At 65.5% G+C, this 55892-nt stretch carries 56 protein-coding genes, 1 tRNA gene and 1 pseudogene (2 of these 58 only partly in view); 15 read left to right on the forward strand and 43 right to left on the reverse strand.

Features of this window, described 5'->3' with window-relative positions:
* A protein-coding gene (locus DIE13_RS02900; RefSeq protein WP_124825751.1) for a multidrug efflux RND transporter permease subunit crosses the window boundary here: on the reverse strand, positions 1–973 show its start. Its footprint begins 2165 nt before the window's first position; 973 of the gene's 3138 nt are visible here — the first part of the coding sequence; the start codon lies at positions 971–973; its stop codon lies off the left edge, out of view.
* Positions 974–992: 19 nt separating this feature from the next.
* Positions 993–2183, reverse strand: a complete 1191-nt coding sequence (locus tag DIE13_RS02905; protein WP_124825752.1) for a MexX/AxyX family multidrug efflux RND transporter periplasmic adaptor subunit — start codon at positions 2181–2183, stop codon at positions 993–995.
* 151 nt (positions 2184–2334) lie between these two features.
* On the opposite strand from DIE13_RS02905, the gene DIE13_RS02910 reads away from it, so the two are divergent.
* Both DIE13_RS02910 and DIE13_RS02915 read left to right on the forward strand, forming a co-directional pair.
* A complete protein-coding gene (locus tag DIE13_RS02910; RefSeq protein ID WP_124825753.1) occupies positions 2335–2982 on the forward strand; it encodes a TetR family transcriptional regulator in 648 nt (215 codons plus the stop codon).
* Positions 2983–3311: 329 nt separating this feature from the next.
* Complete coding sequence (locus tag DIE13_RS02915) at positions 3312–4589, forward strand: M23 family metallopeptidase (protein ID WP_124825754.1); 1278 nt, start codon at positions 3312–3314, stop codon at positions 4587–4589.
* A 110-nt stretch (positions 4590–4699) separates the two neighbouring features.
* Here the strand turns inward: DIE13_RS02915 and DIE13_RS02920 are convergent, their stop codons facing one another.
* The 19 genes from DIE13_RS02920 to DIE13_RS03015 all read right to left on the reverse strand — a co-directional run bounded on the left by DIE13_RS02920 (position 4700) and on the right by DIE13_RS03015 (position 28661).
* On the reverse strand, positions 4700–5425 hold the full coding sequence (locus DIE13_RS02920) for an amino acid ABC transporter permease (protein ID WP_124825755.1): 726 nt from the start codon (positions 5423–5425) through the stop codon (positions 4700–4702).
* A gap of 2 nt (positions 5426–5427) precedes the next feature.
* Positions 5428–6150 (reverse strand): amino acid ABC transporter permease, encoded by a 723-nt coding sequence (locus DIE13_RS02925; RefSeq protein ID WP_124825756.1) that lies wholly within the window; start codon positions 6148–6150, stop codon positions 5428–5430.
* Positions 6151–6258: 108 nt separating this feature from the next.
* Entirely contained in the window at positions 6259–7074 is an 816-nt protein-coding gene (locus DIE13_RS02930; protein ID WP_124825757.1) for an ABC transporter substrate-binding protein, read from the reverse strand.
* Between the two features lie 481 nt (positions 7075–7555).
* Positions 7556–8860 carry an MFS family transporter gene (locus DIE13_RS02935; protein WP_124825758.1) on the reverse strand — a complete coding sequence of 435 codons (1305 nt, stop codon included), beginning with the start codon at positions 8858–8860 and terminating at the stop codon, positions 7556–7558.
* A gap of 230 nt (positions 8861–9090) precedes the next feature.
* Positions 9091–10770 (reverse strand): SpoVR family protein, encoded by a 1680-nt coding sequence (locus DIE13_RS02940; RefSeq protein ID WP_124825759.1) that lies wholly within the window; start codon positions 10768–10770, stop codon positions 9091–9093.
* Positions 10767–12035, reverse strand: a complete 1269-nt coding sequence (locus DIE13_RS02945; protein ID WP_124825760.1) for a YeaH/YhbH family protein — start codon at positions 12033–12035, stop codon at positions 10767–10769. Before DIE13_RS02945 ends, DIE13_RS02940 begins: the two co-directional genes overlap by 4 nt.
* 125 nt (positions 12036–12160) lie before the next feature.
* Entirely contained in the window at positions 12161–14083 is a 1923-nt protein-coding gene (locus DIE13_RS02950) for a PrkA family serine protein kinase (RefSeq protein WP_096505402.1), read from the reverse strand.
* A gap of 525 nt (positions 14084–14608) precedes the next feature.
* Entirely contained in the window at positions 14609–16399 is a 1791-nt protein-coding gene (locus DIE13_RS02960) for a methyl-accepting chemotaxis protein (protein WP_124825761.1), read from the reverse strand.
* A gap of 281 nt (positions 16400–16680) precedes the next feature.
* Positions 16681–17610 carry a ribokinase gene (gene rbsK / locus DIE13_RS02965; RefSeq protein WP_124825762.1) on the reverse strand — a complete coding sequence of 310 codons (930 nt, stop codon included), beginning with the start codon at positions 17608–17610 and terminating at the stop codon, positions 16681–16683.
* Positions 17607–18638: a LacI family DNA-binding transcriptional regulator gene (locus DIE13_RS02970; protein WP_124825763.1), complete on the reverse strand. Its 1032-nt coding sequence runs from the start codon at positions 18636–18638 to the stop codon at positions 17607–17609. Before DIE13_RS02970 ends, rbsK begins: the two co-directional genes overlap by 4 nt.
* A 35-nt stretch (positions 18639–18673) precedes the next feature.
* Positions 18674–19693, reverse strand: coding sequence for an ABC transporter permease (locus tag DIE13_RS02975; protein WP_124825764.1), 1020 nt, complete (start codon positions 19691–19693; stop codon positions 18674–18676).
* Positions 19690–21315, reverse strand: a complete 1626-nt coding sequence (locus tag DIE13_RS02980) for a sugar ABC transporter ATP-binding protein (protein WP_124825765.1) — start codon at positions 21313–21315, stop codon at positions 19690–19692. The genes DIE13_RS02975 and DIE13_RS02980 overlap by 4 nt, the downstream gene beginning before the upstream one ends.
* A gap of 150 nt (positions 21316–21465) precedes the next feature.
* Positions 21466–22416: a sugar ABC transporter substrate-binding protein gene (locus DIE13_RS02985; RefSeq protein ID WP_096505414.1), complete on the reverse strand. Its 951-nt coding sequence runs from the start codon at positions 22414–22416 to the stop codon at positions 21466–21468.
* A gap of 327 nt (positions 22417–22743) precedes the next feature.
* Positions 22744–23130 carry a DUF805 domain-containing protein gene (locus DIE13_RS02990; protein ID WP_124825766.1) on the reverse strand — a complete coding sequence of 129 codons (387 nt, stop codon included), beginning with the start codon at positions 23128–23130 and terminating at the stop codon, positions 22744–22746.
* A gap of 442 nt (positions 23131–23572) precedes the next feature.
* Positions 23573–24499 carry a CysB family HTH-type transcriptional regulator gene (locus DIE13_RS02995; protein ID WP_096505416.1) on the reverse strand — a complete coding sequence of 309 codons (927 nt, stop codon included), beginning with the start codon at positions 24497–24499 and terminating at the stop codon, positions 23573–23575.
* A gap of 80 nt (positions 24500–24579) precedes the next feature.
* Complete coding sequence (locus DIE13_RS03000; protein WP_124825767.1) at positions 24580–25638, reverse strand: sulfate/molybdate ABC transporter ATP-binding protein; 1059 nt, start codon at positions 25636–25638, stop codon at positions 24580–24582.
* 13 nt (positions 25639–25651) lie between these two features.
* Positions 25652–26599, reverse strand: a complete 948-nt coding sequence (gene cysW, locus DIE13_RS03005) for a sulfate ABC transporter permease subunit CysW (protein ID WP_124825768.1) — start codon at positions 26597–26599, stop codon at positions 25652–25654.
* Positions 26596–27489 carry a sulfate ABC transporter permease subunit CysT gene (gene cysT / locus DIE13_RS03010; RefSeq protein WP_124825769.1) on the reverse strand — a complete coding sequence of 298 codons (894 nt, stop codon included), beginning with the start codon at positions 27487–27489 and terminating at the stop codon, positions 26596–26598. Before cysT ends, cysW begins: the two co-directional genes overlap by 4 nt.
* 134 nt (positions 27490–27623) lie before the next feature.
* Positions 27624–28661 (reverse strand): sulfate ABC transporter substrate-binding protein, encoded by a 1038-nt coding sequence (locus DIE13_RS03015; RefSeq protein WP_124825770.1) that lies wholly within the window; start codon positions 28659–28661, stop codon positions 27624–27626.
* A 264-nt stretch (positions 28662–28925) separates the two neighbouring features.
* Here DIE13_RS03015 and lexA point away from each other — a divergent pair, with 264 nt between their 5' ends.
* Genes lexA through DIE13_RS03035 form a run of 3 tightly spaced genes read left to right on the forward strand, consistent with a single transcriptional unit; the run spans position 28926 to position 30654 of the window.
* Positions 28926–29573 (forward strand): transcriptional repressor LexA, encoded by a 648-nt coding sequence (gene lexA / locus DIE13_RS03025; RefSeq protein WP_124825771.1) that lies wholly within the window; start codon positions 28926–28928, stop codon positions 29571–29573.
* A gap of 26 nt (positions 29574–29599) precedes the next feature.
* Positions 29600–29938 (forward strand): hypothetical protein, encoded by a 339-nt coding sequence (locus DIE13_RS03030; protein WP_096505430.1) that lies wholly within the window; start codon positions 29600–29602, stop codon positions 29936–29938.
* 29 nt (positions 29939–29967) lie between these two features.
* Positions 29968–30654 carry a DUF2939 domain-containing protein gene (locus DIE13_RS03035; RefSeq protein WP_124825772.1) on the forward strand — a complete coding sequence of 229 codons (687 nt, stop codon included), beginning with the start codon at positions 29968–29970 and terminating at the stop codon, positions 30652–30654.
* A gap of 92 nt (positions 30655–30746) precedes the next feature.
* Here DIE13_RS03035 and DIE13_RS03040 read toward each other — a convergent pair whose 3' ends face one another.
* Positions 30747–31244 (reverse strand): universal stress protein, encoded by a 498-nt coding sequence (locus DIE13_RS03040; RefSeq protein WP_124825773.1) that lies wholly within the window; start codon positions 31242–31244, stop codon positions 30747–30749.
* Positions 31245–31569: 325 nt separating this feature from the next.
* Between DIE13_RS03040 and nodI the strand changes: the two genes are divergently transcribed.
* Together nodI and DIE13_RS03055 are read left to right on the forward strand one after the other, a co-directional pair.
* Positions 31570–32484, forward strand: a complete 915-nt coding sequence (gene nodI / locus DIE13_RS03050; protein ID WP_233409967.1) for a nodulation factor ABC transporter ATP-binding protein NodI — start codon at positions 31570–31572, stop codon at positions 32482–32484.
* A gap of 6 nt (positions 32485–32490) precedes the next feature.
* Complete coding sequence (locus DIE13_RS03055) at positions 32491–33324, forward strand: ABC transporter permease (protein ID WP_096505440.1); 834 nt, start codon at positions 32491–32493, stop codon at positions 33322–33324.
* A gap of 45 nt (positions 33325–33369) precedes the next feature.
* Here the strand turns inward: DIE13_RS03055 and DIE13_RS03060 are convergent, their stop codons facing one another.
* The 4 genes from DIE13_RS03060 to DIE13_RS03075 form a co-directional block, all read right to left on the reverse strand.
* Complete coding sequence (locus DIE13_RS03060; protein WP_059524488.1) at positions 33370–33792, reverse strand: hypothetical protein; 423 nt, start codon at positions 33790–33792, stop codon at positions 33370–33372.
* 225 nt (positions 33793–34017) lie between these two features.
* Positions 34018–35076, reverse strand: coding sequence for a permease (locus tag DIE13_RS03065; RefSeq protein ID WP_124825776.1), 1059 nt, complete (start codon positions 35074–35076; stop codon positions 34018–34020).
* The gene (gene mnmH, locus DIE13_RS03070) at positions 35073–36200 is read right to left on the reverse strand and encodes a tRNA 2-selenouridine(34) synthase MnmH (RefSeq protein ID WP_124825777.1); all 1128 of its coding nucleotides are present in this window, start codon (positions 36198–36200) and stop codon (positions 35073–35075) included. The genes DIE13_RS03065 and mnmH overlap by 4 nt, the downstream gene beginning before the upstream one ends.
* Before the next feature lie 64 nt (positions 36201–36264).
* Positions 36265–37218, reverse strand: coding sequence for a LysR family transcriptional regulator (locus DIE13_RS03075; RefSeq protein WP_124825778.1), 954 nt, complete (start codon positions 37216–37218; stop codon positions 36265–36267).
* Between the two features lie 163 nt (positions 37219–37381).
* On the opposite strand from DIE13_RS03075, the gene DIE13_RS03080 reads away from it, so the two are divergent.
* Together DIE13_RS03080 and DIE13_RS03085 are read left to right on the forward strand one after the other, a co-directional pair.
* A complete protein-coding gene (locus tag DIE13_RS03080) occupies positions 37382–38803 on the forward strand; it encodes a M20 family metallopeptidase (protein ID WP_124825779.1) in 1422 nt (473 codons plus the stop codon).
* Positions 38804–38837: 34 nt separating this feature from the next.
* The gene (locus DIE13_RS03085) at positions 38838–40124 is read left to right on the forward strand and encodes an MFS transporter (protein ID WP_124825780.1); all 1287 of its coding nucleotides are present in this window, start codon (positions 38838–38840) and stop codon (positions 40122–40124) included.
* 75 nt (positions 40125–40199) lie between these two features.
* Here DIE13_RS03085 and DIE13_RS03090 read toward each other — a convergent pair whose 3' ends face one another.
* Both DIE13_RS03090 and DIE13_RS03095 read right to left on the reverse strand, forming a co-directional pair.
* Positions 40200–41252: an NADP(H)-dependent aldo-keto reductase gene (locus tag DIE13_RS03090; protein ID WP_124825781.1), complete on the reverse strand. Its 1053-nt coding sequence runs from the start codon at positions 41250–41252 to the stop codon at positions 40200–40202.
* Positions 41253–41443: 191 nt separating this feature from the next.
* Positions 41444–41881, reverse strand: a complete 438-nt coding sequence (locus tag DIE13_RS03095) for a PaaI family thioesterase (RefSeq protein WP_124825782.1) — start codon at positions 41879–41881, stop codon at positions 41444–41446.
* Between the two features lie 168 nt (positions 41882–42049).
* On the opposite strand from DIE13_RS03095, the gene DIE13_RS03100 reads away from it, so the two are divergent.
* Entirely contained in the window at positions 42050–42532 is a 483-nt protein-coding gene (locus tag DIE13_RS03100; RefSeq protein WP_124825783.1) for a helix-turn-helix domain-containing protein, read from the forward strand.
* 334 nt (positions 42533–42866) lie between these two features.
* Positions 42867–43490 carry a phospholipase D family protein gene (locus tag DIE13_RS03105; protein ID WP_124825784.1) on the forward strand — a complete coding sequence of 208 codons (624 nt, stop codon included), beginning with the start codon at positions 42867–42869 and terminating at the stop codon, positions 43488–43490.
* Between the two features lie 159 nt (positions 43491–43649).
* On the opposite strand, the gene DIE13_RS33785 is transcribed toward DIE13_RS03105, so the two are convergent.
* The 6 genes from DIE13_RS33785 to DIE13_RS32775 all read right to left on the reverse strand — a co-directional run bounded on the left by DIE13_RS33785 (position 43650) and on the right by DIE13_RS32775 (position 46279).
* Positions 43650–44033: a hypothetical protein gene (locus DIE13_RS33785; protein WP_390678898.1), complete on the reverse strand. Its 384-nt coding sequence runs from the start codon at positions 44031–44033 to the stop codon at positions 43650–43652.
* Between the two features lie 16 nt (positions 44034–44049).
* Positions 44050–44523, reverse strand: coding sequence for a VOC family protein (locus tag DIE13_RS03115; RefSeq protein ID WP_124825785.1), 474 nt, complete (start codon positions 44521–44523; stop codon positions 44050–44052).
* A 162-nt stretch (positions 44524–44685) separates the two neighbouring features.
* The gene (locus DIE13_RS03120) at positions 44686–45225 is read right to left on the reverse strand and encodes an aspartyl-tRNA synthetase (protein ID WP_124825786.1); all 540 of its coding nucleotides are present in this window, start codon (positions 45223–45225) and stop codon (positions 44686–44688) included.
* A gap of 16 nt (positions 45226–45241) precedes the next feature.
* The gene (locus DIE13_RS33790) at positions 45242–45469 is read right to left on the reverse strand and encodes a hypothetical protein (protein ID WP_124825787.1); all 228 of its coding nucleotides are present in this window, start codon (positions 45467–45469) and stop codon (positions 45242–45244) included.
* A gap of 207 nt (positions 45470–45676) precedes the next feature.
* Complete coding sequence (locus DIE13_RS03130) at positions 45677–45985, reverse strand: phosphatidylserine/phosphatidylglycerophosphate/cardiolipin synthase (protein WP_124825788.1); 309 nt, start codon at positions 45983–45985, stop codon at positions 45677–45679.
* A gap of 132 nt (positions 45986–46117) precedes the next feature.
* On the reverse strand, positions 46118–46279 hold the full coding sequence (locus DIE13_RS32775) for a hypothetical protein (RefSeq protein WP_175760589.1): 162 nt from the start codon (positions 46277–46279) through the stop codon (positions 46118–46120).
* A 26-nt stretch (positions 46280–46305) separates the two neighbouring features.
* Here DIE13_RS32775 and DIE13_RS03135 point away from each other — a divergent pair, with 26 nt between their 5' ends.
* Together DIE13_RS03135 and DIE13_RS03140 are read left to right on the forward strand one after the other, a co-directional pair.
* Positions 46306–47049, forward strand: coding sequence for a DUF695 domain-containing protein (locus DIE13_RS03135; RefSeq protein WP_124825789.1), 744 nt, complete (start codon positions 46306–46308; stop codon positions 47047–47049).
* Positions 47050–47903: 854 nt separating this feature from the next.
* A complete protein-coding gene (locus DIE13_RS03140) occupies positions 47904–48368 on the forward strand; it encodes a plasmid fertility inhibition factor family protein (RefSeq protein WP_124825983.1) in 465 nt (154 codons plus the stop codon).
* Positions 48369–48445: 77 nt separating this feature from the next.
* On the opposite strand, the gene DIE13_RS03145 is transcribed toward DIE13_RS03140, so the two are convergent.
* The gene (locus DIE13_RS03145; protein WP_124825790.1) at positions 48446–48964 is read right to left on the reverse strand and encodes a GNAT family N-acetyltransferase; all 519 of its coding nucleotides are present in this window, start codon (positions 48962–48964) and stop codon (positions 48446–48448) included.
* 330 nt (positions 48965–49294) lie between these two features.
* Here DIE13_RS03145 and DIE13_RS33240 point away from each other — a divergent pair.
* Positions 49295–49879, forward strand: a pseudogene (locus DIE13_RS33240) (phosphatase PAP2 family protein).
* Between the two features lie 283 nt (positions 49880–50162).
* On the opposite strand, the gene DIE13_RS03160 reads toward DIE13_RS33240, so the two are convergent.
* The 8 genes from DIE13_RS03160 to ssuD all read right to left on the reverse strand — a co-directional run bounded on the left by DIE13_RS03160 (position 50163) and on the right by ssuD (position 55288).
* Positions 50163–50238, reverse strand: a tRNA-His gene (locus DIE13_RS03160).
* 59 nt (positions 50239–50297) lie between these two features.
* Complete coding sequence (gene dusA / locus DIE13_RS03165; RefSeq protein ID WP_233409964.1) at positions 50298–51284, reverse strand: tRNA dihydrouridine(20/20a) synthase DusA; 987 nt, start codon at positions 51282–51284, stop codon at positions 50298–50300.
* A 131-nt stretch (positions 51285–51415) separates the two neighbouring features.
* Positions 51416–51670, reverse strand: a complete 255-nt coding sequence (locus tag DIE13_RS03170; protein ID WP_124825794.1) for a hypothetical protein — start codon at positions 51668–51670, stop codon at positions 51416–51418.
* 54 nt (positions 51671–51724) lie between these two features.
* Positions 51725–51922 carry a hypothetical protein gene (locus DIE13_RS03175; protein WP_124825795.1) on the reverse strand — a complete coding sequence of 66 codons (198 nt, stop codon included), beginning with the start codon at positions 51920–51922 and terminating at the stop codon, positions 51725–51727.
* A 151-nt stretch (positions 51923–52073) separates the two neighbouring features.
* Positions 52074–52289: a molybdopterin-binding protein gene (locus DIE13_RS03180; protein WP_006400187.1), complete on the reverse strand. Its 216-nt coding sequence runs from the start codon at positions 52287–52289 to the stop codon at positions 52074–52076.
* Positions 52290–52345: 56 nt separating this feature from the next.
* A complete protein-coding gene (locus DIE13_RS03185) occupies positions 52346–53305 on the reverse strand; it encodes an ATP-binding cassette domain-containing protein (RefSeq protein ID WP_124825796.1) in 960 nt (319 codons plus the stop codon).
* Positions 53302–54114, reverse strand: a complete 813-nt coding sequence (gene ssuC, locus DIE13_RS03190) for an aliphatic sulfonate ABC transporter permease SsuC (protein ID WP_124825797.1) — start codon at positions 54112–54114, stop codon at positions 53302–53304. The genes DIE13_RS03185 and ssuC overlap by 4 nt, the downstream gene beginning before the upstream one ends.
* Positions 54115–54130: 16 nt before the next feature.
* The gene (ssuD, locus tag DIE13_RS03195; RefSeq protein ID WP_124825798.1) at positions 54131–55288 is read right to left on the reverse strand and encodes an FMNH2-dependent alkanesulfonate monooxygenase; all 1158 of its coding nucleotides are present in this window, start codon (positions 55286–55288) and stop codon (positions 54131–54133) included.
* A 341-nt stretch (positions 55289–55629) separates the two neighbouring features.
* Here ssuD and DIE13_RS03200 point away from each other — a divergent pair, with 341 nt between their 5' ends.
* Positions 55630–55892, forward strand: partial view of a hypothetical protein gene (locus DIE13_RS03200; protein WP_124825799.1) — the 5' portion only. 166 nt of this gene lie beyond the right edge of the window; 263 of the gene's 429 nt are visible here — the first part of the coding sequence; its start codon is at positions 55630–55632; its stop codon lies off the right edge, out of view.

Genomic DNA, 55892 nt, shown 5'->3' on the forward strand with positions numbered 1-55892 from the left:
GAATCTGGTACTTCACGCCCGGCGGGAAATACGCGGACAGCTCGTCCATCGCCGCGCGCACGCGCCGCTCGGTCGCCACCGCGTTCGAACCCGGCGCGAGCTTGATGCCCATGCCGGTCGCGACCTTGCCGTTCACATACGACGGGTAGTTGTAGTCGTTGCCGCCGAATTCGATGCGCGCGACGTCGCGCAGATACAGCGCCGAGCCGTCGGGTTGCGTGCGCAATGCGAGCGCGCCGAAATCGGCCGGCGTCTTCAGCGGCGCGTCGGCGAACACCGTCGCCGCGATCGGCGCGCTGTCCGGCACTGCGCCGCGGCCGATGTCGCCCACCGTCACGCGCGCGTTGTGTGCGCGCACGGCCGATGCGATGTCGGATGCGGTGAGGTCGTGCCCGGCCATCTTCACCGGGTCGGGCCAGATCCGCATCGCATATTCAGCGCCCCAGAACTGCACCTTGCCGACGCCGTCGACGCGGCGCAGCGCCTGCACGACGTTCGCCGATGCGTATTCGCCGAGCTGCACGCCGGTCATGCGGCCGTCGTCCGACGTCAGCGACACGACGAGCTGGATGTTGTCGGCGGCCTTCTCGACCTGGATGCCGTCGCGGCGCACGGGTTCGGGCAAGCGCGCCTCGACCGTCTTCAGCCGGTTCTGCACTTCGACGGCCGCGAGATCGGCATTTACGCCCTGCTTGAAGGTCAGGTACAGCGACGCCATCCCCGCGCTGCTCGTCGCGGACGTATACAGCAGCCCCGGTGCGCCGTTCATCTCGCGCTCGATCAGCGCGGTCACCGATTCCTCGACGACCTGCGCAGACGCGCCCGGATACGTCGCATAGATGCTGACGACGGGCGGCGCGATGTCCGGATACTGCGCGACCGGCAGCGCGCGAATCGCGAACGCGCCGCCGAGCATGATGAAGAGTGCGATCACCCATGCGAACACGGGGCGATCGATGAAGAAACGTGCCATGTTGGTTTATCCGGACCGGTCAGGTTTGACGGGCGGCCGCCTGTGATGCGGCCTGCGTCGGCGATGCCTTTTCGACGGGCTTGACAGGCGTGCCGGGCGCGAACTGCGCGGCGTTGTCGACGATCACACGCTCGCCGCCCGCGAGCCCGCGCGTGATGCGCCAGTCGCGGCCGCTCATCTGGTCGGCGACGACTTCGACGTCCTTTACGTTGCCGCCCGCGTCGACCACGCGTACCGACGTGCGATCGGTCGTGCGCAGCAGCGCATCGCGCGGCACGAGGATCGCGCGCTGGTCGACGGCCGCATCCAGCGCGATCCGCACGTATGCGCCCGGCAGCAGCTCGCGCTCCGGATTCGGAAACAGCGCGCGCATCGCGACCGTATCGGTGGTCGGATCGACCGCGAGATCGCTGAACAGCAGCTTGCCCTTCAGCGGATACGCCGTGCCGTCGGCGCGCAACAGCGTCACCGCGACGTCGTGCTGCGCGATGCCCGTCGCGCGCCCGCTTTTCACCGCGCGGCGCAACGCATCGACGTCGGCGGCCGGCTGCGAGAAGTTCACGTAGATCGGGTCGAGCTGCTCGACGGTCGTGAGCGGCGTCGCCTGATCCTGGCCGACGAGCGCGCCTTCGGTGACGAGTGCGCGTCGCGCGCGGCCCGCGATCGGCGCCGTGACGGTCGCATAGTCGAGCTGCAGTTGCGCGCGAGCGAGCTCCGCCTTCGCGGACGCGACATCGGCCTTCGCCTGCGTATCGCCGGCAACGGCCTCGGTGTGATCGCGCTCGCTGACCGCGCGGTCGCGCACCAGATCGTCGTAACGGCGGCGCTTGTCGCTTGCCGCCAGCGCCGCCGCCTGCGCCTTCGCGAGCGCGCCCTGCGCGGCGTCGCGCGCGGCTTTCAGCGGTGCGGAGTCGATGCGGAACAGCACCGCGCCCTGCTTCACTTCCTGGCCTTCCTCGTAAGTACGCGCGGTGACGATGCCCGCGACCCGTGCGCGCACTTCCGCCTGCCGGTAGGCGTCGAGCCGGCCCGGCAACTCGACGGTCATCGGCACGGCCGTCGGACGGACCGTCACGACCGTCGCGTTCTGGATGGCCTCCTGCGCCTTGCCCTTTTCGCCCTTTCCGCATCCGGCCACGGCCAGCAGGGCCGCGAGCGCGAGCGGTGCCAGCCGGGCGCGGCGCGACAACGAACGTTTGTTGTTGTTCATATGTGTGATCTCGATCGTTCGCCGCCGATACAATGCGGCGGCTCAGGGTGGCCGATTATAATCAGTCACGACTGATTAAATATGTGCATTTGTAATCCGTCCGTCATACTGTCTCAATAAAACGACAGCAAACTGTAAGGAAATTCACGACATGGCTCGCAAGACCCGGGAAGAATCGCTCGCCATCAAGCACCGGATCCTCGACGCTGCCGAGCTCGTGCTGCTCGAGAAAGGCGTCGCGCAGACGGCGATGGCGGATCTCGCCGAGGCCGCCGGCATGTCGCGCGGCGCCGTCTACGGGCATTACCGCAACAAGATGGAAGTGTGTCTGGCGATGTGCGACCGCGCGTTCGCACGCACGTCCGAAGGCTTCGACGCGGGCGACACCCTCCCCGCGTTCGGCACGCTGCGCCGCGCCGCGTCGCACTATCTGCAGCAATGCGGCGAGCCCGGCGCGATGCAGCGCGTGCTAGTGATCCTTTATACGAAGTGCGAACAGAGCGAGGAGAACGGCGCGCTGCAACGGCGCCGGATGCTGCTCGAGTTGCAGATGCTGCGCATCGCGAAGGCACTGCTGCGCCGCGCGATCGCTGCCGGCGAGCTCGCGGCCGACGTCGACGTGCATCTCGCGGCCGTCTATCTGGTATCGCTGCTCGAAGGCGTGTTCGCGTCGATGATCTGGACCAACCGGCTGCGCGGGAATCTGTGGAACGACGCCGAAGCGATGCTCGACGCCGGTTTCGATGCAGTCCGCACTTCCGCCGCACTGCGAGTACGCGCGCAAAAATTGCCAGATTGACGAAAAACGGCGCAACAAATGCCGATCCATCCCGATTTTCCGCAGTGCGAAACGAATGAGCCGACCCTTTTTAAAATTTTTAACATTTTTCGGAACATCGGTAGACTGACGCGGTCATCTTTCTTTAGCGTCTTCGTGATAAATCAGGTTCGACCCGACAAACTCACGCCGCCGTTCGAAGCGGGCCTGCCCGCGAGTTGGGTCGAACGGAAACGACACAGGCCCTTCGGAGGGCCTGTTTTGTTGCACGCCCGTCGCCCGCCCCGTCGTCGCCCGACGGATGCGCCGCCGATGGCTTCTGCCCACACCTCTTTGAACCGCTTTCCTGGATGTGGACACTTTTGGTCAAGCCTGCCGCAACCCTTGATGCTTTCGCGCCCGGCCGTGCGCAGCGCCTCGTGCGTGCGCTCGTGCCGGCCGCCGTGCTCGGCGCCCTCGCCGCCTTCGGTCTCGCCGCCGCACTGCCGGCCGTCTCGCAACTGCCGGGCGCCGTCGATTCCGGCACCGCCGCGCTGCCGCAGCGCGTGCTGTCCGACACGCCGTTTCCTACCGCTCAGCATTTCGTGACGAGCGAGCTCGCGCGCACGATCGGCGAGCGCAACGAACTCAATGGAGGCAACGACCGGAACCCGCAACCGGGCCTGTTCGCCCCGCTCAGCGCGCATCGCAACGACATGCTCGGCTATGCGAGCCTGTTCCGGTTCGCGCCGCCCGAGCGCCAGCACGGGATGCGTGCCGGCGACATCGAACTCACGCTGTCCGATACGCTGAATCGCCTGGACGTGCCGCCCGAAGTGCGTATCCAGCTCGGCGATATCGTCACCGGCAAGGTCGCGATGCGCGCGAGTGCACAGCGCGGCGACTACTACCGCGTCGCGTACGACACGGACAACGGCACGCCGCACCTCGCCGCGCTCGAGCTGCGCGTCGCGGGCCGCACATTCGGCGCAATCTGGTTCCGCGCGCCAGGCGCCGGGCACGGCGCGTACTACACGCTCGACGGCGCACCGCTTGAAGCGGCCGCGTTCACGATGCCGGTCAAGTGGACGCGCATCAGCTCGTTCTTCGGCGAACGCATCCACCCGTTGTCGCAGGCGATGGCATTCCATACCGGCGTCGATCTCGCCGCGCCGACCGGCACGCCCGTCAATGCGGCGGCCGACGGCGTCGTGTCGTTCGTCGGCACCGATCCGGGCGGCTACGGCCACTACGTGATCGTCGATCACGCGGACGGCTATTCGACGTACTACGCACACCTGTCCGCGTACGCGCGCGGGCTGAATACGGGCGAAACCGTGAAGCAGGGCCAGCGCATCGGTTCCGTCGGGATGACCGGCGCGGCCACTGGCCCGCACCTGCACTTCGAAGTGCGGATCGCGAACGACCCGGTCGATCCGCTCGTCACGCTCGCGAACGCGCAGACAGGGCTCTCCGACATGCAGCTCACCGCGTTCCGCCAGGAAGCGGCGCAATGGCGCGGCCGCCTCGCGTCGATCAATACGTCGCCGTTCGCGTTCGCACCGGGCGACGGCCCGCTGTGGGGGGACTTCGCGACCGGTCCGTCCACGCTGCGCGCGGTCTTCAATTCGAGCTACAGCGCATCCTGATCCGACCGCCGCCGCTCGCGCTGCGGCAGCGCGGCATGCTGCGGGTATCCGCAGACCATCACGACCGGGAATCTGCCGCGCGCATCATGCATGCGTGCCGCAGCACGCCGTCACCGCGCCGGTTCCGTGCGTTCGGTCGTCGCCTGCGCCATGCGCTCCGCGCGTGGACGGCGCGTCAGCAGCCAGCGCGCCGCGCCGTCGAGCGACGTGCACAGCACCAGATAGATCGCCGCGACGAACAGGAAGATCGGCGCCGGATAGATCATCAGCCGGTTGTTCACCTGCGTCGCGACGAACGACAGTTCCGGCACACCGACGATATACGCGAGCGACGTGTCCTTCACGAGCGCGACCCACTGGTTGACGAACGACGGCGTCATGATCCGGATCGCCTGCGGCAGCAGCACGTAGCGCACCGTCTGCCAGCGGGTGAGCCCGAGCGACAGCCCGGCCTGCCACTGCCCGTCGCCGGCCGCGACGATGCCCGCATGTACCGCGTGCGCGAGATACGCGCCGCCGATCAGTGCCAGCGCGCAGACGACCGTCGCGAGCCCCGGCACGTCCATGTGCAGCAGCATCGGCATCAGGAAGTACGTCCAGAAGATCAGCATCAGCACCGGAATCGCGCGAAAAAAGCCGATGAACGCGAGCAACAGCACGCGTGCCGGGCCGCGCGCGAGCGCCATCGCGACGCCGAGCGCCACACCGAGCACGGCCGACGCAAGCGCCGACGCGATCGCCAGCACGAGCGACAGCGCGGCGCCGCCGAGCGGGCCGTCCGGAAAAGCACCGACGAGCAGGTACGGCAGGTTGGAGAGCAGCAGCGAGAAATCCATCGTCAGCGCCCTGCCCCGAGCCGGTCGCGCCATTGCGTGGCCGCGTATGCACCGGCCTCGATCGCGGCGACCGCGGCGACGTACAGCACGGTCGCGACGCCGAACGCGGCAAACGTCTTGAACGTTTCCGTCTCGACCTGCCGCGATGCGTACGACAGCTCGGCAACGCCGATCGCCATCGCGAGCGATGAATTCTTCACGAGATTCATGTATTGACCGAACAGCGGCGACAGCGCGATGCGCACGGCCTGCGGCAGCACCACGTAGCGCAGCGACTGCATCGGCGTGAGACCGAGCGCCGCCGCCGCGTCGTGCTGCGCGCGGCGCACGCCGCGCAGGCCGGCTTCGCACTCCTCTGCGACGAACGCGGTCGTGTACGCGCTCAGCCCGATCCAGCCCGCGACGAATTCGAACGACGGCCATGCGAGCGTGAGCGGCCCCATGCCCACTTCATGGCGCGCGTTCAGCCACGCGGTCCACGTGTCGGGCAGCAGCGACGCGACGCCGAAATACCAGAACAGCAGTTGCACGAGCAGCGGCGTATTGCGGAATGCAACGACGTAACCGGTCGCCAGCATGCGCAGCGCGTTGCCGCGCGCATGCCGCATCACCGCGAGCAACAGTCCGCCGACGGTCGCGGCGACGGCCGACGCGGTCGCGAGGCCGAGTGTCAGCAGAAAGCCCTGCCAGAGCCAGGACAGATATTTGGGAGCCAACCCGAGCATGCCGTGGTGCGCGCGCAAGACGCGCGATAAGAAGAGACGGATAAGAACGGAAAACGCCGCGAACCGCGCACACCGGCCCGGCCGGCGGCGGATCGCGGCGCACTCCGCTCAGGTCTTGTCGCCGATCCGGAAGATGCGCGTGAGCGGCGTCTTCGTCGCCGGCCCGAACCACGCGTTGTAGATCTGCCCCGCGTGGCCGTTCGCCTCGAGCCCCTTGAGCGTATCGTTCACGAAGCCGAGCAGGCGCGTCTCGCCCTTCGGCACGCCGACACCCATGTAATCGTTCGATATCGTGAACGCCGGGATCTCGTAGTTCTGCTTGTCAGGCACGTTCGCAAGCAGGCCGATCAGCTTCGGCCCGTCCTGCGTGATCGCCTGCACGTTGCCGGCGCGCAGTGCGGCAAACGCGAACGGCGTGTCGTCGTACGCGACGATCGTCGCCTTCGGGTATTTCTCGCGCAGCGTGATTTCGTTCGTCGTACCCTTGTCCGCACCGATGCGCAGGCCGTTCAGCTGGTCGGCCGATTTCAGCACGCCCTTCTTCGCGAGGAACTGCTGGCCCGACGAGAAATACGGAATGCTGAAGTCGACCTGCTTCGCGCGCTCGTCGGTGATCGTGAAGTTGGCGAGCACGAGATCGACCTTGCCGGAGGTCAGGAACGGAATGCGGTTCGCCGGGTTGGTCGGCTGAAGCTGAAGCTTCACGCCGAGCTTGTCGGCCAGCGCCTTCGCATAGTCGACGTCGAGGCCGACGATGTGATTGCTCTTGCCGTCGACATAGCCGAACGGTGGATTGCTGTCGAACGTCGCGACGCGCAGCACGCCGGCCTTCTTGATGTCGTCGAGCCGGTCCGCATGCGCGACCGTGCCGGCCGTCACGAGTGCGGCTCCGACGAGCCACGTAGCGAGAGTGTGGATTTTCATGAGCACAACCTGATTTGTTATGAAGGCCGCCGCGGATCGCACGGCGGCCGGTTCGAGGAACGTCGCGACGCAGTGTGTTGTCGCGAAGCCGCTAACGTATCAGCGCGTGCGGCGAATCCGAACCAACAAATGGTGCTTTGCTCTGCGGCATTCGTGATGAGGCATGCAGGTCGCCGGCACGCAGGTTCCGGGCACAAAAAAAGACGCCCGCTGCACGCAGCGGGCGAGAATCCCAGTCAAGGAGGTGTCACACGAACTACGGATTCAGAATAAAAGCATCGCCCGCGACGGACAACGAAGCGATTTCGATATCGATATCGCGGGGGCCGCGATGAGCTTGCACGCGATCCCGCGCCGGATGAAAAAACGGCGCGCCGCCTGCATGGCGGAGCGCCGTCGTATGAGGTGCTGCGTTCTGCGTGCCGCCGTGTTGCACGCCGCAGCGGACAACCCGGCCGTATCGGCCGGGCGGCCCGATCGATCACGGTTCGTGACGCAGATACCCTTCCTTGCTCGGATCGCGCATCCGCCACGACACGATCAGCGAGATCGCGCACAGCACGGTCACGTACCAGTAGAAGGTTTCCTCGCTGCCGATCGACTTGAACCACAGCGCGACATACTCGGCCGAGCCGCCGAAGATCGCGTTCGCGACCGCATACGACAGGCCGACGCCCATCGCGCGCACTTCCGGCGGGAACATCTCGGCCTTGATCAGGCCGCTGATCGACGTGTAGAAGCTGACGATCGCCAGCGCGATCGTGATCAGCACGAACGCGGCGACCGGGCTCGTCACGGTCTTCAGCGTAAGCATCAGCGGCACCGTGCCGATCACCGCGAACGCGCCGAACAGGATCATCGACGTGCGGCGGCCGATCTTGTCGGACAGCGCGCCGAACACCGGCTGCATCAGCATGTAGACGAGCAGCGCGAAGGTCATCACGTTGCTGGCCGTCTTCGCGTGCATGCCGGCCGTGTTCACCAGGTACTTCTGCATGTACGTCGTGAACGTGTAGAAGATCAGCGAGCCGCCGGCCGTGAAACCGACCACCGTGAAGAACGCGCCCTTGTGCTGCCATACGCCGCGGATCGTGCCCGCGTCCTTCTTGTCGCGCGACGCGCTCGTCGACGTTTCGTCGAGCGACTTGCGCAGGTACAGCGAAATCAGCGCGGCCGCCGCACCGCAGACGAACGGAATACGCCAGCCCCATGCCTTCAGTTCGTCATGCGACAGCGCCTGCTGCAGGATCACGAGCACCAGCAGCGCGCACAGCTGGCCGCCGATCAGCGTCACGTACTGAAACGACGCGAAGAAGCCGCGCCGCCCCTTCAGCGCGACCTCGCTCATGTAAGTCGCGCTGGTGCCGTATTCGCCGCCCACCGACAGCCCCTGGAACAGGCGCGCGACCAGCAGCAACGCCGGCGCCAGCGCCCCGATCTGCGCATAGGTCGGCAGCACCGCGATCACGAGCGAGCCGCCGCACATCATCAGCACCGAGATCATCATCGCCGCGCGGCGCCCGTGCCGGTCGGCGATGCGGCCGAACAGCCAGCCGCCGATCGGGCGCATCAGGAAACCCGCCGCGAACACGCCGGCCGTGTTCAGCAGCTGCGTCGTCGTATTGCCGCTCGGGAAGAACGCCGGTGCGAAATACAGCGCGCAGAACGAGTAGATATAGAAGTCGAACCACTCGACGAGGTTGCCCGACGAGGCGCCGACGATGGCGAACACGCGCCGCCGGGTGTCATGCGCGGACAGCGCAGCTTGGTCGGTCTGGACGTCCATGGGTTGGTCTGTTCCTTTTAGTGCTTTCTGGGCGAGACGGCTGGGCCGCCGCGTGCGGTTGCACGTGGCACCGGTTCCGGCGCACGACGCCACGGGATTTTAGCGAAATGTAAAGTAACAGGCTCTCCGGGTTCGTCCGGATGTAGAAAATTTTTCTCGTGCCGCGCGCTCGTCATATGAAAACGCCAGCCGTCAGGCTGGCGTTGCATGCAAACTTTTGCCATCGATGCTCAGACGCGCACCTCCGGCGGCACGTAGCGGCACTCGTAGCGCTTGCGCACGGTGCCGGCCTCGTCGACGCTTTCCAGGAACACGTCGAACTGCCAGAGCCGCGCCATGTGCTTGAGCACTTCGTCGCTGTCGTTCGACAGATGGCGGTTGTCGGTCATGAAGTGACGCAGCGTGAGACTGCGATCGCCGCGCGTGTTCACCGCCCATACCTGGATGTTCGGCTCGCGATGATGGATGTCGTACTGCCGCGACAGCGCCTGCCGGACGTACTGGTAGCCGGATTCGTCGTGGATCGCCGACACCTCGAGCGAATCGCGCATGTCGTCGTCGAGCACCGAGAAGAGCCGCATCTCGCGAATCAGGTTCGGCGACAGATACTGCGCGATGAAGCTCTCGTCCTTGAAGTTGCGCATCGCGTAGTGCATCGCAGGCAGCCATGGCGTGCCCGCGATCTCCGGAAACCACTTGTAGTCCTCTTCCGTCGGCGACTCGCAGATCCGCCGGATGTCGCTCATCATCGAGAAACCGAGCGCATACGGATTGATCCCGCTGTAGTACGGCTTCGTGACGGGCGGCTGGTAGACCACGTTGCTGTGCGAATGCAGGAACTCCATCATGAAACCGTCTTCCAGCTTGCCCTGGTTGTACAGCGTGTTCAGCAGCGTGTAGTGCCAGAACGTCGCCCAGCCTTCGTTCATCACCTGCGTCTGCCGCTGCGGGTAGAAGTACTGGCCGATCTTGCGCACGATGCGGATCACTTCCCGCTCCCACGGCTCGAGCAGCGGCGCGTTCTTCTCCGCGAAATACAGCAGGTTTTCCTGCGGCTCCGGCGGATAGCGATCGTCCTGCTCCTCCATCTGCTCGGGCTTCTTGCCCGGCAGCGTACGCCACAGCTCGTTGACCTGCGACTGCAGATACGCCTCGCGTTCGCGCCGCAGCGCGGCTTCCTTCGACAGCGACGGTTTCTGCGGCCGCTTGTAGCGGTCGACGCCGTAGTTCATCAGCGCATGGCACGAATCGAGCAGTTCCTCGACGCGATCGAGCCCGTAGCGCTCCTCGCATTCGGCGACGTAGTTCTTCGCGTACACGAGATAGTCGATGATCGCGTGCGCGTCGGTCCACAGCCGGAACAGGTAGTTGCCCTTGAAGAACGAGTTGTGCCCGTACGCCGCGTGCGCGATGACGAGCGCCTGCATCGTCATCGTGTTCTCTTCCATCAGATACGCGATGCACGGATTCGAATTGATGACGATTTCGTACGCGAGGCCCATCTGGCCGCGGCGATAGCTCTTCTCGGTCGCGAGGAAGTGCTTGCCGAACGACCAGTGCCGGTAGTTGACCGGCATCCCGACCGACGCATAGGCATCCATCATCTGCTCGGCGCTGATCAGCTCGAGCTGGATCGGATAGATGTCGAGCTCGTATTGCTCGGCGACCTGCGCGATATGCGTGTCGTATTCCTCGAGCAGCTCGAACGTCCAGTCGGACGGGCACGGCAGCGGCTTGCGTTCGGCAACGTTCATACGCGCTTCCTTTTGCCCGGCTCCGGGCAAGTCGGCGGCCGGCGCCGACGCTTCGGTCCGGCCGCTTTGCTGCGATGCGGCAGGGCCGGCCGTGTCGTCGCCGGAAGGGCGCGGCGCGTAGCCGCGCGACTCGTTGTGCAGGTGGCGGGTCGTCATGACATTTCCACCTGTTTTTCGAACAATTCGCGAAACACCGGGTAAATGTCGGCAGCCGATTCGACTTTTTTCATCGCGAGATGCGGTTGCGACAGCGCCAGTTGCGCGTACTCCAGCCACAGGTTCTGCTCTTCCGGTGCGACCTGGATATACGCGAAGTAGCGCGTCTTGGTGAGGATATCCTCTTCCAGGATTTTGCGACACTTCGGCGAATCGTCGGTCCAGTTGTCGCCGTCCGACGCCTGCGCACCGTAGATGTTCCATTCCGTCGGCGAGTAGCGCTCGTTCATCACCTTGCGCATCAGCTCGAGCGCGCTCGACACCACCGTGCCGCCGCTTTCGGTCGAATGGAAGAAGGTGTCCTCGTCGACTTCCTCCGCACGCGTATGGTGACGAATGAACACGACCTCGATACGCTCGTAGTTGCGCTTCAGGAACAGGTACAGCAGGATGAAGAAGCGCTTCGCGAGATCCTTGCGCTGCTCGTCCATCGAACCCGACACATCCATCAGGCAGAACATCACGGCCTGGCTCGACGGCTGCGGCTGCTTCACGCGATTGATATAGCGCAGGTCGAACGGATCGATGAACGGAATTCGCCAGATGCGCCCTTTCAGGTGATGGATCTCGGCTTCGAGCGCGGCGATTTCCGTGCGGCGGTCCTCGGTGTCGTTCTTCAGCGCCTCGAGTTGCGCCTCGAGTTCGCGCAACTCGTTGACGAGCGGCGAGCCGAGCGCGATGCGCCGGCCGAGCGCGCTTCTGAGCGAACGCACGACGTCGATGTTGTTCGGCGTGCCTTCCGCCGACCAGCCCGCGCGCACGTTCTTCCAGCTCGGCACCGTCAACAGGTGCGTCTTCACGAGGCGCGGCAGTTCGAGATCGTCGAAGAAATACTGCATGAATTCGTCGCGGGACAGCTCGAACACGAAGTCATCCTGACCTTCGCCCTCGTTACTCGCCTGACTGCCGCCACCGCCCGAGCCGCCTTGCGGACGCGGAATCTTGTCGCCGCGGACGTAGTCCTCGTTGCCCGGGTGCACGTACTCACGGCGCCCGCCAGGCCCGTGCCGGAAATTCGGCTCGGCGATGTCCTTGCGCGGGATCGTGATGCTCTGCGTGCTCTGGATATCCTTGATGCTACGGTCGCGCACCGCGTCGGACACGGCACGACGAATGTAGTTCTTGACGCGACGCAGAAAGCGTTCGCGATTGGCGATGCTCTTGTTCTTGCCGGCCAGCCTGCGGTCGATGATTTGATGAAGCACTCCCGGTCTCCCGCTCGAAAGTCGATCTGCCGGGGCACTCGCCGCGCATGCCGTCTGCCGTCATGCGGGCGGCGCCTCTGAAGGCGCCCGCGCGGACGAACCGCACGGGCGCGGTACCGCGCGCGTCATGACGACTTGCGCACGCGCAGGTACCAGTCGCAAAGCAGCCTCACCTGCTTCGGCGTATAGCCCTTCGCGACCATCCGGTTCACAAAGTCCTCATGCTTGCGCTGCTCCTCTGCCGAACCCTTCGCGTTGAACGAAATGACCGGCAACAGTTCCTCGGTATTCGAGAACATCTTCTTCTCGATCACGACACGCAACTTCTCGTAACTCGTCCACACGGGGTTCTTGCCGGCGTTGGCCGCCCGTGCGCGCAACACGAAATTCACGATCTCGTTGCGGTAATCCTTCGGATTGCTTATCCCGGCCGGTTTCTCGATCTTCTCCAGCTCCGCGTTCAGCGCGGCGCGGTCGAAGCTCTCGCCCGTGTCGTGATCGCGGAATTCCTGGTCCTGAATCCAGAAGTCCGCATACGTGACGTAGCGATCGAAGATGTTCTGCCCGTACTCCGAATACGATTCGAGGTAAGCCGTCTGGATCTCCTTGCCGATGAACTCCGCATAGCGCGACGCGAGCACGTCCTTCACGAACGACAGGTATTTCTGCTCCGTTTCCGGCGGGAACTGCTCGCGTTCGATCTGCTGTTCGAGCACGTACATCAGGTGCACCGGGTTGGCCGCGACCTCGCTTGAATCGAAGTTGAACACGCGCGACAGGATCTTGAACGCGAAGCGTGTCGACACGCCCGTCATCCCTTCGTCCACGCCCGCGTAGTCGCGATACTCCTGGTACGACTTCGCTTTCGGATCGGTGTCCTTCAGGTTTTCGCCGTCGTACACCTGCATCTTCGAGAACAGGCTCGAATTCTCCGGTTCGTGCAGGCGCGACAGCACCGAGAACTGCGACATCATCTTCAGCGTACCGGGCGCGCACACGGCTTCGGCCAGCGACGAATTGCGGATCAGCTTCTCGTAGATCTTCGTCTCTTCCGACACGCGCAGGCAATATGGCACCTTCACGACGAAGATCCGGTCGAGCAGTGCCTCGTTGTTGCGGTTGTTGCGGAACGCCTTCCATTCCGACTCGTTCGAGTGCGCGAGAATCACGCCGTCGAACGGAATCGCGCCGAATCCTTCGGTGCCCTTGAAGTTGCCTTCCTGCGTGGCGGTCAGCAGCGGGTGCAGCACCTTGATCGGCGCCTTGAACATTTCGACGAATTCGAGCAAGCCCTGGTTCGCCAGGCACAGGCCGCCGGAGTAGCTGTATGCGTCGGCATCGTCCTGTGCGTACTGTTCGAGCTTGCGGATGTCGACCTTGCCGACGAGCGACGAGATGTCCTGATTGTTCTCGTCGCCCGGTTCGGTCTTCGCGATGCCGACCTGCCGCAGGATCGACGGATAGCGGCGCACCACGCGGAACTGGCGGATGTCGCCGTTGTATTCATGCAGGCGCTTGACGGCCCACGGACTCAGGATGCTCTTCAGGTAGCGGCGCGGAATGCCGTACTGCTCTTCGAGGATCGGGCCATCTTCGTCGTAGTCGAACAGCCCGAGCGGCGATTCGTTGACGGGCGAACCCTTCAGCGAATAGAACGGCACGCGCTCCATCAGTTGCTTCAGGCGCTCGGCGATCGACGACTTGCCGCCGCCCACCGGGCCGAGCAGGTAGAGGATCTGCTTCTTCTCTTCGAGCCCTTGCGCGGCGTGCCGGAAGTAAGCGACGACCTGCTCGATCACTTCCTCCATTCCGTAAAACTCACGAAACGCGGGATAGACCTTGATAACCTTGTTCGCGAAGATCCGCGACAGGCGCGGGTCGTTGCGAGTATCGATTTGTTCTGGTTCCCCGATTGCAGCCAGCATGCGTTCGCCGGCCGTGGCGTACGCTGACGGATCGTTCTTGCAGAGCGCGAGATACTCCTCCAGCGAGAGCTCTTCCTCTCGCGTTTTTTCGAAGCGGTTCGCGAAGCTGCTGTAAATATCCATGCTACCTCCCTCGCCTGAGTCTGAAGACGTGCTTGCCTTCGTATGACTGCGCAGAAGCAAGCGCGTTCGAATTCATCCTAAACCCTTTCTGTTTTTTTTTCACGAACTCTTCGTATGAAGTTCGTCATTCTCGACAACACCGGTTGGACAATGCATTTCCACGCTTTACAATCGATCTCCCGAGCCGCAGAAACTGCATCCGCGGTGTCTCGTCGAGCATCGGAACGTCTCGTGCGTTGGACGCTCTGGTCGTCGTCGCTTCTCCTCCACGTCTTCGTTCTCACGCCCCTTCATCCCTATACGTTCGAGCGATCGTATGCGACGACACGCCACGTGCGCCGTTACAAATTTTTTTCGCATCCTTCGGAGATACCCGTACGTAGCACGGATGCCAAAACACGACGCGCGACGATGCACGATCGTTCATGTGCGCTGTCACATTCAGTCGATCACCGAAACGACGACGCCCGCATGCCGCGGGCGTCGTGCGCTACCAAATGGGGATAGATGCGCGATCCACGCGAATCAGAACGTCTCCCAGTCGTCGCCGCCGGCGGTGGCTGCAAGCGGCGCCGGTGCGGGCGTCGCGGACGCGGCCACGGGCTTGCGAGCCGACGGAGCAATTGCCGTGCGCTTCGCCGGCGCATCGCGATCGTCGCGTGCCGACGCCGTCGCCGGTGCGGGCGTCGCGGTCGACACGGCTGCCGGCGCGGCAGGCATCGCGCGCGGCGCTTGACGCGCGGCAGCGACACCCGCTGCCGGCCGTACCGCTTCGTCGTCGATCCGGAACACCGAAACCGTCTGGCGCAGACGCGCGGCCTGTTCGTCGAGCGATTGCGCCGCCGCAGCGGCCTCCTCGACGAGCGCCGCGTTCTGTTGCGTCACCTCGTCCATCTGCGCGACCGCACGCGCGACCTGATCGATGCCGCCGCTCTGCTCCTCGGACGCTGCCGCGATCTCGCCCATGATGTCCGTCACACGCTGCACCGCACCGATCACGTCGCTCATCGTGCGTCCCGCTTCGTCGACCAGCGCCGAACCGGTGCGGATGCGGTCCACCGATGCATCGATCAGCGCCTTGATCTCCTTGGCCGCGCTCGACGACCGCTGCGCGAGGCTGCGCACTTCGCCGGCGACCACCGCGAAACCGCGCCCGTCCTCGCCGGCACGCGCGGCTTCGACCGCCGCGTTCAGCGCGAGAATGTTGGTCTGGAAGGCGATCCCCTCGATGATCGCGATGATGTCCGCGATCTTCGCCGAGCTGTCGTTGATCTCGCCCATCGTGCCGACCACCTGGCCGACGACCGTATTACCCTTGTTCGCAATTTCGGATGCGTTCGCGGCCAGCGAACTTGCCTGCCTCGCATTGTCCGCGTTCTGCTTCACGGTACCGGTCAGTTGCTCCATGCTCGATGCGGTTTCCTGCAGCGCCGCCGCCTGCTCTTCCGTGCGCGACGACAGGTCGATGTTGCCGGCGGCGATCTGCCGCGCCGCGGTCGCGATCGACTCGCTGCCGCCGCGTACGGTGCGCACCGTATCGACGAGCCCGTGCTGCATCTTCGCGAGGCCATCAAGCAACTGGCCCATTTCGTCGCGGCGTCGCACGACGATCGAGCGTCGCAGGTCGCCCGCGGCGATCGCGTCGAAGTGCGCGAGCGCATCCGCGAGCGGACGGCCGATCGCACGGCTGAGCGTCAGCCACGACAACACCGCGGCGCCGAAGCCGGCGACGAGCACGACGATCGACAGCACCCGCAGCATCTCGTACACCGATTCCGCGTGATTGAAGCTCGCCTGCGCGTCGCGGAACTGAAAGCTGCGCAGCGCTTCGCTCGCGACCGCGAGTTCGTTGTAGCGCACCTGCAACTGTTTCGCGCCGTCGCCGATCCGGTCGTGCTGATCCGAGCCGACGAGGCCCGCGAACGCGTCGCACGCGCTTTGCAGCGCCTGTCGCTTCGCGGCAACGTCCTGGGCAAGCCCGTCCTCTTCGGGCCCGCGCGGCAGCGCGAGGTACTTCTGCCACCACGCGTCGGACTGCGTACGCATGCTGCGGCTGCGCTCGACGGCCGCCGCCGCGTCGGGCGTGCCGGCCAGCATCACCGCGCGGTCGAGCGCCAGCCGCTCGCGCGCCGCATACATTTCCGCGACGGCAACGTTCACCGCACTCGGCATCTGGTTCGTGAAAATTTCGCGCGTCGAGTCGTTCGAGCGCGTCATCCCGTACAGGCCGAGCACACCGATCACTCCCAGCAGCATGGCGAGAAACGCCATCGTCAAACCGATGCGCGCACGAATCGTCAGGTTTGTGAACACCATCATCCTTCCTGTTTTACGTCGTCATGGACGGGCCGAGCCCGTTTTCGAAACAGTGTTTCGCCCGATGCATTTACGACCGCGCGCGGCCCAACTTGATGGTATCGACGACTCTTTTTCACCAATCAGTTCATGAATTACAGATTGCTGAATAATGGGGGCAAACCACTGCCGGTTCGCGGGGCAGGAAGACGATGCCAACGCGGTTTGCGCGACAACGCCAGAAAAGAAACGGCCGGCCGCCTGCTGCTGCAGGCGCCGGCCGCGATGGGGGCAATCCGGTTCTATTCGCCCAGTTCGGCGAGGGTGGGAATCGACGGCTGCGCACCCGCTCGGGTCACCGACAGCGCCGCCGCGCGCTGCGCGAAGCGAATCGCGGTATCGACGTCCTCGCCGGCCGCGAGCCGCGCGGCGAAACCGCCGATGAAGGTATCGCCGGCCGCGGTCGTGTCGACCGCTTGCACGACCGGCGCCGGGTAATGCCGCGCCGCACCGTCCGCCGTCAGCGCCAGCACGCCGCGCGCGCCGAGCGTGATCAGCACGTTGCGCGCCCCGGCCGCCTGCAGCGCGCGCGCCGCGGCCTGTGCATCGTCCGGATCGCGCACCGACAGTCCGGTCAACGCGGCGGCCTCGACTTCGTTCGGAATCAGGTAATCGACAAGCGGCAGCCAGTCGCCCGGCAACGGCGCGACGGCCGGGGCCGGATTGAGCACCACCGTGCGGCCGAGCCGCCGCCCGGCCGACAGCGCCGCGAATACGGCGTCCGGCGGCGTCTCGAGCTGGCAGATCAGCACGTCGGTCGCAGCCAATGCAGCTTCGTGCCGCGCGACCGTATCGGGCGTGACTTCCCCGTTGCCGCCCGCGACGATCACGATCGTATTCTGGCTCGCGTCGTCGACAACGATCAGCGCGACGCCGGTCGATGCCGCCGCACTGGTCGCGAGCCCCGTGCAGTCGATGCACTCCGCTTCGAGGCCGGCCCGCAGCGCCGTGCCGTACGCATCCGCGCCGACGCAGCCGATCATCGCGACCCGCGCGCCGAGCCGTGCAGCCGCGACGGCCTGGTTACCGCCCTTGCCGCCCGCCGCCTGCGCATACGCATGGCCGGCGAGCGTTTCGCCCGGCAGCGGCAGCCGCGGCGAACGCACGACGAGATCCATGTTCAGGCTGCCGACCACCGTCACGCGGCCGGGCGCCGCTGCGCGCGCCGTCATGCGTTGGGGCCGGGCATGGCCGGCTCGCGATAGACCGAGGTGGATTCGCGCAGCACGAGCCGCGGCGACACGACGCGACGACGGCTCGGCGCGGACGTCGAGCCGCCGCCGATCCGCTCGATCAGCGTCTGCGCGGCCATTTCGCCGAGCGCGCGCACCGACTGGCCCACCGTCGACAGCGCGGGATACGTGTAGCGGGAGAATTCGATGTCGTCGAAGCCGATGATCGAGCAGTCGTCCGGCACGCGCATGCCGCGCTCGGCCGCCGCGCGCAGCGCACCGACGCCCATCAGGTCGTTGCCCGCGAAAATCGCGCTCGGATGCACCGACTCGAACAGCCGCGCCGCCGCGTGATAGCCGCCGAGGCACGAGAAATCGCTTTCCGCGATCGCGCCCGGCACGATGTCGATCCCGCGCTCGGCCATCGCGCGGATGAAGCCGTGCACGCGCATCGCGCTGACGGCCGTGTCCGTCGGTCCCGTTATGCAGCCGATCTTCGCGTGCCCGAGTTCGAGCAGGTGGCGCGTCGCCAGGTAGGCGCCGCGTTCGTGGTCGATCTGCACGAGATCGGCCGCGAGCCCCTCGATGTTGCGGTCGACCACGACGAGCGGCGCATGCGCGTCCGCGAGCGTCTGTGCCAGCACCGCGTCCTCGCCCGCCGACGCGACGATCAGCCCGTCGATGCGCTTTTCCTGCAGCACGCGCAGATAGTTGCGCTGTTTGACGGGATCGTCGTCCGAATTGCAGAAGAACACGCAATAGCCGTTGGCCGCGCACTGATCCTCGATGCCGCGCGCAAGCTCCGCAAAATACGGATTTGTGCTGTTCGGCACGACGAGGCCGATGGTCGCCGTCGAGCGCGCCTTCAGCGAGCGCGCCACCGCCGATGGCACGTAGTTCAGCTCGCGAATTGCGCCCTCGACCTTCGCACGCACATCCGCGGACACCGGCCGCGAATTGTTCACCACGTGCGAGACGGTCGTAAACGACACGCCCGCCATGGCCGCCACATCCTTGATCGTCGCCATTTCCCGTTTCTCTCTGGTCTGCCTTTCGTGTAGTTCTACCGCGCGCGCGTGCGCCGGCTGCGATATGTATCGAGCACGACCGCCACCACGATCACCGCCCCGGTGATGATTCGTTTGGTCGGCTCGTTCGCGCCGATCTGCGCCAGCCCGGCGGCCAGCACGGAGATGATCAACACGCCGAAGAACGTGCTGATCACCGAGCCGCGCCCGCCCATCAGGCTCGTGCCGCCGATCACGACGGCCGCGATCACCTGCAGCTCGAGGCCGACGCCCGCATTCGGGTCGGCGGCCTCGAGCCGCGAAATCTGGAACAGCGACGCGAGTCCCGCGAGCGCGCCCATCAATGCGAATACGACGATTTTATACGGCCGCGGGTTAACCCCCGCAAGTCTTACCGCTTCCTCGTTCGTGCCGATCCCGACCAGATAACGCCCGAACACCGTACGCGCAAGCACGAACTGTGCCGCGATCGTCACCGCGACCGCGATCAGGAACGCCGGCGAGATGCCGAGCGCGATCGGGTTCGACAGGAAATCGAACGCATCGCCGATGTACGCGGTACGCGAATTCGTCAGCTGGTAAGCGACGCCGCGCGCCGCCTCCAGCACGCCGAGCGACACGATGAACGACGGAATCCGCCAGCCGACCGTGATCGCGCCCGTCAGCGCGCCGGTGACGGTCGCGATCGCGATCCCGATCAGCGCCGCCGGCAACGGCCCCCATTGCCACTTCAATGCGGCCACGCTGACCATCGACGCGGCCAGTGCCAGCACCGAGCCGACCGACAGGTCGATCCCCGCGATGATCAGCACGAAGGTCATCCCGACCGACATCACGACGAGATCGGGAATCTGGTTCGCGATCGTACTGAACGTATCGTAGGTCAGGAAATGCGAGCTCAGCGTCGAGAACAGCACGATCATCGCGGCGAGCGCGCCGGCGAGCCCGAGATAGTTCGACAAACCGAGCCGCGTGCCGGACAGCGCGCGGGCACGACGCCCCGCCACGGTCTGCGGGGCGCCTGCGTCGGTCGGGGATACGGGAGGCTGGGTCATGGCTGTCGTCCTGTCGTCGAAGTGCCGCTCGGTGTGCCGGAAGCCGCGCGCGATGCTGCCTGCGCATCCGGCTGCCGCGCGCCGTCCGGCAGCGCTTCGCGGCCGAAGCCGGCGAACGCCGCGGCCAGCAGCGCATCCTGGGTCCAGTTGCCGCGCTCGAACACGGCGGTCATGCGGCCGGCCGACATCACGCCGATCCGGTCGCAGATCAACATCAGCTCGCGCAGGTCGCTCGAGACGACCACCAGCGCGCGGCCCTCGCGCGCGAGCGCGCCCATCAGCGCATAGATCTCGAATTTGGCGCCGACGTCGATGCCGCGCGTGGGTTCGTCGAACAGCAGCACGCCCATCTCGCGCGCGAGCCAGCGGCCGATCACGACTTTCTGCTGGTTGCCGCCCGACAACTCGCCGACCGCCTGCGCGGCGCCGTGCGTGCGGATCCGCAGCGCGTCGATCTGCTGCTCGGCGAGCGCCGTCTCGCGCGCCGTATCGACGATGCCGCCGCGTGCGAGCCGGTCGAGCTGCCCCAGCGACACGTTCGACGTGACCGACTGCGACAGCAGCAACCCTTCGCCCTTGCGGTCCTCGGTGATCAGCGCGATGCCGTGCTTCACCGCGTCGACCGGCGAGCCGATGCGCACGGGCTTCAGCGGATCGCCGACCGCGATCATCCCGGCGTCCGGCGTATCCGCGCCGTAGATCAACCGCAGCAATTCGGTGCGCCCCGCGCCGATCAGCCCCGAGATCCCGAAGATTTCACCCGTGCGCACCTCGAGCGACACGTCCTGCACGGCCGTGCCGCGCGTCATGCCCGATACGACGAGTCGCGGCACGCCGATATGACGTGCGCCGAGATCGATGCGTTCGCCGATCTCGCGCCCGACCATCAGCGTGACGAGCCCGTCGGACGTCGTCGCGGCCATGTCGCCGACGTGCACGAGCCGGCCGTCGCGCAACACCGCAACGCGCTCGGCCACGCGCGCGAGTTCCTCGAGACGGTGCGAGATGTAGACGATCGCCACGCCGCGCGCCTTGAGCCGGTCGATCTGCTCGAACAGCAGTTCGACCTCGCGCGCCGTCAGCATCGCGGTCGGCTCGTCGAGGATCAGCACGCGACAGTCGCCGATCAGGTTGCGCGCGATCTCGACCATCTGCTGATGGCCGATACCGAGCGCGCCGACCGGCGTATCGGGGTCGACCGCGTCGAGGCCGACCTGCGCCATCGCGGCGCGCGCGTCCTCGCGCAGCCGCGCGCGGTCGATGATGCCGAAGCGGCGCGGCAGACGGTTCAGGAACAGGTTTTCGGCGACCGTCAGCGTCGGCAGCAGGTTCAGTTCCTGCATCACCATGCGCACGCCGAGCGCTTCGGCCTGCGTGCGGCTCGCCGGCGCATAGGCCTGGCCGCCGAGTTGCATCGTGCCGGTCGTCGGATCGACGAGGCCGCCGATGATCTTCGACAGCGTGCTCTTGCCGGCGCCGTTCTCGCCCGTCAGCGCGAGCGCTTCGCCCGACGCGAGCGTCAGCGTGACGTCGGCGAGCACGGGTTCGGCGTAGGTTTTGCCCACACCGGAGACGGACAGCACGGGGACGGCTGAACGGGGGGGTTGGAAGGTCGGTTCCATCGCGATCCTGGTTGCGGCCGCGCGCACGCGGCGCGCGGGTATGACGCTCACAAGTGCATGTGCATGCAGTGGCCGTGATCGCGCTCACCCCGGATAACGGCCGCCGGCCCGCATTCTTGAGGGCGGCGGCGGCCGCGACCGGCAGCGGCGTTACTTCGTCACGAGATCCACCGGCGTCTCGACCACGCCGGACAAGTCGGCCTGCTTGCGATGCTCGGCGATCGCCTTGAGCGCCGTATCAATGCCGAACACCGCCTGCTTCGCCGCATACTGGTCGGCGGTCGCGAGCACGCGGCCGTCCTTCAGCATCGGCTTGATCGCGTTGATGTTGTCGTAGCCGACCACGAACACCTTGCCCTGCTTGCCTGCCGCGCGCACCGCCGACACGGCGCCGATCGCCATGTTGTCGTTGCCGCACAGCAGCGCGCGCAGGTTCGGGTATTCGTTGAGCATCGCGGACGCAACCGCATTGCCCTTGTCGATTTCCCATTCGCCCGACTGCACCGACACGACCTTCATCCCGCCCGCCTTCATCGCGTCCTGGAAGCCGGCCGTGCGCTGTTGCGCGTTGGTCGTCGTCGACACGCCCTCGACGATGCCGACCTGATCGCCCGCCTTCAGCCGCTTCGCGAGATAGTCGCCGATCTTGCGCGCGCCCTTGCGGTTGTCCGGCCCGACGAACGGCACGTTCAGGTTCTTCGACTTCAGCACGTCCGGATCGAGCCGGTTGTCGATGTTTACGACGATGATGCCCGCGTCGACCGCCTTCTTCACGACCGGCACGAGCGCCTTCGAATCGGCCGGCGCGAGCACGATCGCATCGACCTTCGACACGATCATCTGCTCGACGATGCGGATCTGGTTCGCGGTGTCGGTCTCGTCCTTGATGCCGTTGGTGATCAGGTCGAACTGGCTGGCGTTGTGCTTCTGGTATTCCTTCGCGCCGTTTTCCATCGTGAGGAAGAACTCGTTGGCGAGCGACTTCATCACGAGCGCGACCTTCGGCTTGGCTGCAGATTGCGCGTGAACGGCCGGTGCGGCAGCGACCGCGACGGCGGCAAGCGCGGCGGTCAGGAAGCGACGGCGAAAGAGGACATTCATACACATCTCCTGGCGACTGGCCCGACGGGCCGGATTGTTGTTTGGCTGTTGTTTTAATGTGAGCAAACGTTTGCGCCACACTTCCCGGACATTGGCCATCGATGTTGCTTGTCGGTACCACGGAATGGAAGCAAGGCAGACGGCCGACTGCCTGACGCGTGCTATCATTGACGCGCCACCGCCGGCGGGACGCCGGCGGAGTGAGGGCTATGCTGTACCGTTTCGGTTCGGCGCGCAACCCGTCTGATCAATATTTAAGGGTTTATTCTGAGCGCCCCACGGGGTGTATCGCGGGGCGGCGGCAATACATACGCCGGTTGCCGTACCTCATGCCGGACCCTGCGGTGCCGATTCGTCGCGATCGTCCGACGGTGGCTCGCCGAAGCGGTTCGCGTGCGGCGTGCCAGCGATGAAACCGTTCATCACGAACAACGCGATCGCGCCGACGATCGGCACGAAAATCAACAGCATCCACCACCCCGACTTGTCGATGTCGTGCAGGCGCTTGACGCCGACCGCGATCGACGACCATATCGAGACGACGGCAATCGCCAGAAAAACGAGCACCAGCAGCAGCGGCAGATCCTCGGCCGACGCGCCGCGAGACCTCGCATCGAAGAGCGCGCTGAGCACGGCATAGACGAGCGCGTAAATCCACCATGGCAAGCGCCCGATCCGGCCTTCGAAGGAAAAGAGAAACCGTTTCAGATTCATTGTTCCGCCCTGTTTCGTGCGCGCCGCACGCCGTGATGGCGATGAGGTCGTGGTCGGGAATCGGCATGGGCCACGTGCGGTGGGCCCTCGAATCTGCCGTGCGCTTTTTCGGCTTTTTCTACTTTCGCCGGGTGTGGCGTCGCGACGCGATGCACGCCGACGAGTACCGCGCGGCCACCGCCCACCCGGTGGTGCCGACGCGATTCACCGACCGGTATTGCGGCGAATTAAATCATATCTCCGTAAAAATGCCGCGTTCGATATGGTCGATGCGAAGCGGTCGAACGTGCCGTCTTGTTTTTCTGTTAGTCGGCAAACGCTCGAAAGGCGTCGCTTCGCATGAACCGGATCGGGCGCGACGGAGGCAAATCCGTCGTCATGGCGAGCCCTTGCAACACATTCGGCGGACGCATGCCGCGCCGCCGAAATATCGCCCGTGCAATCAGACCGCTTCGCGCAGCAGCCCCGCGATTTCCGCTTCGTTCAAATGCGGCGCGAACATCTCGATCAGCCGGTACGCATACGCGCGCAGGAACGCGCCCTTGCGCAGCCCGACACGCGTCGTGCTCGCCTCGAACAGATGCTGCGTGTCGAGCGCAACCAGGCCCGTGTCGCGCTGCGGATCGAAGGCCATTGCCGCAACGACGCCGATCCCCATCCCGAGTTCGACATAGGTCTTGATCACGTCCGCGTCGATCGCGGTCAGCACCACATCCGGCACTGCGCCGGCCTGCGTGAACGCCTGGTCGATGTGCGAGCGGCCCGTGAAATCCTGATCGTACGTGATGATCGGATATTCGGCGATTTCCTCGAGCGTCAGGTTCTCGCGACCGACGAGCGGATGCCCCTTCGGCACGACGACCGTGTGGTGCCACGAATAGCACGGGAACGTGACGATGTCCGGATAGCGGTCGAGCGCCTCGGTCGAGATGCCGAGATCGGCCTCGCCGTTCAGGATCATCTGCGCGATCTGCTGCGGGCTGCCCTGGCGCAGCGCGAGATGCACCTTCGGGAACACGTCGGTGAACTGCCGGATCACCTTCGGCAATGCGTAGCGCGCCTGCGTGTGCGTCGTCGCGACGACGAGGTGGCCGCTGTCCTGGTCCGCGAACTGACGGGCGACACGGCGCAGGTTCTCGGCGTCGAGCAGCATCCGCTCGATCAACTGGTGCACGGCCTTGCCGGGCTCCGTGAGCCCGGTGAGGCGCTTGCCGCGCCGAATGAAGATGTCGACGCCCAGTTCGTCCTCGAGATCCTTGATCTGCTTCGACACGCCCGACTGCGACGTATACAGCACGTTCGCGACTTCGGTCAGGTTCATGTTCTGACGCACGGCTTCGCGCACGAAACGCAATTGCTGAAAATTCATGGGTATGCCTCTTAGGCTGTCGTTGTTCGAATGACGATTCGGAGCGGTATCCGCTCTCTTCTCTTTACCGGGTTCGGGCGTCAGTGTGCGGGAAATACGCGCACCGCGCGCGGTACCGCGGTCGCGCCGTCGCCGACCTGCAACGCGAGCGCACGCCACGCGTCGCGATCGAGTTCGGCTTCGAGCGCGCCGCCTGCACGCGCCTCGAGCTCGACCCGCACCGAGCCGCCGAGCGGAATCACGCGGCGCACGTCCACCGCGATGCCGTCACGATGCCCGTCGCCGACCGGCCGGAGCTGCAGGTCGTGCGGCCGCACGTATGCGTTCGCGGGGCCCGCGAAATCGGCGTCGACCGCGATCGGCGCCGACGCGCCTTCGGCGACGAAGCCGCGCCCGGCAACCGTGCCCGGCAGCCGGTTCGCCGCGCCGAGGAATTCGTAGACGAACGCGCTTTGCGGATGATCGTAGACGTCTTGCGGGCTGCCGACCTGCTCTACGTGACCGCGGTTCAGCACGACGATCCGGTCCGCCACTTCGAGCGCTTCCTCCTGGTCGTGCGTGACGAAGATCGTCGAAATGTGCAGGTCGTCGTGCAGACGCCGCAGCCAGCCGCGCAATTCCTTGCGCACCTTCGCGTCGAGCGCGCCGAACGGCTCGTCGAGCAGCAGCACCTTCGGTTCGACCGCGAGCGCACGCGCCAGCGCGATCCGCTGGCGCTGGCCGCCCGACAGTTCGGACGGATAGCGCTGCGCAAGCCAGTCGAGCTGCACAAGCTTCAGCAGCTCATGCACCTTGTCCCGGATCACGGCTTCCGACGGCCGCTCGCGACGCGGCTTCACGCGCAGCCCGAACGCGACGTTCTCGAATACGGTCATGTGGCGGAACAGCGCGTAGTGCTGGAACACGAAGCCGACCTGGCGATCGCGCGCGCCGACCGACGCGACGTCGAGCCCCTGCAGCACGACCTGGCCGGCGTCCGCGTGCTCGAGGCCCGCGATCACGCGCAGCAGCGTGGTCTTGCCGCAACCGGACGGTCCGAGCAGTGCGACGAGCTCGCCAGGCGGGAAGTCGAGCGACACGTTGTCGAGTGCGGTGAAATCGCCGAAGCGCTTTTGAAGGTGACGGACGGTGATACCCATTCTGGTTGCCTCTTTACGATTTCGACGAAATGACGGCGACGGGGCCGGCATGAGCGGGAACGTCATCGCGTGCGCCAGCCAGTTCGGCGGCGAGGTGACGTTCGGCGAGCAGTTTCAGCGCGAGCGTGACGAGCGCAAGCAGCGCGAGCACCGACGCCACCGCGAACGCCGCCGCGAAGTTGTATTCGTTGTACAGAATCTCGACGTGCAGCGGCATCGTGTCAGTCACGCCGCGGATGTGGCCGGACACGACCGACACCGCACCGAACTCGCCCATTGCGCGCGCGTTGCACAGGATCACGCCGTACAGCAGGCCCCACTTCACGTTCGGCAGCGTCACGCGGCGGAAGATCTGCCAGCCCGACGCACCGAGCACGCGCGCGGCCTCTTCCTCGTCGGTGCCCTGCGCCTGCATCAGCGGAATCAGCTCGCGCGCGACGAACGGGAACGTGACGAAGATCGTCGCGAGCACGATGCCCGGCACCGCGAAGATGATCTGCACGTCGTGATCCTGCAGCCACGGGCCGAGCCAGCCCTGCGCACCGAACAGCAGCACGTACACGAGGCCCGAGATCACCGGCGACACCGAGAACGGCAGGTCGATCAGCGTGGTGAGCAGCGCCTTGCCGCGGAATTCGAATTTCGCGATCGCCCACGACGCGCACACGCCGAACACGAGGTTCAGCGGCACCGCGATCACGGCGACGGTCAGCGTCAGCTTGATCGCCGACCACGCGTCGGGATCGGCGAGCGATTCGAAATAGAAGCCGACGCCCTTGCGCAGCGCCTCGACGAACACCGCGGCGAGCGGCACGACGAGGAAAAACGCGAGGAACGCCAGCGCAACGCCGATCAGCAGCCAGCGCACGGCGCGCGGCTCGCTGACGGGATCGAGCTGTTTCGCGGCGCGCGCGAGCGCCGCGGACGGATTGTTCAGCACGGCGGTGGACTCCTGGCTCATTGCTGGCCTCCTGCTGCGGCAACGGTGACGGTCGTCGGCGCGGGGCCGCTCGCCCCCTTGCTCGTCCTGCGCTGCAGATACCACTGCAGCGTGTTGATCAACAACAGCATCAGGAACGACACGACCAGCATCACGACCGCCAGCGCGGTGGCGCCCGCGTAGTCGTACTGCTCGAGTTTCGTGATGATGAGCAGCGACGTGATCTCGGATTTCATCGGCACGTTACCGGCGATGAAGATCACCGACCCGTATTCGCCGAGCGCACGCGCGAACGCGAGCGCGAAGCCGGTGAGCAGCGCAGGCAGCACGGCCGGCAGCACGACGCGACGGAACGTGAGCCAGCGCGATGCGCCGAGGCATGCGGCGGCCTCTTCCTGCTCGCGCTCGAAATCCTCCAGCACCGGCTGCACTGTGCGCACGACGAACGGCAGCCCGATGAAGGTCAGCGCGACCAGCACGCCGACCGGCGTGAACGCGATCTTGATGCCGAACGGCGCGAGATACTGGCCGACCCAGCCGTTGGTCGCATAGACGGCCGCGAGCGAGATGCCGGCGACCGACGTCGGCAGCGCGAACGGCAGGTCGACGATCGCGTCGATGAGGCGCTTGAACGGGAACGTGTAGCGCACCAGCACCCACGCGACGAGAAAGCCGAACACGGCGTTGATCACGGCGCCGCCCAGGGCGGAGGCGAACGTCAGCCGGTACGACGCGAGAACGCGCGGCGACGTGACGGCGGTGACGAACTGGTCCCACGACAGCGTCGCGGTCTTCAGGAACGTGGCGGCGAGCGGGATCAGCACCACGAGGCTCAAATAGGCCACCGTGATGCCGAGTGTCACGCCGAAACCGGGCAGCGCGCTCGGCTTGCGAAAGGTGTACGTCGTCATCGGATGCTCTTGCTGGGTCGATGCTGCTCACGGGTCCGACGCAAATGCCGGCGCGGGGAGTCGCGCCGGCAGGCCGTCGAGGATGCGGCGCGCTGTCGTGGCGCGCCGCTGTCGTTATGGTTCGTTGCGTGGCGTTACTGCGGCTTGTAAATCGAATCGAACACGCCGCCATCCGCGAAATGCGTCTTCTGCGCATTCGTCCAGCCGCCGAACGTGTCGTCGACCGTGTACAGCTTCAGCTTCGGGAACTGCTTGGTCAGCTCCGCCGGCACGTTCTTCGAGCGCGGACGGTAGTAGTTGCGTGCCGCGATCTCCTGGCCCTGCGGGCTGTACAGGAAGTTCAGGTAGGCCTCGGCCAGCTTGCGCGTGCCCTTCTTGTCGACCACCTTGTCCACCACCGCGACGGGCGGCTCGGCCAGGATGCTCACCGACGGCACGACGATCTCGAACTTGTCGGTGCCAAATTCCTTGATCGACAGGAACGCCTCGTTTTCCCATGCGATCAGCACGTCGCCGATCCCGCGCTGCACGAAGCTCGTCGTCGCACCCCGCGCGCCCGAATCGAGCACGCCGGCGTTCCTGTACAGCTTCGTCACGAATTCCTTCGCCGTCTGCTCGTTGCCGCCCGGCTTGTGCACGGCATACGCCCACGCGGCGAGGTAGTTCCAGCGTGCGCCGCCCGACGTCTTCGGGTTCGGCGTGACGATCGAGATACCCGGCTTGGTCAGGTCGTCCCAGTCCTTGATCCCCTTCGGGTTGCCCTTGCGCACCAGGAACACGATCGTCGACGTGTACGGCGACGCGTTGTCCGGCAGGCGCTTTTGCCAGTCCTTGTTGATGAGCCCCTTGTTCGCGAGCGCGTCGATGTCGTACGCGAGCGCCAACGTGACGACGTCGGCCTGCAGGCCGTCGAGCACCGAGCGCGCCTGCGCACCCGAGCCGCCGTGCGACTGCTTGAAGTTGACCGTCTCGCCCGTCTTCGCCTTCCACTCCTTGCCGAACGCCTGGTTGAAGTCCTGATACAGCTCGCGCGTCGGGTCGTACGACACGTTCAGGAACGTCGTATCGGCCTGGGCATGCGTCGCGACGCCCAGCGCCGCCGCCGCGCCCAGCGCGAGTGTTGCGATCAGGCGGCCCACTCCGCCCGCCAGCCCCGTATTGCGCTTCGCCATCCTTGGTTCTCCAGTGTTGTCGGTATTGCGATGTCGAGCCAGTCTAACGAACGGGTTACATGATTAAAAATAATCGTTCTTCATTTTTTAATACTCAAAAGTGCTAACGCATACTGGACGGACGGTTGCGGCAGACGAACCGGCGTCCGGACGTCGCGACATCGCGCCGGAATCGGCGCGATCGCGTCGAACCTCAAGTAACACTTGAAATTCGCGGAGTACTGTATAAAAATACAGCTCACTGTCTATCCATACAGTTCAGCCATGACCAAACTCACTGCCCGTCAGCAGCAAGTGTTCGACTTGATCCGCCGCGCGATCGAGCGCTCCGGATTCCCGCCCACGCGCGCCGAGATCGCGGCCGAACTGGGTTTCAGCTCGCCGAATGCAGCCGAGGAACATCTGCGTGCGCTGGCGCGCAAGGGCGTGATCGAGCTGGCCGCCGGCGCCTCGCGCGGCATCCGCCTGCTCGGCCTCGACGACGCACCGCACCAGTTCACGCTGCCGCATGCCGGCCTGATGCAACTGTCGCTGCCGCTTGTCGGCCGCGTCGCGGCCGGTAGCCCGATCCTCGCGCAGGAACATATCTCGCAGCATTACGCATGCGATCCCGCGCTGTTCACCAGCAAGCCGGACTACCTGCTGAAGGTCCGCGGCCTGTCGATGCGCGATGCCGGCATTCTCGATGGCGATTTGCTCGCGGTGCAGAAGCGCACCGAAGCGAAGGACGGCCAGATCATCGTCGCGCGTCTGGGCGACGACGTCACGGTCAAGCGCCTGATGCGCCGGCCCGGCGGCCTCGAGCTGATCGCGGAGAACCCGGATTACGAAAACATCTTCGTCAAGGCCGGCAGCGCGGAGTTTGCGCTGGAAGGCATCGCCGTCGGGCTGATCCGCTCGGGCGAACTCTGACAATCAGTCTCGCTGAGGAGAACTCCATGGAACGCCTTGCCCGTCTGCTGCCTTTCCGTCAATTCGGTCGCCTGCGTCACCTGCGCGGCCGCACGCCCTGCGCGCCGCTGTCCGCTGCAGCGCCCGTGGCGAGCCAAGAAGTCGCAGTTGAACGGCAGGCGTCGCTGCTGCCGTCAGCGCTGCCCGCGTTTGCACGGGTATCGCTGAACGCGGGCCTGAATCACGCCGAGCCGGCGCGCCGCGCGCCCGTGCGCGTGTATCACGGCCGGTCGCGGCTGATCATGGTCGGCACGATCGACGCCGTGTGCCGGATGATCGATCGCTGCATCGCAGAGGAACGATCAGCCCAGCAAGGCGGTCTCTGATTGCGGAACCTGTCCGCACCGGAGGCATCGTGACTGAATCGCCGGGCCGCACGTCGCGGCTCAAACCCTTGCTGATCGTCGCGCTGGCCGTCGTCGTCATTGCGGCGATCGGCTACGCGTACGCATCGCCGTACGTCGCGCTCGGTCGCCTGAAATCGGCGATCGACGCGCGCGATGCGCAAGCGGTCAGTGAGTATGTCGATTTCCCGTCCCTGCGCATCAGCCTGAAGCAGCAAGTCACGGAAGAGTTGATGCGCCGGATCGACTCGGTCAAAAAGAACAATCCGTTCGCGGTGATCGGCGCATTGATCGGGTCCGCATTGATCGGCCCGCTGGTCGACGCATATGCGACACCGGAAGGCGTGGCGGCGCTGATGAGTGGCATACCGCCGCGAGGCAATCCGGGCGAACGCCCGCCTGAATGGTCTGGTCCGCCTCCGGGCACGACTGCTGGCAATGAACCGGCCGCGCCGGCGAGCGCACCCGCACCCGGCAGCAACGCCGCTCCCCCTGCTGCTACGGCACCGGCGCCGTCGTCCGCACCGGCCGGTGCGAGCAATGCAGGCCATCCGCAGCAAACGAGCGCCGGCTACCGGAATATCGATGAATTTGTCGTGACCTACCAGCGCAGCGGCGACGGCACACGCTATGCGGCGATCTTTCATCGCTTCGGTCTATTCTCGTGGAAGCTGTCCGAGATCGACCTGCACGCGTAATCGATCGCAATCGATGTGCATGCCGCCGATACGGCACAGCGCGTGACCGACGTGAATCGCCGGTCGAGTCAGTCGGTCACGTCATCATTGCGTCACTTGCCGCTCGTGGTCGCCGCTTCGCGCTCGCGCGCAATCTCGGCCTTTTGCTCTTCGGCCGACGAACACGCAACCAGAATGCTGCAGTTCACGCGATCGAGCAGTTGCGTGTTGCCCGACCCCATCCACCATCTCGACAACCCGCTGCGGCACCGATGGCCGACGACGACGAGATCCGCCTGCAATTCGGTTGCGAGATTCGCGATTTCGTCGATCGGATAACCGAACGCGAAATGGCCTTCGGCCTGAACGCCGCGCTCGCGCAGCCAGTTCACGCCTTCCTGCAGAATCTCGCGGGCCGTTTCCTCGAAACGGCCGCATGCGACGTCGGTCAGCAGACCCGCGCTCTGGGCGATGCTCGAGCGCATGTCGACGACCGACAGCAAATGCGTTTCCGCCTTCAGATCCAGCGCGAGATTGGCGCCGCACCGCAATGCCTTGCGCCCTTCGAGCGTGCCGTCGTAGCACAGCAGAATCTTGTTGTAGCAAGCCATGAAGCCTCCCTATCGCGAATACGTACCGATGCATTCATCATGGTGCGCCGCAATTCCGGATGCAAGGGATGGAAAACGCTGATTCGCCCCGCATGGCGGGTCGGCGATGATGCAGTGCACGATCCATGCAGGCAATCGCCGTGCCGCGCGCGGCATGCCCTGAAGAGACGCAGCCGATGCACTAGAATGGCCCATTCGTGCCGCCGGCACGCGTTCGCTTCGGTCATGCTCGTGTGACACGCATTCGCCCGGTCCGTTCGCATGGCGGCACACGCACCGGCCGGCAGCGACACGCACCGCAGCCGCTTACAACGACAAAATTGCCATGTCCGTTGCACCGATCGATTTCCGAAACGTCGAAAAACGCTATGGCGACAAGCTCGTCGTCAACGGTCTGTCCTTTCACGTCGAGGCTGGCGAATGCTACGGCCTGCTCGGGCCGAACGGCGCCGGCAAGACCACGACGCTGAAGATGCTGCTCGGTCTCGCCTATCCCGATGCAGGCACCATTTCGCTGTGCGGCGAACCGGTTCCGTCGCGTGCGCGGCATGCGCGTCACCGCGTCGGGGTCGTCCCGCAGTTCGACAATCTCGACCCCGACTTCACGGTTCGCGAAAACCTGCTCGTGTTCAGCCGCTATTTCGGGATGTCGGCGCAGGCCGCGCGCGCGCTCGTACAACCGCTGCTCGAATTCGCAAAGCTGGAAAACAAGGCCGATGCCAAGGTCGGCGAACTGTCGGGCGGGATGAAACGCCGCCTGACGCTCGCCCGAGCGCTCGTCAACGATCCCGACGTGCTGGTGCTCGACGAGCCGACCACCGGCCTCGATCCGCAGGCGCGGCACCTGATGTGGGAGCGGTTGCGCTCGCTGCTTGCACGCGGCAAGACGATCCTGATCACCACGCACTTCATGGAGGAAGCCGAACGCCTGTGCGACCGGCTGTGCGTGATCGAGGAAGGCCGCAAGATCGCCGAAGGCGCACCGCACGCGCTGATCGAATCGGAAATCGGCTGCGACGTGATCGAGATCTACGGGCCGGATCCGGTCGCGCTGCGCGACGAGCTGGCGCCGTTCGCGAAGCACACCGAGATCAGCGGCGAGACGCTGTTCTGCTACGTGACCGACCCGGAACCGCTCAGCGCGCGACTCAAGGGTCGCCCGGGGTTGCGCTATCTGCATCGTCCGGCCAATCTGGAAGACGTGTTCCTGCGGCTCACGGGCCGCGAAATGCAGGACTGACCGATCATGGACGTACGCAACTATTCCGCCGCCGCGCCGTCCGCACCGCCGCGCGAGTCGCGCTTTGCGATCGCGCTGCCCGCGAACGCGACCAACTGGATCGCCGTGTGGCGGCGCAACTATCTCGTGTGGCGCAAGCTGGCGCTGGCGTCGATGTTCGGCAATCTCGCCGATCCGATGATCTACCTGTTCGGGCTGGGGTTCGGGCTCGGCCTGATGCTCGGCCACGTCGACGGCGTGTCGTATATCGCGTTCCTCGCGGCCGGCACGGTCGGATCGAGCGTGATGATGTCCGCGAGCTTCGAGTCGATGTATTCGGGCTTCTCGAGGATGCACGTGCAGCGCACCTGGGAAGCGATCATGCACACGCCGCTCGCGCTGGGCGACATCGTGCTCGGTGAAATCGTCTGGGGCGCGAGCAAGGCGATGCTGTCGGGCGTCGCGATCATGATCGTCGCGGGGCTGCTCGGCTATGCGCAGTTTCCGTCGATGCTCGCGGCGCTGCCCGTGATTGTGCTCGCCGGTCTCGCTTTCGCAAGCACAGCAATGATCGTCACGGCGCTCGCGCCGTCCTACGATTTCTTCATGTTCTATCAGACGCTCGTGCTGACGCCGATGCTGCTGCTGTCGGGCGTGTTCTTCCCGATCACGCAGTTGCCGCCGGTCGCGCAGCACGCGGCGCATGCACTGCCGCTCGCGAACGCGGTCGAGTTGATCCGGCCCGCGATGCTCGGCCGGCCGGCGACCGACATCGGTCTTCACGTCGCGGTGCTCGCCGGCTACGCAGTGGGCGGATTCGTGGTCTCCGCGTGGCTGTTCCGGCGGCGGATGATGCGCTGACGGCCGGCGGGCACCGTGCCGGCTCGATACGACGTGGCGACGACGTTACTCGTCGTCGTCGCTCCACGGAATTTCGACGTCGGTCAGGAATGCGACAGTCGCAAGCGGGCCGCCTTCCTGGCGGCCGAGCTTGCCGTCCGCGCGATGCCATTCGACGCGAAACTGCGTGCCCGGATCGTCGGCAATCAGATAGACCGCGCGCAGTTCTTCCGCGTCGGCTTCGTCGACCGGACCGTCGAACGACACCAGCATCTTCTGCGGCCACAGGCCGTTGACCGGATCGTAAATGCGATCGCCCTGCGGAATGTCGATGCTCGCCTCGACGCCGATCGTGGCGGAGGCTTCGATGATCATCGTGCCGAGCGCGTTCAGCACGGCAGTCGCCCGCGCGGAATTGGCCTGGCGGATCGCGAGATCGCCGCGCGTCAGCGCCTTTTCGAGTCGAGGATGAATCTTCGGTTGGGTCATGCGTTTTCCTGTTTGCTTCTTGTAAAGGGCACCGCACGCATGGAGCGGCGGCGCCGGATGAATACGACTGATGCGTGGCGGGAGCGGCCTGCGCGTACGGCGGTGCGCAATCACGCGCGCCCTTCGACGCCGGCAGCCGGGCATCTCGCTCCCCGCTTGCCGGCCGCCGAGACGAGCCGGCTGGCCGAGATGGCGCGCCGGATTACCGTCCCGTCCGCGCGCCCGTCAGAACCCGAACGCGATTGCGAGCAGCCCGCTCGCGATCCCGAACACAATGACGAGGCCCGTGACGATCGCCAGCGTGGTCGGCTTGAACGAACGCGCGAGCATCGCGAGGGACGGCACGCTGATCGGCGGCAGCGTCATCAGCAGCGCGGCGGCCGGGCCGACACCCATGCCGAGCGACAGCATCGCCTGGATGATCGGCACCTCGCCGGCCGTCGGAATCACGAACAACGTGCCCGCCACCGCGAACGCGATGATCCAGCCGAGATGGTTGCCGATGTCCGGGCCGATATGCGGAAACAGCCACGCACGCGCCGCACCGAGCAGCAGCACGAGCACGATGTATTCGGGGATGAGCCGCACGGCCATGCGCGCGAACAGCTTCACCCAGCGCACGAACGGATTGCCCGCCGCGGCCTGCTCGGCAACCAGCGCGGCCAGTTGCGCGTCGTCGATGCTGCGCTCTTCCGGACGTGCGATCCGGTTCAGCAGGTAGCCGATCCCGAACACCATCGCGAGGCCGAGGACCAGCCGCAGCGCACTCCAGTGCCAGCCGAGCACGAAACCCATAAACACCAGCGCGGCCGGATTCAGCACCGTGTTGCCGAGCCAGAACGCGACCGCGCCGCCCGGCGACGCGTGCCGCGCACGCAGGCCCGCGACGACCGGCGCCGCGCAGCACGTGCACATCATGCCGGGCAGCGACAACAGGCCGCCTGCGGCGACGCTGCCGAAGCCGGTGCGGCCAAGCACGCGCGCAACCCACTGCACGGGCAGCAGTGCCTGCACGGCCGAACCGAGCAGCAGGCCGAGCACCATCGCCTGCCAGATCGCCTTGCCGTATGCCCATGCGTAGTCGAGCGCCGCCTTCAGCGACGGCTCGGGCGCCGTCGCCGACGTGCCCATCAGGATCGACTGGCCGATCGAATGATGTTCGGCGGCAACGAACGCCTTGTTGTAATACGGAAACCATTTTACGTAGAACAGTCCCGCGACCGCGATCAGCAGGAAAGTCATCCAGCCGAGCGCCGGACTGGGTTGGGTGCGTGTGGTCGTCATCGTGTGGTGATCGATTGGTCTTGATCGGTTGTGGATTCCACGCCTGCCGCCAGCGCGGCCGACGCAGGCAGGCCCGCTTGCGCGAGCCGGCCCAGCAGCGTGCGCGCCTGATCGCGCACGTCGGCCGCGTTCGGCTGGAACGTGAACGTCAGCACCCGGTTCGGCTTGTTGTACGTTGCACGATAGGTGCGCGCATAAGCGGGATCGTAATGCTTGTCGATCAGTTCGGTGAACAGGTCAGCCCGCGCGTCGGCATCGATCAGCGCATTCCAGTGCGCCACCTGGTCACGACTGTGCAGGCCGATCAGCCGTTGAAGCTGCGCCTTGAACGCAGCCGGCGCGTCGAACAGATGGGCGTAGTCTTCAAGGAGGAACGCGATGCGCTCGTCGTGCGCCGCTTCGACCTGCACCCACGGCCCGGCGTGAAACGCGTCGATCAGCGCGATCGGCAGATGCACGAGCCCGATCCTGCGGCTTTCCGATTCGACGAACACCGGCCATTCGGGGTCGAAACGCCCGAGCGTCTCGACAAGCCCCGAATCGAACCCCTTCTGCGACGGCTGCGGCTTGCCCGGCAGCGCGCCGAGCAGCGAGCCGCGATGACACGCGAGCGCCTCGAGATCGAGCGTCTGCGCGCCCACGTCGCCCAGCGCGTTCAGCAGCCGCGTCTTGCCGCAACCCGTATGACCGACGAGCGCGATGTAGCGAAACCGCGTCGGCAGCGTGTCGAGCGTCGCACATACCGACTGGCGGTACGCCTTGTAGCCGCCGTCGAGCTGGCGCGCCTGCCAGCCGATCAGGTTGAACCAGGTCGTCATCGAGCCCGAGCGCTTGCCGCCGCGCCAGCAGTAGATCAGCGGCCGCCAGTTGCGCGGCCGGTCGGCGAACGTGGTGTCGAGATGACGCGCGATGTTGCGTGCAACCATTGCCGCGCCGACACGCGTCGCTTCGTACGGCGATACCTGCCGGTACATCGTACCGACGATCACGCGCTCCTCGTTGCTGAGCACGGGCGCGTTCAGCGCGCCGGGGATATGGTCCTCGGCGAACTCGAGCGGCGTACGCACGTCGATGATCTCGTCGAACTCGCCGGCGCGATCGAGGGTGACAATCAGGTTCTTCAATTTGGCGTCGAACAGGGGCGATGCGGCTCGACGAGCCGCACGGGCACGGAAGGCGGATTCACGATTATCTCACGCCCGGGCGTCCCGGGCCGCACGCGGCAACCGGCGGCGCCGATGCGGCGCTCATCACGTCGACCAGATGGTCGCGAAACGCGCGCACGGACGCGGGCAGATCGCGCCCCGCCATGGTCTGCACCTGGATGCTGCGCTCGCGCAACTGCGGGTTCGAAACAGGAACGATAACGAAGCCGTCCGCGTCGAAACGGTCCCGCACCGACAGCAGGCCCGTGAACATCACGGCCCCGGTGCGCTGCGCGTAGCGATACATCACCGCAGTGTTGTTGCTGGTCAGCTCGGGCTCGAGCATCAACCCCTCGAGTACGCACGCGATGTCGATCAGCTGGCGCACCGTCGTGCCGGCCTCGGGCAGCACGTGCGGGTGCCGCGCGACATCGGCGAGCGACACCGACTCGCGCGCCGCGAGCGGATGGTCGTGCCGCACGAGCGCGAAGACCGGCGCGCGTTCGGTATGTTCGACGCGCACGCCCTGCTCCGGCGCGAGACTGAACGTCAGCCCGATATCGGCATCGCCGTCGCGTACGCGCCGCGTCGCATCCGCCGGCGACACGACCCACACCGAGAAATCGACACCCGGATGGCGCGCCTTGAAGCTCGCGAGCGCGCCCGGCAGGAAATCGATCGCGAACCCTTCCGAGCAGGCGATTTTCAGCAGGCTGCCGTGCAGCGCCTCGAGCCCGCCGATTTCCTTCATTACGTGCTCGGCCTCCAGCAGGCTGCGCTGCGCGAAGCCGAGCAGCCGTTCGCCCGCCTCCGACAGCGCCATCCCGCGCGGCCGGCGCTCGAACAGCGGTGCGCCGAGCTCGCTCTCGAGCTTCGCGATCTGGCGGCTGATCGCCGACACGGCGACGTGCAGTCGCGCGGACGCGTCGCTGATCGACCCGGTGCGCGCCACTTCGACGAAGTACCGCAGCGCAAGACCATGCAGGAAAGCCGCCATCGTTCTGTCCCCGTGCCACTGCGGGCCGCCAAGCTTTGCCTTTTCGGCAAAGAAATGTTCGAAATTCGATCATTGTGACAAAAAAAACGGCTTTCTAGAATCGATCGCACTCCCGGTTGCGCGCACCGTGCGCGCGCCGGCAATACGATAGAGGAGACACGTCTTGAGCCGTACCGCCGCCATCCAGCACGCGCTGAACCAGTTCGAATCGGGCGCGTTCTTCACGACCCTCGGCCGCCGCGTCGGCCTGCGCACCGAAAGCCAGGAAAGCGGTACGGGCGCCGCCCTGCGCGCCTACCTGACCGACGAAATCGCGCCGGAGGCCGCCCGCCTCGGCTTCACGTCGCGGATCGTCGACAACCCCGTCGACGGTGGTGGCCCGTTCCTGCTGGCATCGCGCCACGAGGACGACGCCCTGCCGACCGTGCTGATCTACGGTCACGGCGATGTCGTGCGCGGCTACGACGCGCAATGGCGCGCGCCGCTGTCACCGTGGACGCTGACCGCCGAAGGCGATCGCTGGTATGGCCGCGGCAGCGCTGACAACAAGGGCCAGCACACGATCAATCTCGCCGCGTTGGCGAGCGTGCTCGACGCGCGCGGCGGCCGGCTCGGCTTCAACGCGAAGCTGCTGATCGAGATGGGCGAGGAAACCGGTTCCCCGGGCCTCGACGCGCTATGCCGCCGGGAGCGCGACGCGCTCGCGGCCGACGTGCTGATCGCATCCGACGGGCCGCGCATCGCCGCCGAACGTCCGACCGTATTCCTCGGCTCGCGCGGCGCGGTCAATTTCAAGCTGAGCCTGCGCGCGCGCGATGGCGGTCATCACTCCGGCAACTGGGGCGGGCTGCTGCGCAATCCGGCGACCGTGCTCGCCAACGCGCTCGCATGCCTCGTCGATGCGCGCGGCGCGATCCGCGTCGCGGGGCTGCGCCCGCCGCCGATCCCGGCGGCCGTGCGCACGGCGCTCGCCGACCTGTCGGTGGGCGGCGGTCCCGGCGATCCGGCGCTCGATGCCGACTGGGGCGAGCCCGGCCTGTCCGCCGCGGAGCGCGTGTTCGGCTGGAACACGTTCGAGATCCTCGCGTTCAAGGCCGGCAATCCCGAACATCCGGTCAATGCGATTCCGCCCGTCGCGTATGCGCACTGCCAGTTGCGTTTCGTGGTCGGCACCGATTGGGAAGCGCTGCACACGCATCTGCGTGCGCATCTCGACGCGCATGGCTTCGCCGACATCGAGATCGACGTCGAACGCGGCGCACCGGCGACGCGCCTGTCGCCGGACGATCCGTGGGTACGCTGGGCCGTCGCGTCACTCGCGTGCACGACCGGCAAGAAGCCCGCGATCCTGCCCAATCTCGGCGGCACGCTGCCGAACGAAGTGTTCGCCGACACGCTCGGGCTGCCGACGCTATGGGTTCCGCATTCGTATCCGGCGTGTTCGCAGCATGCGCCCGACGAGCATCTGCTCGCGAGCGTCGTGCGCGAGGGACTGCAGATGATGGCCGGCCTCTTCTGGGATCTCGGCGATGCCGCGCCGCCCGTTCGCCGCACCGCGCCCGCCGCAGCCGGCGCCGCCCTGTAACGCGCTTCGCCCTTTCTCGGGACATGCTCACACGATGAATACGACCACCCTGACCTCGCAGGACGCCGCCAGCCCCAGCGCCGCGAAAATACGGCGCATCATCTTCGCGGCGTCGATCGGCAACGCACTCGAATGGTTCGACCTGATCGTCTACGGCTTTTTCGCGGTAACGATCGCCAAGCTGTTCTTCCCCGCGACGAGCGAGGCGACGTCGCTGCTGCTCACGCTCGGCACGTTCGGGCTGTCGTACCTGATTCGGCCGATCGGCGGTTTCGTGCTCGGCGCCTACGCCGACCGTGCGGGCCGCAAGGCATCGCTGCTGCTATCGATCGGCATGATGATGGTCGGTACGCTGCTGATCGCGCTGATGCCGACCTACGCATCGATCGGCATCCTCGCGCCGCTCGGGATCATGCTGTCGCGGCTGATGCAGGGCTTTTCCGCCGGCGGCGAATTCGCGAGCTCGACCGCCTTCCTCGTCGAACATGCCCCGCAGCGGCGCGGCTTCATGTCGAGCTGGCAGTTCGCGAGCCAGGGCCTCGCGACGCTGCTCGCGTCGGGGTTCGGGGCATTGCTGACGTCGACGCTCACGACCGCCCAGCTCGAAAGCTGGGGCTGGCGCGTGCCATTCCTGTTCGGCCTCGCGATCGGTCCGATCGGGCTCTACATTCGCCGCTATGTCGACGAAGGCGTCGAGTTCAAGACGCAGGCGCGCTCCGAAGCACCGGTGCGCGAGCTGTTCGCGGACCAGAAGATGCGCGTGCTGCTATCGATCGGTGTGCTCGTGATCTCGACCGCGATCAACTACATGGTGCTGTACATGCCGACGTATGCGATCAAGCAGCTCGGACTGCCGGCGTCGACCGGCTTCGCGGCGACGCTCGCGACTGGTGTCGTGCTGACGCTCGTCACGCCGCTCGTCGGTCACCTGTCCGATCGCACCGGGCGCATTCGCGTGATGACGGCCGCGGCCGTGCTGATGCTCGCCACGGTATGGCCGACGTTCGTGTGGCTCACGCATCACGCGTCGTTCGCGACGATGCTCGCCGCGCTGATCTGGATCGGCCTGCTGAAAGCGACGTATTGCGGCGCGCTGCCGGCGCTGATGGCCGAGCTGTTCCCGTCGCAGACCCGTGCGACCGGCCTCGCGGTCAGCTACAACACGGGCGTCACGCTGTTCGGCGGTTTCGCGCCGTTCATGATCACGTGGCTGATCAGCGCGACCGGCAACCGGTTGTCGCCGGCGCTGTATCTGATGGGTTGCGCGGTGTTGAGTCTCGTCGCGCTGCTGGTCGCGCGTGCCCGGCTCGGGATGCGCTGACGACGCAAACGACGGCGGCCACGTGCGTCCAACGCGGCCCGTCGTGGCATCGCTGCCGCGCGGGCCCCACGCCGTTTACGGCGCCGGGTTCGGCTGCCGTTCGTGCAGCGCGTCGATCTCGGCAAGGATCTCGTCGGACAACGTCACGTCGATGCTGCCGATGTTCTCCTTCAGTTGCTCGAGCGACGTCGCGCCGACCAGGTTGCTGCGCACGAACGGCCGGCTGTTGACGAACGCCAGCGCGAGCTGCGCGGGCGACAGCCCATGGCGTTTCGCGAGCTCGACGTAGCGCGACGTCGCCTCGACCGCCTGCGGCTTGCTGTAGCGCTGGAAGCGTTCGAACAGCGTAATGCGTGCACCGGCCGGGCGCGCGCCGTTCTCGTACTTGCCGGACAGCCAGCCGAACGCGAGCGGCGAATAGGCGAGCAGGCCGACCCCGTCGCGATGCGTAAATTCCGACAGACCGTTCTCGAACGTGCGGTTCAGCAGGCTGTACGGGTTCTGGATGCTCGCGATGCGCGGCAGCCCGAGCTTCTCGGCCGCACGCAGGAATTGCGCGACGCCCCACGGCGTTTCGTTCGACACGCCGATCGCGCGGACCTTGCCGGCCTTCACGAATTCCGCAAGCACGCCCAGCGTTTCCTCGATCGGCACCGTGTACGTGTCGTCGACCCACGGATACGCGGGGCGGCCGAACGTGGTCGTGCTGCGATCGGGCCAGTGCAGCTGGTACAGGTCGACGTAGTCGGTCTGCAGGCGTTTGAGGCTGCCGTCCAGCGCTTCGGTCAGGTTCTTGCGGTCGAACTGGTTGCCTTCACCGCGAATATGACGCGGATTGTGCGGTTGCCGCGCCGGGCCCGCGATCTTCGTCGCAAGCACGATCCGGTCGCGCTGCGCGCGATGCTGCGCGAGCCAGGTACCGATGTATTGCTCCGTGCGGCCCTGGGTATCGGGCTTCGGAGGCACCGGGTACATTTCCGCGGCGTCGATCAGCGTGACGCCCTGCGCAAGCGCGTAATCGATCTGCTCGTGTGCGTCGCGCTCCGAATTCTGCTCGCCCCACGTCATCGTGCCGAGACCGATCAGGCTGACCTCGATACCTGAATCGCCGAGTGTGCGGTATTCCATGCTGTTCCTTCGCGGGGAGGTGGAAAGCAGGAACGCTATCACATTGAAGCGAACGCTTCAGATGGCCGACGCGGACGCTTACAGGCCGCCTTCGGCCGGCCCGCCGGGCAAGCAACAGGTATGCACCGTCCCGCGCGTGCCGCGTTCGCATTGCGCCGGGCCGTCGAGCCGGCCCGACGCCGCCCGCCTCCTCATTGCGGCCGCTGGATGAAGCACGTCGCCGATGCGTGCGCAACGATCTTGTCGTCCGGCGTCTTCAGCGTGCCTTCCGCGACGCCGAGCGAACGCGACAGGTGAATCACGCGCCCTTCCGCGATCAGGTCGACGTCGCGCGGCACCGGGCGCAGCATCTTCACGTGCAGGTCGACCGTGCCGTAGCCGACGCCCGCGTCGAGCATCGAATGCACCGCGCAGCCTGTGACCGAATCGAGGACCGTCGCGGCGAACCCGCCGTGCACGCCGCCGAGCGGATTCAGGTGCCGGCCGTCCGCGCGCGCGGACATCTTCACGTAGCCGAGCTCGACGCCCAGCGGTCGCATTGGAATCGTCTCGGAAATCGACGCAAGGGGCACGTCGCCCGACACTGCCGCGCGCAGCAGTTCGATACCGGACAGGGAAAGTGGGTTCATCGGGTGGTCTCCTGATTGAAAGTGCGTCGCCGCGCGAGTAAGTTCCAAATTGGAACTCATTATTTACAACCGCGCCGGCCTTGTCAACGCAACGCGCGCCCGTCGCAACCGAAGACGGGTTCTATAATCGGTCCGCTCATTTGCCGAACCGCCGCACGAGACTCGATCATGAAATGGGATGACATCGGTACGCTGAACTGTTCGGTCGCGCGCACGCTCGCCGTGCTCGGCGATCGCTGGACCATGCTGATCCTGCGCAACGCCTTTCTCGGCTGCCGCCGCTTCGACGCGTTCCAGGTGCAACTGGGCCTCACGCGCCACGTGCTGGCCGAACGGCTCGCACGCCTCGTCGACGAAGGCGTGCTGGTCAGGCGCGCGTATCAGGAGCGCCCGCCGCGCTTCGAATACCGGTTGACGGAAAAGGGCCTCGACCTCTACCCGGCCCTGCTCGCACTGATGACATGGGGCGACCGCTGGAAGGACGACGGCCAGGGGCCGCCGGTGCAGTTGCGCCATCGAACCTGTGGCCAGTTGATGCATGCGGTCGCGGTGTGTTCGGCGTGCGGCGAACCGCTCGATGCGCACGACGTGCAGCCGGAACCCGGGCCCGGGTGGATCACGCGCGAAGACGCCGGGCCGCTCGATGCATGACGCCCGGCGCATAGCGCCCGCTGCGCGCACATCGCGCGTATAGCGTCTACGTCGGCAGCGCAGCGCTCGCAACCGGCATTCGCGCATATCCGCATTCGTCATGCCCGGACCGTATGCGATCCAAGCGCACATACACGCGTACGACATCGCCATCAATCGATCGGCGCGATCATCGCCCCCGCACTGATATCGCTCGACGTCACGAACATCGCTGCATCGGCACGCGGCGCGGCACGCCGCAACGCAACGTGGCTATTCCCATTCTGGCGTGACCGCGCCGCCACGTCTGCGTTACACTCACGGCCCGCTGTCTCGAAATTATTCGCTGTCCAAGATGTTGTCGCGCAATCGCCTCGCCGCCACCTGCCTCGCCGCCTCCCTGCTCGCCACACCGTTCGCCGCCTTCGGCAAGACGCACAGCGAATCGCTGTTGCAACAGGCGATCGACTACATCGCGCAACTGCTGCCGGCCCCGACACATGAAGCGCCGGCCACGCAGGTCGTCGAATCGGCGTTCTCGCCCGATGGCGGTGCCGAAGCGCTCGTGCTGAAGGCGATTGGTGCCGCACGCAGCTCGATTCGCGTGGCCGCCTACTCGTTCACGTCGCCGCCCGTCACGCGCGCACTGCTGGCGGCCAAGCGACGCGGCGTGAATGTCGCGGTCGTCGTGGACGACAAGGGCAATCGCGCGAAGAGCAGCAAGCAGGCGCTGAACCTGCTCGTCAACGCGGGCATTCCGACGCGCACGATCGATGCCTATGCGATCCACCACGACAAGTACCTCGTGATCGATGCCGAACACGTCGAGACCGGTTCGTTCAACTACAGTGCGTCGGCGGCAAGCCGAAACTCCGAGAACGTCATCGTCGTCTGGAACAATCCGCAGCTCGCGTCGCGCTACCTCACGCATTGGCAAAGCCGCTTCGACCAGGGCACGCCGTACCGCTCCTCCTACTGACCCATCCCGCGCACGCGATCGCAAGCGCTGCTCGCGTGCAGCGTGCCGACGGCATGCGATATTCGCTCGCGATGTCGTCAATGATCGGCGTACATCGCACGCCAATCAACCTGGCCGAATGGCCGGCACGCGGAAGCTCGGGTCGCGGCGATCCACGAATCAATGGATATCGGGCGATCGCGCCACAAGTTGCGTATCCGCGGCACACCGGTTGCCCCACGTCGACGCACCGCTTGCCGTACGCTGGGGCATGTCGCGATCGCCGCCCGGCAGCGCGCTCAGCACGCAATCCATGCTGAAATTCAACGTGTTGTGGATCATCGGGTAAAGCAGGTACAGCGCAAATGCGAGATACCCCGCGTACAGAATTCGAGCCATGGTGCGATTGGATGAATCATTGATCTCGCCCTGTTTACGGCATCGCACCGCATAGCTTGAGACGCCGGCCCCCTCCGATCGCACCACCCGATGCAGCACGCGACGCAGGAAGGCCGACGACGAACGTGCCGACATGTGCTGCCACACCCGCCCGCCGTTCAGCACGATTTATGCGGCTCGATCACCCCCCGCACGGCGGTGCGCTCGCCATCGCGTCCGCGATCTGTTCGGGCGTCAGATCGCGCTGGTGCGTGGCGATCGACCAGCGGTGGCCGAACGGATCCTCGACCTGCCCATAGCGATCGCCCCAGAACATGTCGGTCGCCGGCATCGTGACTGTCGCGCCGGCCGCGACAGCCTGTGCGATCGCCGCGTCGGCGTCCTGCACGAATAGATGCAGGCACACCGGTGTGCCTTTCAGCGTCTTTGGTCCGAGTGCGCCGTGCTCGGGCATTTCATCCACCAGCATCAGTGTCGAATCGCCGATCGCGAGGCATGCGTGCGCGAGCCGGCCGTCGGGCGTCGGCAGGCGGAACCGCTCGCTTGCGTTGAACGCACGTTTATAGAAGTCGATTGCTGCTGCGGCGCCGGCACAGATCAGGTGCGGCGTCAGCGTACGCATCCCTTCGGGGATCGGGTTGACGGACGTGGCCATGGGTGTCGCTCCTTCAGTCGGTTTGTCGTGTAGGAAAGCGAGACGGACGCACGATGCGTACGCCTCCGATCCTACGACGGACGAGCCCGACGGAAATCGACACGCCTGCCGACATTTTTTTATTCGCCGACAGGCCGACGGGATTGCGCCTGCGCCCCGGAATCAGTCCACTCGACCGTCGCGATCTTCCCGCACCCCGAACTGCCGGCGGCACGCCTCCAGCAACGCGGCAACCGCGTCGAGCGGAAGGTCCGCGAACCGGTTGATCGGCAGCATCACGCCGCCCGGCACCCTGGTGCGCGGCGAATGCGCGGAGAACTGGTAGCCGATGTAACGGTTTCCCGCGACGCTGACGATTCCGAATTCGGTGACGTCGCGCCACGGCGTGACCGGTTTGTCGCGCATCGAGCCCACCAGCCTGAAGCCGGTTTCATCGACATGCAGTGCCATCTTGCGGCGCGATATCAGGAAGAAGCCGCCACTCAGGAGCGCCAGCAGCGCGGCCAGCGCCGCCACCTGCCACAGCGCCACGTCGGCCACATACCCGCACGCGGTCAATACGGCGAGCACCGCGCAGACGAGCGCCTTTCGCCTGAAGCTGCGGCTGTCGACCGGCAGCACCACCGGCAATGTGCCCGTCACCGTTCCCGCGACCGGGTCGACGTGCCAGACGGCATCGTTCGTTTCGCTTGCGTCGCTCATCGTGTCGGTCGCTCGATCAATTGCACACTTTGACTGCGCCGTCGGACGTGCACTCGTGGGCGGCCCAGTGGCTCTGGCCGGCCAGATGCGGCACCTGGCCCATGCCATGAATCGGCGCCGCCGACGACGATACCGGAACCGCTGTCGATGCGGTCTCGGGCGACGGCGATACGGTTTCGGTCTGGCAGGCCGCGAGCACCAGGCAGGATGCGATGGCCAACGGGGCGATGGAGTATCTGGGCATGGTCTCGTGCGCGGTTGCGTTATTCGCTCGTTGTCGGCGCGACGTAGCGCGCGCCGGCCTTCGCTTCGACCCGTTCGACACGGCCGGCAACGATGCAGGATGGTTGCCCGATACTACTCCTCGCGATCGGCGTGCGGCGAATGTGCAAGAGTTCGCGTGCGTTGGCACCGCATGCGCCCGCATTTGCAGCGATCCGGCGCTCGCCGTTCAGATTTGCGGAAGATCCCGCAACGTACGCGACTCGTTCGTCACGTCGACGTCGAGCTCGATGCCTTCCGACGCGTCTCGATACAGCACGCGCTTCAGTTTCGGTCCCACCGCCGTTGCGTCGACTTCGTCGAACACCGCGTGAACGTCGTTGCCGGCCGCGAGCGCGTGCGCCACCTCCGCCACCGCCGCTTCGCTCGGCGTTGCGGCCCATGACCGGTCGGCCGGATTGACGGCCGCCCAGCGCACGTGCGTCACTCGCGCGCTGAGCGGATCGATACGGACACCATTCACCGCAAACATCGACATCGCAATCTCCTTCGAAATTGTTGCGGCCCGCCGCGCACGGCGCGTCAGGTTGCGTGCGCCCCGGACTCGCATGCATGGCCTGCCGGATCAGCCGCAAGGAATCGCCACCGCACCGTCTCTTAGCCCGGTCGTTCAGGATACTGGCGCGATGCGGTTAAGCCGCTCGGCTATCTTGCGCAACGTGCGCCAGCGCTCGAATTCGATCGGCCCCGGGATGCCCGGGCTCACGATCAGGCGCGCATCTTCGGCCAACGCGATTTTCGATGATACATTGGGACGCTTTGCAACCGTCAACAGACAATCGTGCACGGGAGAAACACATGACCGACGCCTGGGGAACCTTCCCTGCCAGAATGGGCGACCATCAGGCCTTCATCAGCTTCAACAACAGCTATGCGGAAATCGCCGAGAGCGATCCGCGCACGGCACTGCTCAGCGTGCGCGTCACGCTTGCGCATCCGACGCCCGACGGCCTGCCGAGCGGCGACGAGTTCGCCGATCTCACGAAGATCGAGGATCTGCTCGATGCCACCGTGATCGCGAAAGACGGGGTGCAGGTTGGTCGCATCACCGTCGACGGCAACCAGGATTTCATGTTCTACGTACCGTTCGACGAAGCAGCCGCGGCAGAGATCGTCGACTCGCTGGCCGAACAGACGACCTACGCGCTTCAATACGCGTACCAGGACGATCCGGACAAGGACACGTACTGGCGCACGCTCTACCCGACCGATGACGACTGGCAGTTGATGCGCGACATGCGTGTGCTCGAAGCGCTGCGGCAGCAAGGCGACGTGAGCGACGTGAACCGACGCGTGATGCACTGGGCGTACTTCCCGGAGCCGAGCGACGCGCACCAGTTCGCCGACTGGGCCGAAGCGAAAGGCTATCCGGTCGAATCGGTCGCACCGACCGAGGACGGCAAATCGGCCGTGCGGTTTGCGCACGAAGGCACGACGACGCTGGCCGACATCACGCGCCATACGCTCGCGATCAATCGTGAAGTACGCTCGCTCGGCGGCGAATACGACGGGTGGGAAACCAGCGTCGAGCAGGCTGGCTGAGCCGACGGCAACACGCGACGTGTTTTACGTAACCGGGGCTCGACAGGCTCGGGGGCAAAAACATCCCGGCAGCGCAGTGACGCGCCGCCGGGATCAAGGCATCACCGGCCCAGACCGGCAATGGGCCCAAGCGATCGCTTGGACACGAGGAAAGCGATTCATGTGGAGCAGGCGAACGGATGCCGGGGCGCGAAACGCAGCCTGCCGAACGCCTGTCCAGTTGCGCCGACGCGGCCTGCGTGCGTCGGGCGGCCAAAAAGCCCCGCTCCTGCGCGAGCGAGCGGGGAAACGGTTGACCGGGCCGGGGTAGATCGGTCAACCGGTCAAATTGTGAATCGCCGTCTGTGCAATCGTCTGTGCGGCAACTCACCCTTTCAACCGGAAAGCCCGTGTGCCGTGCGAATTGCGATACGCGCGATACGCGCCCGCATGCAGGAGCGGCGGCCGGTGCCAGCACTGCCGCCGAGATGCCCGGGCAGGTGGAAGATGAAGCGGCAATCGGGATACTCTATCTCAAGTCCCGGCGACATCATTTTTCTCCGGCCACTCCGCCCGTTGGTGCTTGTGATGTCTCATGCCTGTCCGGTTTCACTCGCTGTGTGAATCTTGTGTGACTTTCGTAGCACGTGTCATTCGGACCGGCGGTATCGCGATATTCTCGCAAGATGTCGACTGAATACGCACGACCGGATCGCTCCAGCAACTGCTTCGAGAACGGTTCCTTGCGCCGTTCGGTCATACATGATTTCGCCGTTCGTATTCCGGGTATCCGCCGGCTACGCGGCCGTGGCCGTAGCCGTGATCGCGCTACTACACTCCCCCACAAAAAATCGCACGCGCCATCAGAGAAAATAATGACACTCGCTCGGGCACAACAAGACGGCGTGGAGGTCTGGATCGTCCAGCTTCCCGGGCACGCTGCCTATGCCTATACGCATCTGAAGCGGGTATTCGCCTCCGACGATTCGCGACATCGTGTCGTGACGGTCGACCTGCGGAAACTGCTGGCCTGCGCCGACCGCGACACGACCGATTATGTGCTGCCGTCGGTGCAGTACTGGGCGCCGGGCAAGGCTGCCGGCATTCGCGAATTCCTCGACCCGGAGGCGGCGAGGATTCCGGACATGCCGTTCATCACGTTTCGCGAGACGAGAGCGCGGACGCTGCTCGGCATCACGGGCCTGTCGAAAATCGGTGTCGCGTCGTTCCGCAACGGCCAGCATCGTGCGCGTTATCTCGCGTATGCGGGAGCGACGAGCCTACCCGTCGAAGTACATGAAACCGAGGCGGATTTGCTCGTGCGTTATTGCGGCGAATAACAGCCTATGGACGGCGGTATTCCGGGAAGGACATGTCGCGTGCAGCCGTTCTGTTTACTGCCTGCCAATCTCCGGCTTTACGCCTCGATTACGTAGACCCGGTCGGTAACCTCCGTCCGGCCGATGTAGCTCGTTTCGACAGTGAGTAATTGCCAGCCATTGTGTTCGTAGAAACCGATCGCGCGAACATTGTCGTCGAGCACGGACAGATGAACCTTGTCCGAGCCGATATTTCGGGCCCACCCGCGAACGGCTTCGACCATCCGCTTTCCCGTACCGCCTCCGTGATGGGCAGGATGCACGTGAAGGCAATCGAGCAGAACGCCACGCGCCGAATCGACCGGCCTTTCGGCGCTCACGAAACCGACCGGAACGCGATCCGATTCCGCAATCAGCACGAGGCCCCACTCCGCTTCGTCGCGATCGAAATAATTTCGCCAGCGGGTTGCGTGTTCCGTCGGCGCGTCGTCCGACAGAAACGTTGCCGGAAGGATATGGCTATACGCGCTCTGCCAGCTCAGCGTGTGCAAGCGAGCGATGTGTTCGGCATCGTGTGGTGTCGCGCTGCGCAGAATGACGGTTCGGTTTTCCGGCATGCGTGGTCACTCCCGTTGTGTGATCGTGGTCGGGAAAGTGTAGCAAGCTACGATATTTCAACGGCGAGTTGAATGGCGAATCGGGCGAGATGGAGCAGCAAAAAAATGTCCCGACGCCTTCCGGGCGTCGGGACCGAACGGCCCTGCAAAGCTGCGGGCACGAGGAATTCGACAGGTTACACGAATGCAAGACTGTGAAGCGTTGGCGATTTGCGCCACACCTCGGTTCTATTCCGCCAATTTGCGTGCCGATGATCGTTTTACGATCACCGCTTTACGCCGCGGATTCACGAACGAATGCTGAATCGGTCAACCTGGAATGTGCGAATGATGGGCGTCGACATCAGGCTGCGCGTTCAAGACTTGCCTGTCCGCCTTGCGTGGCAAATACAGCACCTTGCCGCCAGTCGTGTCGTTGTGACGATTTACGAGAGCTATATCCCGCAGGCGCTACTGACGATCGCCGTACTTGGATCGGCGAAGCGCGATCGGGATCTCACGGAGTTTCTGTTGTTGTTCGTGGGAATTGCCGTCGTCACGGTCCTGCTGTCTGCGCCGTTTCCCGCATCGAATCCCATGATCCACTTCGGACTCCAGGGACCATACGACGATTCCCTGGTTTCGCTGTTTCAGACGTTACGAGATGGATCGCTAAAAGCATTCGATCTGTAAAAGCGACGGGAAATCATCTCGATACCCTCCCTGCATGCTGCCGATGCCATTCTGTTTGAGTATGCATTACGGCACGTTCGATGGCTCTTTCCCGCTTCCGTCGTTTGGAACACCACGATGATTTATTCCGCCATTCAATTCGGCGCGCATTGCTTGGTCGACATCGTGGCCGGGCTGGCGCTTTCCGTAACGTCGGTCATGATTGTGCGCCGCTGGCTGCGCAAGAGTCTTCCTGTCGCCTGATGGTGAATGCGCCGCGACAATCAGTGGCGTAGCAGAGAAACAGCCTAGCGCCCGCCACCGAAACAATCGATGCACGCTTTACAAGCATGCGTCGGCGATGACGGCGGCCGTTTGCGCGAAGCGACTCGGATACGACATCGAGATGTTCGTGGCAACGAACGCGAAATGAAGTGATGGCGAGCAGAACGCTCTGGAGAAAAGCGAGGTTCGAATCGGCGCGATTGCCCCGAGCGTCCGCGGAAAGCAAAACAGGCGCCGAAGCGCCTGTTTTGCTTGAGAATTTTGGGGTGGCTGATGGGACTCGAACCCACGACGACAGGAATCACAATCCTGGACTCTACCAACTGAGCTACAGCCACCACTGATACTGCCTTGTTTCTTCGCTGTTTCGTTTCGTGTTCAGCAGCGAAGAACAAGATTATACGAAGACTTTTCCGTCTTGCAAAGCATTTTTTTCAAAATTTTCGATGGCGTCGTTCAGATGCATGCGTGCCTCGTCGAACACGGCCAGATCGCCACGCGCGAGTTTCTTGTTGTCGGACAGCACGCGACGCCAGCCGCGTGCCCCGGCGACGCCACGATAGAGTCCGAGCGCATGCCGGACGATCGCACCGAGATACGTGCCGCGCTTCAGTTCCGCCGCGCAGTATTCGATCAGTTGCGCCTCGGCCTCTTCACGCGTCGGCACCGCTGCGGTCGACCCATAGAAGCGCGCATCGACTGCCGCGAGCACATACGGATTGTGATACGCCTCACGCCCGAGCATTACGCCGTCGACGTGCTCGAGATGCAGCGCGACTTCGTCGAGCGTCTTGATCCCGCCGTTGATCACGATCTCCAGCGACGGGAAATCGCGCTTCAACTGATAGGCATAGTCGTACTTGAGCGGCGGGATCTCGCGGTTCTCTTTCGGCGACAGCCCCTTCAGGATCGCATTGCGCGCGTGCACGACGAACGTCTCGCAGCCCGCTTCCGCAACCGTGCCCACGAAGTCGCGCACGAACGCGTAATCCTCGACCGCGTCGACGCCGATCCGGTGCTTGACCGTCACCGGCACCGACACCGCATCGCGCATCGCCTTCACGCAGTCGGCCACCAGTTGCGGCTCGTTCATCAGGCACGCGCCGAATGCACCACGCTGCACGCGCTCGGACGGGCATCCGCAATTCAGGTTGATCTCGTCATAACCCCACTGCTCGCCGAGTTTCGCCGCGCGTGCGAGGTCGTCCCGTTCGCTGCCGCCGAGTTGCAGCGCGACCGGCGATTCGTTCGGCGTGAACGCGAGGTGCCGCTGGGCATCGCCGAACAGCAGCGCGCCCGTCGTGATCATTTCCGTATACAGCCAAGTGTCGCGCGTCAGCGTGCGATGGAACGACCGGCAATGACGGTCGGTCCAGTCGAGCATAGGCGCCACGGAAACGCGGCGGGGAGGAAGCGAGGACGGTGCGGACATGGAATCGGGGCAGCAAGCGGGCGCGGGAGACAACCCGGGATTCTACCGCAACGCGGTCGGGCCGGCCCGCCAGCCGGAATCGGCTAGGCCTGGCCGCCCTCGCCCAGTTCGGCATCGACGGCTCGCCGCGCCTCCTCGAGCACGCGTTCGATCACGCGCCGTTCGGTCAGCAGCACCCCGTCGACCTTCACGAGCCGCCAGTCGATCCGCACGACACCACCTTGCAGCACGCGATAGTGGGCATGCTCGCCGTCCCAGACCTGCTCGGTCTTTACCTCGATCTCGAAGCCGCGGTACGGCTCGCTGAAATCGCCGAGATCGCTACCTCTCGGTTCCATCGCTCGCTCCGTGACGACGCAGCGCCGGGCCGCCCTGCGGCCGGCGCCGTGCCCTCAATCATATTCGTTAGACAAAACGGATTTGCCGTCGTCGGTGAGGTCGACGCGGTCGGCAGCCGCCTGATAGATCAGCCCTTCGTTCAGCAACGCATAGACGACGTCGTCGAACGCAGCAGGAACCGGCCGGCTGTCGCCGAACTGGTCGATCCACTTCAGCGCCTCGATGGCTTCAGGAGAAAGGATGGGGGTCATGCGTTGGCCTCCGGCATCGGTGTCGTTCCATCCTAGCACTTCATATCGACATCGAATACCGCGGCAAACGCGCGACGGAATAACCACGCGCCGTGGCCAGGCGGACGGACGAGCGGTCGGCCCGTCCGCGCCGCCCGGCGGCGGCACGCACTCAGAGGCGCGCGATCGAGACTTCGGTCGACTTCACGAGCGCGACGACTTCCGCGCCAACCTTCAGTTCGAGTTCGTCGACCGAACGGGTCGTGATCACCGACGTGACGATGCCGAACGGCGTCTCGACGTCGACCTCGGACACCACGGGCCCGCGAATGATCTCCTTCACCTTGCCTTTGAACTGGTTACGCACGTTGATTGCAGTGATGCTCATCGGGTTGATCGCTCCGAAGAAAAAGTCTGAGGACGAACGGCGGGTGCCGCCCGGATTTAAACGGCCCAGCGGATCTGCCCGACCGGTCGTACGGTATCGACGTCAAGCGCCGCGCGCTGATCGGCTGCCCCGGGTCCATCGGCCAGCACGCGTTGCAGCACGTGATCTTCCAGCGCCGCGAACGCGGCCGACGCACGAGCGCGCGGCCGCTCGAGCGGCACGGGCTGATCGAGGGCGACACGGCCCTGCTCGATGAGCAGAATCCGGTCGCCGAGCGCGACGGCTTCCTGCACGTCGTGCGTAACGAGCAGCGCGGTAAACCGGTGCTCGCGCCACAACCGCTCGATCAGCGCATGCATCTCGATGCGAGTCAGCGCGTCGAGCGCGCCGAGCGGCTCGTCGAGCAACAACAACTGCGGCCGATGCACGAGCGCACGCGCGAGCGCGACACGCTGCCGCTGGCCGCCCGACAACCGAGCAGGCCAGTCGTTCGCGCGCTCGAGCAGGCCGACTTCGTCGAGCACCGCACGCGCCTGATCGCGCGCGCCGCGCCCGAGGCCCAGCATCACGTTCTGCAGCACGGTCTTCCACGGCAAGAGCCGCGCGTCCTGGTACATGATCCGCGTATCGAGCACGCCGCCGCCCTCGCCACGCGTCACGAGCGCCCCGCTGCTCGGCTGCTCGAGCCCCGCGACGAGACGCAGCAGCGTGGACTTGCCGCAGCCGCTGCGCCCGACGATCGCGACGAAACTGCCTCGCGCGATGCCGAGTTCGACGTTGTCTAGCACCGTGCGCTCGCCGAAGCGCTTGCTGACGCCGGACAGCGTCACCGCATCGTCCGGCGCCGGGCTGCCCGTGCGCCGCCGCGCGAGCGGAACGACGGATGCACTGCCGTCCCGGTCGACGATCGCCGCGTCTCGCGCGTCGCCGTCGGTCACGCGTGCCTGCGCCAGTTCGGCCTCGAGGTCTGCGCCGGCGAGCGGGCCGTAGACGGCCGCCGAAGTCGTCGCATTCATGCCTTTGCTCCTGATTGATAAGCGGGGTGCCAGCGCAGCGTCACGCGCTCGATCCATTTCGCCAGCACGTCGGCCAGCTTGCCGAGCACCGCATACAGCAGGATGCCGACCACCACCACGTCGGTTTGCAGGAATTCACGCGCGTTCATCGTCATATAGCCGATGCCCGACTGCGCGGAAATCGTTTCCGCGACGATCAGCATCACCCACATCAACCCGAGCGCGAAACGCACACCGACGAGAATCGACGGCAACGCACCGGGCAGGATCACGTCGCGGTACAGCGCGAAACCGCGCACGCCATAGCTCTTCGCCATCTCGATCAGGTTCGCGTCGACCGAGCGGATCCCGTGATAGGTGTTGATGTACACCGGGAAGAACACGCCGAGCGCAACGAGGAACAGCTTCGCCTTCTCGTCGATGCCGAACCACAGGATCACGAGCGGGATCATTGCGAGCGCCGGGATGTTGCGGATCATCTGGATCGTCGAATCGAGCGCGACCTCCGCCGCTTTCGACAGACCGGTTGCCAGCCCCAGCGCCAGGCCGACGCCGCCGCCGATCGCAAAGCCGAACAGCGCACGCCACGTGCTGACCTTCACGTTCGCCCACATCTCGCCCGATGTCACGAGCGACCATGCCGCACGCACGACCGCGACAGGTTCGGGCAGCACGCGGGTCGACAGCCAGCCGGCGCGCGCGCCGACCTCCCATGCGACCAGCAACGCGAGCGGCACGAGCCACGGCGCGATGGCGCGCCATGCGCGGGCGGCCAGCACGGCGCCCGTCGTCGACGTTTTCGTTGTCATCGCAGGCCTCCTTCGTTCAGCTCTGGCCAGCCTTCGGCAGGTAGTTGTTGCCGACGATCTCGCCGAACGGGCCCGACAGCGGGCCGGCCGCCTTTTCCGCGCCCTTGCCCTTGATCAGCGGAAACACGAGTTCGGCGAAACGGTACGACTCCTCGAGATGCGGATAGCCGGACAGGATGAACGTCTCGATGCCGAGATCCGCGTATTCGCGCATGCGCTCCGCAACCTGCTCGGGGTTGCCGACGAGTGCGGTACCCGCGCCGCCGCGCACGAGACCGACGCCAGCCCACAGGTTCGGATAAACCTCGAGCGCCTCGCGGCCGCCGCGCTTGCCGCCGTGCAGCGCGGCCATGCGGCGCTGGCCTTCCGAATCCATGTTCGCGAACGCCTTCTGCGCGCGGGCAATCGTGTCGTCGTCGAGACGGCTGATGAGGCGCTCGGCATCGCGCCATGCTTCGTCCTCGGTTTCGCGCACGATCACGTGCATGCGAATGCCGAACCTGATCGTGCGGCCGCGTGCTTCCGCACGTGCGCGGATGTCCGCGATCTTCTTCGCGACGGCCTCGGGCGGCTCGCCCCAGGTCAGATAGGTGTCGATGTGATCCGCGGCGATCGTGTGCGCAGCCGGCGACGATCCGCCGAACCACAGCGGCGGATGCGGGTGCTGCACGGGCGGATAAAGCGCCTTGCCGCCTTTCGACTGAATGTGCTTGCCGATGTAGTCGAAGCCGCCGTTCTCGTGCGACGCGGACAGCAGCCCGCGCCAGATGTGCAGGAAATCGTCGGTGATCTCGTAGCGCGTATCGTGATCGGCGAACAGGCCGTCGCCTTCGAGTTCGGCCGAATCGCCGCCCGTCACGACGTTGATCAGCAGGCGGCCACCCGACAGACGGTCGAACGTCGCAGCCATCCGCGCCGCCAGCCCGGGCGATGCGATACCCGGACGCACGGCGACCAGAAACTTCAGGCGCTGCGTCGCCGGAATCAGGCTCGACGCGACAACCCACGCATCCTCGCAGGAACGACCGGTCGGCAGCAGCACGCCGTCGTAACCGAGCGTGTCGGCCGCAACGGCGACCTGCTTGAAATAATCGTAATCTGCGGCGCGCGCGCCTTCGGCGGTGCCGAGATAACGGCTGTCGCCGTGCGTGGGAATAAACCAGAAAACATTCATCTGCTGCTCCTGCTTGACTGTCCTTGCCGGAATCTGGATAAAACGAGGCCCTGCTCGCGTCGCGGGTGAGCGACGCATGCATGGTGTGCGTTCGAGTCGGGATGGTTCGCCGGTCAGGCCGTGCAGCGGGCGAGTACGCGATTGCACGGCTGCTTCTGGGAACTCAGTCTAGGGATCGGCGCAGGGCTTTGGAACGATTTTTTTGAGCTTAGGTTTTCCGCTTTCGTGATTAGCACGACGCTCCAGCGAATATCGCAGCAGCCGGGCCCTATAATGACGCACCTATCCGAATAACTTCGCGCGGACGGCCCCGGCCAGCCGCGCCTGCAATGCACTCATCGATGCAGAAAGTCATCCTGCCGTTCCTGTCCGGCTTCCTGGCCGCCCTCTTCTTCCGCGAAGCCACGCTCGCGCTGCTGCACACGGCCGATCTGATCGCCGCAGCCGGGTTCTCCACGCAACCATTCGCGCCGCTCGGCATTCCTGAATTTGTCGCGAACGCGTTGATCAGCGCGTGCTGCGCGGTTCCGATGGCATGGCTGTTGCGCGTGTCGCCGGAGCGCGAAGCGCCGTGGATCGGCGCGCTGGTGTTCGGCGGCATCGT

Source organism: Burkholderia sp. Bp9016, from assembly GCF_003857765.1.
Lineage (GTDB): Bacteria > Pseudomonadota > Gammaproteobacteria > Burkholderiales > Burkholderiaceae > Burkholderia.

Coding starts and splice junctions, on each gene's coding strand:
- DIE13_RS02905 (WP_124825752.1), bottom strand. CDS start 2,183: ATGAACAACAACAAACGTTCGTTGTCGCGCCGCGCCCGGCTGGCACCG.
- DIE13_RS02910 (WP_124825753.1), top strand. CDS start 2,335: ATGGCTCGCAAGACCCGGGAAGAATCGCTCGCCATCAAGCACCGGATC.
- DIE13_RS02915 (WP_124825754.1), top strand. CDS start 3,312: ATGTGGACACTTTTGGTCAAGCCTGCCGCAACCCTTGATGCTTTCGCG.
- DIE13_RS02920 (WP_124825755.1), bottom strand. CDS start 5,425: ATGGATTTCTCGCTGCTGCTCTCCAACCTGCCGTACCTGCTCGTCGGT.
- DIE13_RS02925 (WP_124825756.1), bottom strand. CDS start 6,150: ATGCTCGGGTTGGCTCCCAAATATCTGTCCTGGCTCTGGCAGGGCTTT.
- DIE13_RS02930 (WP_124825757.1), bottom strand. CDS start 7,074: ATGAAAATCCACACTCTCGCTACGTGGCTCGTCGGAGCCGCACTCGTG.
- DIE13_RS02935 (WP_124825758.1), bottom strand. CDS start 8,860: ATGGACGTCCAGACCGACCAAGCTGCGCTGTCCGCGCATGACACCCGG.
- DIE13_RS02940 (WP_124825759.1), bottom strand. CDS start 10,770: ATGACGACCCGCCACCTGCACAACGAGTCGCGCGGCTACGCGCCGCGC.
- DIE13_RS02950 (WP_096505402.1), bottom strand. CDS start 14,083: ATGGATATTTACAGCAGCTTCGCGAACCGCTTCGAAAAAACGCGAGAG.
- DIE13_RS02960 (WP_124825761.1), bottom strand. CDS start 16,399: ATGGTGTTCACAAACCTGACGATTCGTGCGCGCATCGGTTTGACGATG.
- rbsK (WP_124825762.1), bottom strand. CDS start 17,610: ATGACGGCGCGCGCAGCGGCGCCCGGCCGCGTGACGGTGGTCGGCAGC.
- DIE13_RS02970 (WP_124825763.1), bottom strand. CDS start 18,638: ATGGCGACGATCAAGGATGTGGCGGCCATGGCGGGCGTGTCGTTTACG.
- DIE13_RS02975 (WP_124825764.1), bottom strand. CDS start 19,693: ATGACCCAGCCTCCCGTATCCCCGACCGACGCAGGCGCCCCGCAGACC.
- DIE13_RS02980 (WP_124825765.1), bottom strand. CDS start 21,315: ATGGAACCGACCTTCCAACCCCCCCGTTCAGCCGTCCCCGTGCTGTCC.
- DIE13_RS02985 (WP_096505414.1), bottom strand. CDS start 22,416: ATGAATGTCCTCTTTCGCCGTCGCTTCCTGACCGCCGCGCTTGCCGCC.
- DIE13_RS02990 (WP_124825766.1), bottom strand. CDS start 23,130: ATGAATCTGAAACGGTTTCTCTTTTCCTTCGAAGGCCGGATCGGGCGC.
- DIE13_RS02995 (WP_096505416.1), bottom strand. CDS start 24,499: ATGAATTTTCAGCAATTGCGTTTCGTGCGCGAAGCCGTGCGTCAGAAC.
- DIE13_RS03000 (WP_124825767.1), bottom strand. CDS start 25,638: ATGGGTATCACCGTCCGTCACCTTCAAAAGCGCTTCGGCGATTTCACC.
- cysW (WP_124825768.1), bottom strand. CDS start 26,599: ATGAGCCAGGAGTCCACCGCCGTGCTGAACAATCCGTCCGCGGCGCTC.
- cysT (WP_124825769.1), bottom strand. CDS start 27,489: ATGACGACGTACACCTTTCGCAAGCCGAGCGCGCTGCCCGGTTTCGGC.
- DIE13_RS03015 (WP_124825770.1), bottom strand. CDS start 28,661: ATGGCGAAGCGCAATACGGGGCTGGCGGGCGGAGTGGGCCGCCTGATC.
- lexA (WP_124825771.1), top strand. CDS start 28,926: ATGACCAAACTCACTGCCCGTCAGCAGCAAGTGTTCGACTTGATCCGC.
- DIE13_RS03030 (WP_096505430.1), top strand. CDS start 29,600: ATGGAACGCCTTGCCCGTCTGCTGCCTTTCCGTCAATTCGGTCGCCTG.
- DIE13_RS03040 (WP_124825773.1), bottom strand. CDS start 31,244: ATGGCTTGCTACAACAAGATTCTGCTGTGCTACGACGGCACGCTCGAA.
- nodI (WP_233409967.1), top strand. CDS start 31,570: ATGTCCGTTGCACCGATCGATTTCCGAAACGTCGAAAAACGCTATGGC.
- DIE13_RS03055 (WP_096505440.1), top strand. CDS start 32,491: ATGGACGTACGCAACTATTCCGCCGCCGCGCCGTCCGCACCGCCGCGC.
- DIE13_RS03060 (WP_059524488.1), bottom strand. CDS start 33,792: ATGACCCAACCGAAGATTCATCCTCGACTCGAAAAGGCGCTGACGCGC.
- DIE13_RS03065 (WP_124825776.1), bottom strand. CDS start 35,076: ATGACGACCACACGCACCCAACCCAGTCCGGCGCTCGGCTGGATGACT.
- DIE13_RS03075 (WP_124825778.1), bottom strand. CDS start 37,218: ATGGCGGCTTTCCTGCATGGTCTTGCGCTGCGGTACTTCGTCGAAGTG.
- DIE13_RS03085 (WP_124825780.1), top strand. CDS start 38,838: ATGAATACGACCACCCTGACCTCGCAGGACGCCGCCAGCCCCAGCGCC.
- DIE13_RS03090 (WP_124825781.1), bottom strand. CDS start 41,252: ATGGAATACCGCACACTCGGCGATTCAGGTATCGAGGTCAGCCTGATC.
- DIE13_RS03095 (WP_124825782.1), bottom strand. CDS start 41,881: ATGAACCCACTTTCCCTGTCCGGTATCGAACTGCTGCGCGCGGCAGTG.
- DIE13_RS03100 (WP_124825783.1), top strand. CDS start 42,050: ATGAAATGGGATGACATCGGTACGCTGAACTGTTCGGTCGCGCGCACG.
- DIE13_RS03105 (WP_124825784.1), top strand. CDS start 42,867: ATGTTGTCGCGCAATCGCCTCGCCGCCACCTGCCTCGCCGCCTCCCTG.
- DIE13_RS03115 (WP_124825785.1), bottom strand. CDS start 44,523: ATGGCCACGTCCGTCAACCCGATCCCCGAAGGGATGCGTACGCTGACG.
- DIE13_RS03120 (WP_124825786.1), bottom strand. CDS start 45,225: ATGAGCGACGCAAGCGAAACGAACGATGCCGTCTGGCACGTCGACCCG.
- DIE13_RS33790 (WP_124825787.1), bottom strand. CDS start 45,469: ATGCCCAGATACTCCATCGCCCCGTTGGCCATCGCATCCTGCCTGGTG.
- DIE13_RS03130 (WP_124825788.1), bottom strand. CDS start 45,985: ATGTCGATGTTTGCGGTGAATGGTGTCCGTATCGATCCGCTCAGCGCG.
- DIE13_RS03135 (WP_124825789.1), top strand. CDS start 46,306: ATGACCGACGCCTGGGGAACCTTCCCTGCCAGAATGGGCGACCATCAG.
- DIE13_RS03140 (WP_124825983.1), top strand. CDS start 47,904: ATGACACTCGCTCGGGCACAACAAGACGGCGTGGAGGTCTGGATCGTC.
- DIE13_RS03145 (WP_124825790.1), bottom strand. CDS start 48,964: ATGCCGGAAAACCGAACCGTCATTCTGCGCAGCGCGACACCACACGAT.
- dusA (WP_233409964.1), bottom strand. CDS start 51,284: ATGCTCGACTGGACCGACCGTCATTGCCGGTCGTTCCATCGCACGCTG.
- DIE13_RS03170 (WP_124825794.1), bottom strand. CDS start 51,670: ATGGAACCGAGAGGTAGCGATCTCGGCGATTTCAGCGAGCCGTACCGC.
- DIE13_RS03175 (WP_124825795.1), bottom strand. CDS start 51,922: ATGACCCCCATCCTTTCTCCTGAAGCCATCGAGGCGCTGAAGTGGATC.
- DIE13_RS03180 (WP_006400187.1), bottom strand. CDS start 52,289: ATGAGCATCACTGCAATCAACGTGCGTAACCAGTTCAAAGGCAAGGTG.
- DIE13_RS03185 (WP_124825796.1), bottom strand. CDS start 53,305: ATGAATGCGACGACTTCGGCGGCCGTCTACGGCCCGCTCGCCGGCGCA.
- ssuC (WP_124825797.1), bottom strand. CDS start 54,114: ATGACAACGAAAACGTCGACGACGGGCGCCGTGCTGGCCGCCCGCGCA.
- ssuD (WP_124825798.1), bottom strand. CDS start 55,288: ATGAATGTTTTCTGGTTTATTCCCACGCACGGCGACAGCCGTTATCTC.